At 60.6% G+C, this 46,982-nt stretch carries 48 protein-coding genes; 26 read left to right on the top strand and 22 right to left on the bottom strand.

Annotation, left to right across the window (positions count from 1 at the left end):
* Positions 1-8: 8 nt before the first annotated feature.
* The 3 genes from AB5Z05_RS18430 to AB5Z05_RS18420 all read right to left on the bottom strand — a co-directional run bounded on the left by AB5Z05_RS18430 (position 9) and on the right by AB5Z05_RS18420 (position 4,300).
* Positions 9-1,171 (bottom strand): IS3 family transposase gene (locus AB5Z05_RS18430; protein ID WP_368150226.1). Its coding sequence is split into 2 segments (ribosomal slippage): positions 9-916 and positions 916-1,171, totalling 1,164 coding nucleotides; the frame shifts between segments, so codons are not numbered across the junction.
* A gap of 281 nt (positions 1,172-1,452) precedes the next feature.
* Entirely contained in the window at positions 1,453-4,035 is a 2,583-nt protein-coding gene (locus AB5Z05_RS18425; RefSeq protein WP_368152628.1) for a GNAT family N-acetyltransferase, read from the bottom strand.
* A gap of 73 nt (positions 4,036-4,108) precedes the next feature.
* On the bottom strand, positions 4,109-4,300 hold the full coding sequence (locus tag AB5Z05_RS18420; RefSeq protein WP_005339486.1) for a hypothetical protein: 192 nt from the start codon (positions 4,298-4,300) through the stop codon (positions 4,109-4,111).
* 192 nt (positions 4,301-4,492) lie between these two features.
* On the opposite strand from AB5Z05_RS18420, the gene AB5Z05_RS18415 reads away from it, so the two are divergent.
* Positions 4,493-5,353, top strand: coding sequence for a hypothetical protein (locus AB5Z05_RS18415; RefSeq protein WP_252413452.1), 861 nt, complete (start codon positions 4,493-4,495; stop codon positions 5,351-5,353).
* On the opposite strand, the gene ilvY is transcribed toward AB5Z05_RS18415, so the two are convergent.
* Positions 5,342-6,235: an HTH-type transcriptional activator IlvY gene (gene ilvY, locus AB5Z05_RS18410; protein ID WP_368152625.1), complete on the bottom strand. Its 894-nt coding sequence runs from the start codon at positions 6,233-6,235 to the stop codon at positions 5,342-5,344. The genes AB5Z05_RS18415 and ilvY overlap by 12 nt on opposite strands.
* Positions 6,236-6,456: 221 nt before the next feature.
* Between ilvY and ilvC the strand changes: the two genes are divergently transcribed.
* A complete protein-coding gene (gene ilvC / locus AB5Z05_RS18405; RefSeq protein WP_368152622.1) occupies positions 6,457-7,938 on the top strand; it encodes a ketol-acid reductoisomerase in 1,482 nt (493 codons plus the stop codon).
* A 156-nt stretch (positions 7,939-8,094) separates the two neighbouring features.
* Here the strand turns inward: ilvC and pgi are convergent, their stop codons facing one another.
* From pgi to coaBC, 5 genes are all read right to left on the bottom strand, one after another.
* Positions 8,095-9,744 carry a glucose-6-phosphate isomerase gene (gene pgi, locus AB5Z05_RS18400; protein ID WP_236563704.1) on the bottom strand — a complete coding sequence of 550 codons (1,650 nt, stop codon included), beginning with the start codon at positions 9,742-9,744 and terminating at the stop codon, positions 8,095-8,097.
* 347 nt (positions 9,745-10,091) lie between these two features.
* Entirely contained in the window at positions 10,092-10,928 is an 837-nt protein-coding gene (locus tag AB5Z05_RS18395; RefSeq protein WP_088868140.1) for a mechanosensitive ion channel domain-containing protein, read from the bottom strand.
* A gap of 165 nt (positions 10,929-11,093) precedes the next feature.
* Complete coding sequence (gene slmA / locus AB5Z05_RS18390; RefSeq protein WP_005339495.1) at positions 11,094-11,690, bottom strand: nucleoid occlusion factor SlmA; 597 nt, start codon at positions 11,688-11,690, stop codon at positions 11,094-11,096.
* 68 nt (positions 11,691-11,758) lie between these two features.
* A complete protein-coding gene (dut, locus tag AB5Z05_RS18385; protein WP_005339498.1) occupies positions 11,759-12,217 on the bottom strand; it encodes a dUTP diphosphatase in 459 nt (152 codons plus the stop codon).
* An 82-nt stretch (positions 12,218-12,299) separates the two neighbouring features.
* Positions 12,300-13,502, bottom strand: coding sequence for a bifunctional phosphopantothenoylcysteine decarboxylase/phosphopantothenate--cysteine ligase CoaBC (coaBC, locus tag AB5Z05_RS18380; RefSeq protein WP_368152619.1), 1,203 nt, complete (start codon positions 13,500-13,502; stop codon positions 12,300-12,302).
* Between the two features lie 147 nt (positions 13,503-13,649).
* Between coaBC and radC the strand changes: the two genes are divergently transcribed.
* The 6 genes from radC to AB5Z05_RS18350 all read left to right on the top strand — a co-directional run bounded on the left by radC (position 13,650) and on the right by AB5Z05_RS18350 (position 17,312).
* A complete protein-coding gene (gene radC / locus AB5Z05_RS18375; RefSeq protein ID WP_368152617.1) occupies positions 13,650-14,324 on the top strand; it encodes a DNA repair protein RadC in 675 nt (224 codons plus the stop codon).
* A 136-nt stretch (positions 14,325-14,460) separates the two neighbouring features.
* A complete protein-coding gene (rpmB, locus tag AB5Z05_RS18370) occupies positions 14,461-14,697 on the top strand; it encodes a 50S ribosomal protein L28 (RefSeq protein WP_005307492.1) in 237 nt (78 codons plus the stop codon).
* An 11-nt stretch (positions 14,698-14,708) separates the two neighbouring features.
* Positions 14,709-14,876 carry a 50S ribosomal protein L33 gene (rpmG, locus tag AB5Z05_RS18365; protein ID WP_005307500.1) on the top strand — a complete coding sequence of 56 codons (168 nt, stop codon included), beginning with the start codon at positions 14,709-14,711 and terminating at the stop codon, positions 14,874-14,876.
* 93 nt (positions 14,877-14,969) lie between these two features.
* Positions 14,970-15,425, top strand: a complete 456-nt coding sequence (locus AB5Z05_RS18360) for a hypothetical protein (protein ID WP_144716163.1) — start codon at positions 14,970-14,972, stop codon at positions 15,423-15,425.
* A 24-nt stretch (positions 15,426-15,449) separates the two neighbouring features.
* The gene (mutM, locus tag AB5Z05_RS18355) at positions 15,450-16,262 is read left to right on the top strand and encodes a bifunctional DNA-formamidopyrimidine glycosylase/DNA-(apurinic or apyrimidinic site) lyase (protein WP_368152614.1); all 813 of its coding nucleotides are present in this window, start codon (positions 15,450-15,452) and stop codon (positions 16,260-16,262) included.
* A gap of 177 nt (positions 16,263-16,439) precedes the next feature.
* Positions 16,440-17,312, top strand: a complete 873-nt coding sequence (locus AB5Z05_RS18350; protein ID WP_368152631.1) for a VirK/YbjX family protein — start codon at positions 16,440-16,442, stop codon at positions 17,310-17,312.
* Between the two features lie 91 nt (positions 17,313-17,403).
* Here AB5Z05_RS18350 and coaD read toward each other — a convergent pair whose 3' ends face one another.
* A complete protein-coding gene (gene coaD, locus AB5Z05_RS18345) occupies positions 17,404-17,889 on the bottom strand; it encodes a pantetheine-phosphate adenylyltransferase (protein ID WP_107683354.1) in 486 nt (161 codons plus the stop codon).
* A gap of 134 nt (positions 17,890-18,023) precedes the next feature.
* Here coaD and AB5Z05_RS18340 point away from each other — a divergent pair, with 134 nt between their 5' ends.
* Positions 18,024-19,061, top strand: a complete 1,038-nt coding sequence (locus tag AB5Z05_RS18340; protein ID WP_075115948.1) for a glycosyltransferase family 9 protein — start codon at positions 18,024-18,026, stop codon at positions 19,059-19,061.
* 51 nt (positions 19,062-19,112) lie between these two features.
* Here the strand turns inward: AB5Z05_RS18340 and AB5Z05_RS18335 are convergent, their stop codons facing one another.
* Positions 19,113-19,889 carry a glycosyltransferase family 2 protein gene (locus tag AB5Z05_RS18335; RefSeq protein ID WP_368152611.1) on the bottom strand — a complete coding sequence of 259 codons (777 nt, stop codon included), beginning with the start codon at positions 19,887-19,889 and terminating at the stop codon, positions 19,113-19,115.
* A 276-nt stretch (positions 19,890-20,165) separates the two neighbouring features.
* Here AB5Z05_RS18335 and waaF point away from each other — a divergent pair, with 276 nt between their 5' ends.
* Positions 20,166-21,200 carry a lipopolysaccharide heptosyltransferase II gene (waaF, locus tag AB5Z05_RS18330; protein WP_005339516.1) on the top strand — a complete coding sequence of 345 codons (1,035 nt, stop codon included), beginning with the start codon at positions 20,166-20,168 and terminating at the stop codon, positions 21,198-21,200.
* A 1-nt stretch (position 21,201) separates the two neighbouring features.
* Entirely contained in the window at positions 21,202-22,467 is a 1,266-nt protein-coding gene (waaA, locus tag AB5Z05_RS18325) for a lipid IV(A) 3-deoxy-D-manno-octulosonic acid transferase (RefSeq protein ID WP_236368486.1), read from the top strand.
* 98 nt (positions 22,468-22,565) lie between these two features.
* Here the strand turns inward: waaA and AB5Z05_RS18320 are convergent, their stop codons facing one another.
* The 3 genes from AB5Z05_RS18320 to AB5Z05_RS18310 are packed head-to-tail and all read right to left on the bottom strand — an operon-like array spanning position 22,566 to position 24,643.
* Positions 22,566-23,825 carry a PTS ascorbate transporter subunit IIC gene (locus AB5Z05_RS18320; protein WP_005357405.1) on the bottom strand — a complete coding sequence of 420 codons (1,260 nt, stop codon included), beginning with the start codon at positions 23,823-23,825 and terminating at the stop codon, positions 22,566-22,568.
* 51 nt (positions 23,826-23,876) lie between these two features.
* Positions 23,877-24,164: a PTS sugar transporter subunit IIB gene (locus AB5Z05_RS18315; protein WP_005356014.1), complete on the bottom strand. Its 288-nt coding sequence runs from the start codon at positions 24,162-24,164 to the stop codon at positions 23,877-23,879.
* A 35-nt stretch (positions 24,165-24,199) separates the two neighbouring features.
* On the bottom strand, positions 24,200-24,643 hold the full coding sequence (locus AB5Z05_RS18310; protein WP_201931714.1) for a PTS sugar transporter subunit IIA: 444 nt from the start codon (positions 24,641-24,643) through the stop codon (positions 24,200-24,202).
* A 251-nt stretch (positions 24,644-24,894) separates the two neighbouring features.
* Between AB5Z05_RS18310 and AB5Z05_RS18305 the strand changes: the two genes are divergently transcribed.
* The 4 genes from AB5Z05_RS18305 to AB5Z05_RS18290 all read left to right on the top strand — a co-directional run bounded on the left by AB5Z05_RS18305 (position 24,895) and on the right by AB5Z05_RS18290 (position 27,600).
* Positions 24,895-25,917 carry a LacI family DNA-binding transcriptional regulator gene (locus tag AB5Z05_RS18305; RefSeq protein WP_219265408.1) on the top strand — a complete coding sequence of 341 codons (1,023 nt, stop codon included), beginning with the start codon at positions 24,895-24,897 and terminating at the stop codon, positions 25,915-25,917.
* A 32-nt stretch (positions 25,918-25,949) separates the two neighbouring features.
* Positions 25,950-26,930 carry an MDR family oxidoreductase gene (locus AB5Z05_RS18300; RefSeq protein ID WP_323937110.1) on the top strand — a complete coding sequence of 327 codons (981 nt, stop codon included), beginning with the start codon at positions 25,950-25,952 and terminating at the stop codon, positions 26,928-26,930.
* A gap of 74 nt (positions 26,931-27,004) precedes the next feature.
* On the top strand, positions 27,005-27,130 hold the full coding sequence (locus tag AB5Z05_RS18295) for a hypothetical protein (RefSeq protein WP_265324604.1): 126 nt from the start codon (positions 27,005-27,007) through the stop codon (positions 27,128-27,130).
* Between the two features lie 137 nt (positions 27,131-27,267).
* Positions 27,268-27,600 (top strand): DUF2799 domain-containing protein, encoded by a 333-nt coding sequence (locus AB5Z05_RS18290; RefSeq protein WP_040069401.1) that lies wholly within the window; start codon positions 27,268-27,270, stop codon positions 27,598-27,600.
* Between the two features lie 20 nt (positions 27,601-27,620).
* Here the strand turns inward: AB5Z05_RS18290 and AB5Z05_RS18285 are convergent, their stop codons facing one another.
* Together AB5Z05_RS18285 and AB5Z05_RS18280 are read right to left on the bottom strand one after the other, a co-directional pair.
* Positions 27,621-27,785, bottom strand: coding sequence for a hypothetical protein (locus AB5Z05_RS18285; protein ID WP_005339525.1), 165 nt, complete (start codon positions 27,783-27,785; stop codon positions 27,621-27,623).
* A gap of 112 nt (positions 27,786-27,897) precedes the next feature.
* Entirely contained in the window at positions 27,898-28,332 is a 435-nt protein-coding gene (locus tag AB5Z05_RS18280) for a flagellar basal body-associated protein FliL (protein WP_040069400.1), read from the bottom strand.
* 145 nt (positions 28,333-28,477) lie between these two features.
* Between AB5Z05_RS18280 and AB5Z05_RS18275 the strand changes: the two genes are divergently transcribed.
* Together AB5Z05_RS18275 and ubiA are read left to right on the top strand one after the other, a co-directional pair.
* Positions 28,478-29,014 carry a chorismate lyase gene (locus AB5Z05_RS18275; RefSeq protein WP_005339534.1) on the top strand — a complete coding sequence of 179 codons (537 nt, stop codon included), beginning with the start codon at positions 28,478-28,480 and terminating at the stop codon, positions 29,012-29,014.
* The gene (gene ubiA, locus AB5Z05_RS18270; protein ID WP_368152603.1) at positions 29,011-29,880 is read left to right on the top strand and encodes a 4-hydroxybenzoate octaprenyltransferase; all 870 of its coding nucleotides are present in this window, start codon (positions 29,011-29,013) and stop codon (positions 29,878-29,880) included. Before AB5Z05_RS18275 ends, ubiA begins: the two co-directional genes overlap by 4 nt.
* A gap of 69 nt (positions 29,881-29,949) precedes the next feature.
* Here the strand turns inward: ubiA and plsB are convergent, their stop codons facing one another.
* Positions 29,950-32,373 (bottom strand): glycerol-3-phosphate 1-O-acyltransferase PlsB, encoded by a 2,424-nt coding sequence (gene plsB / locus AB5Z05_RS18265; RefSeq protein WP_103251815.1) that lies wholly within the window; start codon positions 32,371-32,373, stop codon positions 29,950-29,952.
* Between the two features lie 204 nt (positions 32,374-32,577).
* Between plsB and lexA the strand changes: the two genes are divergently transcribed.
* From lexA to dinF, 4 genes are all read left to right on the top strand, one after another.
* The gene (lexA, locus tag AB5Z05_RS18260; protein WP_005339540.1) at positions 32,578-33,201 is read left to right on the top strand and encodes a transcriptional repressor LexA; all 624 of its coding nucleotides are present in this window, start codon (positions 32,578-32,580) and stop codon (positions 33,199-33,201) included.
* A gap of 484 nt (positions 33,202-33,685) precedes the next feature.
* A complete protein-coding gene (locus AB5Z05_RS18255) occupies positions 33,686-33,901 on the top strand; it encodes a hypothetical protein (RefSeq protein ID WP_019446524.1) in 216 nt (71 codons plus the stop codon).
* Between the two features lie 209 nt (positions 33,902-34,110).
* Complete coding sequence (locus tag AB5Z05_RS18250) at positions 34,111-34,737, top strand: SCO family protein (RefSeq protein WP_368152600.1); 627 nt, start codon at positions 34,111-34,113, stop codon at positions 34,735-34,737.
* Positions 34,738-34,739: 2 nt separating this feature from the next.
* Positions 34,740-36,101 carry an MATE family efflux transporter DinF gene (gene dinF / locus AB5Z05_RS18245; RefSeq protein WP_368152597.1) on the top strand — a complete coding sequence of 454 codons (1,362 nt, stop codon included), beginning with the start codon at positions 34,740-34,742 and terminating at the stop codon, positions 36,099-36,101.
* Between the two features lie 13 nt (positions 36,102-36,114).
* Here dinF and trmL read toward each other — a convergent pair whose 3' ends face one another.
* The 3 genes from trmL to AB5Z05_RS18230 form a co-directional block, all read right to left on the bottom strand.
* Positions 36,115-36,579, bottom strand: coding sequence for a tRNA (uridine(34)/cytosine(34)/5-carboxymethylaminomethyluridine(34)-2'-O)-methyltransferase TrmL (trmL, locus tag AB5Z05_RS18240; RefSeq protein WP_331379520.1), 465 nt, complete (start codon positions 36,577-36,579; stop codon positions 36,115-36,117).
* A gap of 74 nt (positions 36,580-36,653) precedes the next feature.
* Positions 36,654-38,024, bottom strand: coding sequence for an ATP-binding protein (locus AB5Z05_RS18235; RefSeq protein WP_005339547.1), 1,371 nt, complete (start codon positions 38,022-38,024; stop codon positions 36,654-36,656).
* A complete protein-coding gene (locus AB5Z05_RS18230) occupies positions 38,006-38,701 on the bottom strand; it encodes a response regulator (RefSeq protein WP_005339549.1) in 696 nt (231 codons plus the stop codon). Before AB5Z05_RS18230 ends, AB5Z05_RS18235 begins: the two co-directional genes overlap by 19 nt.
* 85 nt (positions 38,702-38,786) lie before the next feature.
* Between AB5Z05_RS18230 and AB5Z05_RS18225 the strand changes: the two genes are divergently transcribed.
* The 4 genes from AB5Z05_RS18225 (at position 38,787) to AB5Z05_RS18210 (ending at position 42,243) form a co-directional block, all read left to right on the top strand.
* Positions 38,787-39,698, top strand: coding sequence for a cation diffusion facilitator family transporter (locus tag AB5Z05_RS18225; RefSeq protein ID WP_005339551.1), 912 nt, complete (start codon positions 38,787-38,789; stop codon positions 39,696-39,698).
* A gap of 8 nt (positions 39,699-39,706) precedes the next feature.
* Complete coding sequence (gene cysE, locus AB5Z05_RS18220) at positions 39,707-40,486, top strand: serine O-acetyltransferase (RefSeq protein ID WP_005339552.1); 780 nt, start codon at positions 39,707-39,709, stop codon at positions 40,484-40,486.
* 20 nt (positions 40,487-40,506) lie between these two features.
* A complete protein-coding gene (locus tag AB5Z05_RS18215; protein WP_368152593.1) occupies positions 40,507-41,787 on the top strand; it encodes a hypothetical protein in 1,281 nt (426 codons plus the stop codon).
* Positions 41,788-42,033: 246 nt separating this feature from the next.
* A complete protein-coding gene (locus AB5Z05_RS18210; protein ID WP_005339554.1) occupies positions 42,034-42,243 on the top strand; it encodes a cell division protein ZapB in 210 nt (69 codons plus the stop codon).
* A gap of 72 nt (positions 42,244-42,315) precedes the next feature.
* Here AB5Z05_RS18210 and elbB read toward each other — a convergent pair whose 3' ends face one another.
* Positions 42,316-42,966 carry an isoprenoid biosynthesis glyoxalase ElbB gene (gene elbB, locus AB5Z05_RS18205; RefSeq protein ID WP_335838225.1) on the bottom strand — a complete coding sequence of 217 codons (651 nt, stop codon included), beginning with the start codon at positions 42,964-42,966 and terminating at the stop codon, positions 42,316-42,318.
* Positions 42,967-43,366: 400 nt separating this feature from the next.
* Between elbB and polA the strand changes: the two genes are divergently transcribed.
* Complete coding sequence (gene polA, locus AB5Z05_RS18200) at positions 43,367-46,132, top strand: DNA polymerase I (RefSeq protein WP_335838226.1); 2,766 nt, start codon at positions 43,367-43,369, stop codon at positions 46,130-46,132.
* Positions 46,133-46,217: 85 nt separating this feature from the next.
* On the opposite strand, the gene AB5Z05_RS18195 is transcribed toward polA, so the two are convergent.
* Complete coding sequence (locus tag AB5Z05_RS18195) at positions 46,218-46,760, bottom strand: gamma carbonic anhydrase family protein (protein ID WP_043826439.1); 543 nt, start codon at positions 46,758-46,760, stop codon at positions 46,218-46,220.
* Positions 46,761-46,982 lie beyond the last annotated feature (222 nt).

The raw sequence follows: 46,982 nt of genomic DNA, 5'->3' as shown, positions 1-46,982 counted from the left end.
TGTAGTGGTCAACTAAATCCGGACACTTGGTTAGGCCGATCCTCGGCTTTTGCTGGCGGTATCCCGTCATTGTATTGATGTGGACGTCGCCAGTTGTAGTGATCCATCAGGTAATAACTGATATCCCGCTTTGCTTCCCGCAGGCTCATATATCCCCTTGCCGGGAGCCACTCTGACTTCAGGCTTCTGAACAACCGTTCCATCGGGGCGTTATCCCAGCAGTTGCCACGCCGACTCATACTCTGGGTCATGCGATAGCGCCACAGTCGTTGCCGAAATGCCCGGCTGCCATATTGGCTGCCCTGGTCAGAGTGAAACAGCACGCCTGACGGACAACCCCGCTGCTGATACGCCATCTCAAGTGCTTTGATGGCCAGCTCGGCATCTGGTTTATCTGACATCGCCCACCCCACAACCCGCCGGGTATGCAGGTCAAGCACCGCTGCCAGGTAATGCCAACGACCACCTGCCCAGACGTAGGTGATATCGCCACACCACACCTGATTGGGTTGTTGGACATCAAATTCGCGGGCCAGCAGATTGGGAATGTCCGGTCGTTCAGACCGTGCCACCTTATAGCGGTGTGCGCCCGGCTGTTTGGATGCCAGGCCGGCTTCCTTCATCAGGTTACGTACTTTGAATCGACCAATCTGATACCCCAACTCTCGCATCATCGACATCAAGGCGCGGCTGCCAGCCGAATCCCTGCTCTCTTTGAACAAACGGCGCAACTCAGAGCGCTGTTGCATGCGCTCACGGTTAATCGTCCGCCTGCGAGCCAGATAATCGTAAAAACAGGAGGTGGGAACATCGAAGGCGCAGCAGACCAGAGTGATGGGGGCTTGCTCCCTTAATCGGTCTATCAGCGCGTACGTGTGAACTCGTCCGTCATCAAGAGAGCAGTAGCCTTTTTTAGAATGTCCTTCTCACGTTCGAGCCGGTTGATGCGGGCTTCCAGTTCCTGAATTTTTTGCTGCTCCAGAGTCAGTGCTTTGCTGATTGGGGTAGTGCCACTGCGTTCGGATTGCAGTTGCCGAACCCAGCGGCGAAGTATGGTTTCACCGATATCCAGTGAACGACTGGCTTCGGGGACAGAATATCCCTGGTCGAGCACCAGGGATGCGGCTTCGAGTTTGAATTCGGCAGTAAATGAGCGACGTAATCTTGTCATTGAACACCTCAGGTCATGGTGGCGACTGTACCACCTAAAATGGTGTCCGGGATGATTAGACCACTACACAGCGACCCAAGACTTTCACACCAGAACGAGTACAAAAGCCCGGCTTCACGACCGGGCTTTTGTATTTTTAGCGTGTTAGATTAGACAGCCAATATCTTGCTTTTATCTGCCGCAAGAGAACTAAAAAGCCGGTTATTTCCACCATCTCCTAGCTATATCAGAGCCTTGCCAGCTCAATTTACAGCCATTTAATGGTGATATGGTCGACCAAATCAGCCTTCTGCCGCCTGCTGGTTGCAGGGAAGTTCCATATTGACCACCCCCTCTTCCATCTGCACGTCGATCTTGAAGCCAAGCCGTTTGGCGAGGTTGACCATGCCGCGATTGCTGGGCATGGTCATGCCGGATAACTGGCCAATCCCCTGCTCTTTGGCGTAACGGATGATCTTCTCCATCATCAATTTGCCGAGACCCACCCCTTTCAAGTCCGATCGCACCAGAATGGCAAACTCGGCATCGCTCTGGTCCGGGCTCGAAATAGCGCGTACCACGCCGAGGATCTGATCCTGCAGCTCGCCATCTTGCCCCACAGCCACGAAGGCCATCTCCCGGTCGTAATCGATCTGGGTCATGCGAGCCAGCTCTTCATGGCCCAGCTCGCCCACATCGGCGAAGAAGCGTTTGTACCTGTCTTCATCGGAGACCTGCAGCACGAACTGCTTGTGAGCAGGCTCATCTTCCGGCCGGATCGGGCGCAGCAGGATATGGCGCTGATCTTTAAGCCAGGCACCCTCCTCCAGTTCGGTAGGATAGGGGCGGATCGCCAGTCGGTTGCTGGCCGGGAGGGCGGGGTCAGCCAGCGTGAGGCTGGCATCCAGTACCACCATCTCGGTACCGCACGCTTGCAGCGGGTGCAGGTCCAGCTCCTGAATCTCAGGAAAGGCGAGCAGCAGTTCGGAGAGCTGGCAGAGCACTTGACCGAGGGCATCGATATCCAGTCGTTCCGGCGTCGCTTGCTCACGGATCTTGCGGCTCTTGAGGGCTCCTATGATCTGGTAACGAGCCAGTGCCTGATTGAGCGGTGGCAGGGCAGCCACCATCTCCTGCGGTTCCGCACCCGACTCACCCAACAGAATGACGGGGCCAAAGATGGCGTCTTGCTGGATCCGTACCCGCAGCTCGAGGCCGCCGCTGCGGCGAGCCATGCGTTGCACCAGCAAGCCTTCGATGCGGGCGCCCGGATCATGCTGTTTGACCCTGTCCAGAATGGCATCTGCGGCTTGTGCCACTTCGGCCGAGGTGCGCAGATTGAGCACCACCCCGTGCACGGCAGACTTGTGCAGGATATCGGGCGAGCGCAGTTTTACCGCCACTGGATAGCCGATCTGCTCGGCGGTGAGGGTCGCCTCGATGGCGTCGGTGACGATCCAGGTTGGCAGGGTCGAGAGACCGGCGGCTTGTAAAATCGGGTGCACCAGATGGGTATCCAGCCTCAGTTGCTTGCGCTCCTGCGCCTGATGGATCAGTTGCTGGCACAGCTCGACATTGAGCTGGTTGCCATGCAGGGATGCAGGGGTCTCCATCAACTGCTTCTGGTTGCGGCGGTATTCCACCATGTGCATGAAGGCGGCCATGGCGCTTTCCGGCGTGCGGTAGGTCGGGAAGCCCGCCTCGGTAAAGAGTTTGCGCCCCTCCTGCGCCGAGTATTCGCCCGCCCAGTTGGTGAGGATATTGAAACGGCGCGCTCTGGGATGCTGCTTCAGATGGGTGATAAGATGGCTGGCCAACGGCGCGCTCGGTGCCGTGAGCGAGGGGGCGTGGATGATCAGTATGGCGTCGATGCCATCCCCCTGCAACACGTTGTCCAGCGCCTCCTGATAGGTGGTGATGGTGGCATCGCTGCCGATGTCGAGCGGCGGGAGAGCCAGCTTGCCGCCTCGCTCCAGCAGCACATCCACCGCCATATTGGCCAGCCCGCGGCCGTTGGAGATGATGGCGAGTCGCTCTCCCTTGAGGGTCATGGAGTGGCTGAGGGTTTCCACCGCGGCAAACAGTTCGTGGGTATCCCGTACCCGCAGCATGCCGGCGCGACGGATGGCGGCATCATAGACATTGTCGAGGCCGTGGGTCGGTTCGTGGCGCCCGCTTTTCAGTACCAGGATCGGCTTGTTGCGCGAGGCTGCCCGCGCCGCCGAGAGAAAGTGGCGGGCGTCGTGCAACTTGTCCATATAGATCAAAATGGCGCGGGTGACGCTGTCGCGGGAGAGCTGATCCAGCAGCTGGCCGAAGTCGATGTCGCAGTGATCACCTAGGGAGATGAAGGCGGAGAAGCCCAGCTCATGCTGCTTGGCCCAATCCAGAATGGTGGTGCTGACGGCGGCGGATTGCGACAGAAATGCGACTTGCCCCGGCTTGGCGGCAATGGGTGAAAAGCTGGCGTTGATCCCCTGGCCGGGCAGCAGCATCCCCATGCTGTTGGGGCCGAGCAGGCGAATGTCATATTGCTGGCAGACCCGTTTCAGCTCCAGTCGCTCCTCGGGGGAAAAGTCGGCGGCCAGTATGATGGCAGCCCCCGCGCCCTTTTGGCCGAGCGCTTCCAGCAACGGCAAGACCCGCTCCCGCCTGGTGCAGATGATAGCGAGATCCGGGGTCAGCGGCAGGCTGGCGATGTCGGGATAGGCCAGCACGCCGGCGATGGACTTGTTGCGCGGGGTGACGGGGAGGATGGGGCCTTTGAACTGGCCTGCCAGCAGGTGGCGCACGATCACATGACCCGCCTTGAGCGGGTCGGTCGAGGCGCCGATCACGGCGATTGAGTGGGGTTTGAACAGCCGATCCAGACCGCTTGCTTTCATGGGCACTCCCGTCGAAAGGGGGAAGATACCAGTCTAATACGCCTTTGCTGCGGGTTCTGTGACCGGATCCTGATCACCGTTTGTTCAGGGCATTGGCACGCAGATAAAAGCGCAGTTCGCCTTGCACCCGGCGAATGGCACCCAGATGGCGTTCCTGCAGATAGATATCCTGCTCCCGATCGAGCGCCGTGCTGGGCACGCCCATGCTTTGCAGATACTCGTCAAACAGGGTTGAACCCTTGATCTCTACCAGATGCTGTTTCATGGCTCTCCTCCCTGCGCCTTGGCGTGTGTTGATGAACGCCCAGTCTGCGGTGACCTGCCGGGTTTGCCTATTGTCACTTTTGACATGAGATTTGGCACGAGAGCGCTCACACATCTTTCAGAGAGGGCGCCGTTGAGGCGCTGGCTGGAGTTATAGTATGGCGAGGAGCACGAGGCACGGATGGTGCGCAGGATGATCAGAGTCTGGTGGTGGTGCATGGCACTGTGGACGGTTGGCGCAACGGCAACCGAGCAGCCTATCCGCGCCTGGAATCTGTTGCTGGATCACCCCAACCCCGCCGTCGTCCAGTTGTTGCGCCTCTCCCTCGATCTCACCGTGCCCGAATATGGCCCTTACCAGCTGGTCTCCAGCCCGCAGATGGAGCAGGGGCGGGCGGTGAAGGAGCTGCGCAGCGGCGAGCTGGTTCAGGTCGGTGTCTTTGCCCCCGATGGTCAGCGAGAACGGGAGTTGCTGGCAATCCACATTCCGCTGGCCAAGGGGCTGCTGGGGTGGCGGGTGTGTCTGGTTCGGCAGGGGGATGAGGGGCGTTTTGCCGCGATCGGATCGTTGGCGGACTGGCATCGCGCCGGGCTCTCCATCGGTCAGCACAGATCCTGGCCAGACACCCAGTTGCTGCGGGCTAACGGCCTCAAGGTGACGGTGGGCAATCTTTATGAGGCGCTCTTCAACATGCTGCGCAAGAAGCGCTTTGACTGCTTCCTGCGCTCGGTCATCGAGGTCGAGGATGAGCTCAGGCAGCATCCGGATCTCGCCATCGAGCCCCGTCTGGTGTTTCGCTACCCGTTGGCGCTGCTCTTCTTTGTCTCGCCAAAATATCCGGAGCTGGCCCAGCGCATCGAGCTTGGCCTGCTGCGGGCGCGGCAGTCTGGTGCTTTTGACCGGGTCTTTGAAGAGGGATTTGGCAGCACCATTCGGCGGCTGAAACTGGATGAGCGGGTGCGCCTCGAGCTGCACAACCCCGACTTGCCGCTGCCCAGCCGCAGCATGATGGCCGATCCGGCCCTTATCTATAATCCGGTGTCAGCGCAGTGAGCCCTGATTCTGCGCGGTATCCCAGAAGGCGCGGATCAGCGGTTCTTCTAGCCGCTTCTTGAGCACCCCGATCCCCACATCAAATGGCTTGAAGGCGGGTTTGAGGTCGATGATCCGCACCTTGTCGCCGAGCGGGCTGTGGTCGATTACCGCCGCGGGCACCAATCCTACGCCACAGCCGAGCGCCACCATGGCGACGATTCCCTCGTTACCCGCCACTTCGGCATAGATGTTGGGGGCAATTCCCTTGTTGCGAAACCACTGATCGCTGCGTTTTCGGGCCAGCCCCTGTTCGGAGAGGATGACCGGCAGCTGCTCCCAATCTGGCTCGCCCTGGCGGAACCACTGGTTCAGTTGCGGTGCGTTGCGCGGCGCGATAAAGACCAGCGGCACCAGTTGCAGGCTGGCGAACTCCAGCTTGGCAGGCAGGGCATCGGGACGGGCGGCGATGGCGAGATCGGCCTCATCGGCCAGGATCTTGTCCACCGCCAGCGCCGGGTCGCCAGTCTCCAGCTTGATCTCCAGCTGGGGGTAGCGGCGGCGAAAGCGCTCCAGCACCTCGGGAAGCAGAAAGTAGCTGGCGGTGACCGAGCAGAAGACCCGCAGCCGCCCCTGCAGCGGTTCATCGCTGCGTTTGAGCTCCTGCTTGAGCTGACGCCACTCCTGCAACAGGCCGCCGCCGAATTCGCGCAGCGTTTCGCCAGCGGGGGTGAGCCGTACCGAGCGGTTGTCCCGCTCGAACAGGATGCAGCCGGTCTCCTGCTCCAGCCGCTGGATGGCGCGGCTCAGGGTGGAAGGGCTGACCGCCATGGCATCGGCGCTTTTGCCGAAATGAAGGGAGTCGGCGAGGTGGAGAAACAGCTCGAGATTGCGAAGGTCCATCTTTCAGCTCCTGGCGCGGCTTGTGTGCCCGATATCCAGCGGTTGGCTGCTTGTTTCTGCCATCTCGCGGTACATTCAGCAGGCAATTATGAAGGGTGATCGTTTCAGTTATTGCAACGTACTGTTTCGAATATATCAGTTCAGGCAATAAGTGTCCCGCGCTATAGTGGTTCAGACAACGCCGCTATCCGGCATGGAATCAATCGAACGGAGCAATCACCATGGCTAACTATTTCAACACCTTGAACCTGCGTCAGCAGTTGGCCCAACTGGGCAAGTGTCGTTTCATGCAGCGCGAAGAGTTCGCGGACGGCTGCAACGTGCTGAAGGGCAAGAAGGTGGTGATTGTGGGCTGTGGTGCCCAGGGTCTGAACCAGGGTCTGAACATGCGTGACTCCGGGCTGGATATCTCCTACGCCCTGCGCAAGGCCGCCATCACCGAGAAGCGCGCCTCCTGGCAGAACGCCACCGACAACGGCTTCGCGGTCGGTACCTATGAAGAGCTGATCCCGACCGCCGATCTGGTGCTGAACCTGACTCCGGACAAACAGCACTCCGACGTAGTGAAAACCGTGATGCCGCTGATGAAGCAGGGCGCTGCGCTGGGTTACTCCCACGGCTTCAACGTGGTGGAAGAGGGTCAGCAGATCCGCTCCGACATTACCGTCGTGATGGTGGCGCCCAAGTGCCCGGGCACCGAAGTGCGTGAAGAGTACAAGCGTGGCTTTGGTGTACCGACCCTGATCGCCGTTCACCCGGAAAATGACCCGAAAGGTGAAGGTATGGCCATCGCCAAGGCGTGGGCCTCTGCCACCGGCGGCGACCGTGCCGGGGTGCTGGAATCCTCCTTCGTGGCGGAAGTGAAATCCGACCTGATGGGCGAGCAGACCATCCTCTGCGGCATGCTGCAGGCCGGTTCTCTGCTCTGCTACGACAAGCTGGTTGCCGAGGGCACAGACCCGGCCTACGCCGGCAAGCTGATCCAGTTCGGCTGGGAGACCATCACCGAAGCCCTGAAACAAGGTGGCATCAGCCTGATGATGGACCGCCTCTCCAACCCGGCCAAGCTGCGCGCCTTCGAGCTCTCAGAGCAGCTCAAGACCCTGATGCGCCCGCTGTTCGAGAAGCATATGGACGACATCATCGCCGGTGAGTTCTCTCGCGGCATGATGGCCGATTGGGCCGAAGATGACGTCAAACTGTTCACTTGGCGTGAAGAGACTGGCAAATCTGCCTTCGAAAACGCCCCGGCGTTTGCAGGCAAGATTGCCGAGCAGGAGTACTTCGACAATGGCGTGGTGATGGTGGCAATGGTCAAGGCGGGTGTCGAGCTGGCGTTCGAGACCATGGTGGCTTCCGGTATCTACGAGGAGTCCGCCTACTACGAATCCCTGCACGAGCTGCCGCTGATCGCCAACACCGTTGCTCGCAAGCGTCTGTACGAGATGAACGTGGTTATTTCCGACACCGCCGAGTACGGCAATTACCTGTTCGCCAACGCCGCCGTGCCCTTGCTGCGTGAGCACTTCATGCCGACCCTGAAAGCGGGCGATCTGGGTGCCAGCAAGGCGGAAGGGCAGAGCGTCGACAACCAAGCGCTGCTGGCGGCCAACGAAGCGACCCGCAACCACCCGATCGAGAAAATCGGCCAGGTACTGCGTGGCTACATGAAAGACATGAAACGCATCGCCGTTGGCGGTTAAGTCTGCATCGGGCAGGATGATGAAGGGGCGGGGATGACGATCCCCGTCGCAGGTCGGACTGGACACCCGACCGGCCAGCCAGAAAAATCAGCCTGACAGCCATAAAAAAGCCCCGCTCATCGAGCGGGGCTTTTGCATTCAGAAAGGCTGGATAAATCAGGCTTTCCACGCTTTCCAGGTGTTGATCAGACCGTTGGTGGAGCAGTCGTGGCTGGTGACAGCCTCGTTGTTGCCCAGCTCCGGCAGGATCTTGTTGGCCAGCTGTTTGCCCAGCTCCACACCCCACTGGTCGAAGCTGAAGATGTTCCAGATTGCGCCCTGTACGAAGATCTTGTGTTCGTACATGGCGATCAGGGCACCCAGGGTTTTCGGGGTCAGGCTCTTGAACAGGATGGAGTTGGTCGGGCGGTTGCCTTCGAACACCTTGAACGGCACCAGATCCTTGACCTGCTCCAGGGTTTTGCCAGCAGCCAGGAACTCGGCTTCAACCTGTTCCTTGCTCTTGCCGAAGGCCAGCGCCTCGGTCTGGGCGAAGAAGTTGGCCAGCAGTTTCGGATGGTGGTCACCGATCGGGTTGTGGCTGATGGCCGGCGCCAGGAAGTCGCAGGGGATCAGCTTGGTGCCCTGATGGATCAGCTGGTAGAAGGCGTGCTGGCCGTTGGTGCCCGGCTCACCCCAGATGATGGGGCCAGTCTGGTAGTCAACCGGCTTGCCGTTGCGATCCACGTACTTGCCGTTGGATTCCATGTTGCCCTGCTGGAAGTAGGCAGGGAAGCGGTGCATGTACTGGTCGTACGGCAGAATGGCTTCGGACTCGGCACCGTAGAAGTTGTTGTACCACAGGCCGATCAGCGCCAGCAGCACCGGCACGTTCTGCTCATAGGAGGCAGTGGCGAAGTGCATGTCCATCTCGAAGGCGCCTTGCAGCAGGGCTTCGAAGTTCTCGAAACCGACAGACAGGGCGATGGGCATGCCGATGGCAGACCAGGAGGAGTAGCGGCCGCCAACCCAGTCCCAGAACTCGAACATGTTGTTGGTGTCGATGCCAAACTCGGCCACGGCCTTGCCGTTGGTGGAGAGGGCGGCGAAGTGCTTGGCAACGTGGGCCTTGTCACCGGCGATATTGATGAACCAGTCGCGGGCGGTCAGGGCGTTGGTCATGGTCTCCTGGGTGGTGAAGGTCTTGGAGGCCACCAGGAACAGGGTGGTTTCCGGATCGATCTTCTTCAGGGTCTCGGCGATGTGGGTGCCATCGACGTTGGAGACGAAGTGCATCTGCAGGTGGTTTTTGTAGGGACGCAGTGCCTCGGTGATCATTACCGGGCCCAGATCAGAGCCACCGATACCGATGTTGACCACGTGCTGGATCGCTTTGCCGGTGTAGCCTTTCCACTCGCCTCCGATTACCTTCTCGCAGAAGCCTTTCATCTTGGCCAGTACGGCGTTCACTTCCGGCATCACGTCCTTGCCGTCGCACTCGATGGGGCGGTCGGAGCGGTTGCGCAGGGCCACGTGCAGTACGGAGCGGCCTTCGGTCATGTTGATCTTGTCGCCATTGAACATGGCATCGATCGCGCTGCGAAGATCGGTCTCTTTGGCCAGATCAACCAGCAACTTGAGGGTTTCTTCGGTGATCAGGTTCTTCGAGTAATCAACCAGGATGTCGCCGCCGAAGGTAAGGGAAAACTTGTCAAAGCGCTTCGGGTCCTGCGCGAACAGATCCTTGAGTCGAGTCTCTTTGTTTGCTGCAAAGTGGGCTTCCAGTGCCTGCCAGGCCTGGGTTTGGGTTGGATTGATATTTTTCATAGGATTCCTGAAATGCCAAGTTGTGTTTGAACCTTGCAGGCAAGGTCCCGCCAAACCTTATTATCCGAGCATTATAGCGAGCCGAACGGGCGGCCCGTGTAACAGATTTTTACCGATTGTCTTTTACCGCAATGGGTCACTGTCGGGAGCATACAACCAGAACATTGGGATTATGTGTCACGAAAGCAAGGCGGATCTTGCGCTTGCTCATGATTGGGGCCACCCCGATAGCCTGAAATTGTTTTCATCCGGTTGGCGTGGTTATGCACCGACATGGCCATGGGCTGGGGCCAGAAACGACAATGCCAGCCCGAAGGCTGGCATTGTCTGTTGCAGCAGAACCGCGATCACGCCTGCGTTTTTTGCATGTGCATCACCATCTGCGGGAATGGGATCTCGATGCCTTCGGCATCAAAGGTCAGTTTCACCTTCTCGTGGAAGTCGAACCAGACACCCCAGTAGTCAGCGGTTTTCACCCAGGGGCGCACCACGATATTGACCGAGGAGTCGGCCAGCGCGGCAACGGCGATGGTGGCTGCCGGATCCTTGAGGATGCGCGGCTCTTCGCTTACCAGACGCTCGAGGATCTGTTTGGCCTTGCGCAGGTCAGAGCCGTAACCGATACCGAAGGTCATATCGACGCGGCGGGTATCCATGCGCGAGTAGTTGACGATGGTGCCGTTGAGGATGGCGGAGTTCGGTACTACCACCATCTTGTTGTCACCGGAGGTGAGGGTGGTGGTAAAGAGCTGAACGGACTGCACCACACCTGCCGTGCCCGCCACTTCGATAAACTCGCCCGCCTTGATGGGGCGGAAGATGATCAGCAGGAAGCCGGCAGCGAAGTTGGAGAGCGAGCCTTGCAGCGCCAGACCGATGGCCAGACCGGCGGCACCGATAATGGCGACGAAGGAGGCAGTCTGCACGCCGACACGGCCCAGCGCGGCGATCACCACGAACACCAGAATGGCGTACTTGAGGATGCTGCCGACGAAGTGGGTGACTGTGGTGTCCAGCTTGCGGGCCTGCATCACCTTGACCACGCCACCGCTGATGAGGTTGGCGGCGATATAGCCGACCAGCAGGGTCAGCAGGGCGGCGGCGATATTGACGCCGTATTCGATCAGCAGTCCCTGATTATTGACCAGCCAGGTCTGCGCTTCGGTAATGATTTCGGGTTCCATAGGATGTCCTGTCAGGTTCTAAAAGGTTTATGGTGGATGAATCTAACACCGCAGCGCGACAGTACGGGTCGCATCTGGTACTTCTTTTTTGCCATAAAAACCTGACACAAAAAAGAAGGGAGGCCAAAGCCTCCCTTCTTTTTGCTGAATGATGCGAAAAAACCATCAGCTCTGCAGCAGCTGGCTGCGGATAAATTGCCACTGATCTTCGAAACCGGCGGTCGGCTTGAGCTTGAACTCGGAGCGCACGAACTGGCTGATACGGCCTTCGGTGTAGGCCAGCAGCAGATTGGCCAGCATGGTCTCGTCGAGCTGGAAGCCCTGACCCTCGCGCAGCCGCTTCTCGCGCAGCACCTGTTTGATCTGGGTCTCCAGCTTGTCAAACAGGATACTGATGCGATCCCGCAGCCGATCGTGCTCACCCAGCAGGGCATCGCCATTGAGGATGCGGGTGATGCCGGGATTGCGTTCGGCGAACACCAGCAGCAGTTGCAGGATATGGTGGCAGCGCGCCATGGTGTCCTTCTCTTCCGCCATGATCAGATTGACCCGTGACAGCAGGGAATCCTCGATAAAGTCGATCAGCCCCTCGAACATCCGCGCCTTGCTGGGAAAATGTCGATAGAGGGCTGCTTCAGAGACGCCGACCTCGGCCGCCAGACGGGCCGTGGTGATACGCTGCCCCGGACTGGTTTCCAGCATATGGGCGAGCGCCTGCAGGATCTGATCGCGCCGACTCTGTTTCTGATTACTGCTTGCCATGGATTCCCCTAAAAAAACAATGGCTTGATTCTATTATTAGGCACCGCCCATCGGGCTGGTGTGGTCTGTTATTGGCGACCAGAAGAACCAAAACCGCCTTCACCCCGTTCGCTCTGATTGAACTCATCGACCAGTTGGAAGCTGGCCTGAACCACCGGCATGATCACCAGCTGGGCGATGCGCTCGCCGGGTTGCATGGTGAACTCATCTTTGCCGCGGTTCCAGACCGATACCATCAGCTGACCCTGGTAATCGGAATCGATCAGACCGACCAAGTTGCCCAGTACGATGCCGTGCTTATGGCCGAGGCCGGAGCGGGGCAGGATGGTGGCACACAGACCCGGATCCTGGATGTGGATGGCCAGACCGGTCGGCACCAGGGTGGTATCACCCGGAGCCAGAGTCAGCGGCGCATCCAGTAGTGCGCGCAGATCCATGCCGGCAGAGCCCGGTGTGGCGTAGGCGGGCAGCGGGTACTCGGTACCGATACGGGCATCCAGAATCTTCAGTTCAATTTGTGTAGTCATGAATCGCTTTTTCAGTTGGATCTTGTATTGGCGCCTCTCTTGGCAAGGGCGGGGCGCCGTGAGTCTTGTTCTTTCGGGACGCTCAGTGCCGGTAGTGGCGTGCAATCAGGGCGATCAGGTGACGGGCCAGCGTCAGCTTGTCGGCCAGCGGCAGCGGGGCCTGGCCCCCTTGCCAGAACACGGTCAGGGCGTTGTCATCGGCGTTGAAGCCTTGCCCCTCGCGGGACACATCGTTGGCGGCGATCATGTCCAGCCGCTTACGCTGCAACTTGTCGAGGGCGTATTGTTCCACATCCACGGTTTCGGCGGCAAATCCGACGGTGAAGGGTTTGTCTGAAAGGGCACCGACGGCCGCGATGATGTCGGGGTTTTTCACCAGCTTCACCACCATCTGGTCGTTGTCGCCGGTCTTCTTGATCTTCTGGCTGGCCACCTGCTCAGGACGATAGTCGGCTACCGCCGCGCAGCCGATGAAGAGGTCGCACTCGGCGACCCGGCTCATCACCGCCTGATGCATCTGCTCCGCGCTCTCCACATCGACACGGGTGACGCCAGCAGGTGTAGCCAGCGTCACCGGCCCGCTCACCAGCGTCACTTCGGCACCCGCTTCACGGGCAGCTCGGGCGATGGCGTAGCCCATCTTGCCGGAGCTGTGGTTGCTGATGTAGCGCACCGGATCCAGTGCCTCGCGGGTTGGCCCTGCGGTGAGCAGCAGCTTGACGCCTGCCAGCAAGGGTTCGGCGGCCAGCTGCTGGCAACAGCGATCCACCAGTTCGAGGGGATCCAGCATCCGGCCCGGGCCCACATCGCCACAGGCCTGGCTGCCGGCATCCGGCCCCCACAGCAGAATGCCGCGGCTGGCCAGGGTCTTGAGGTTGGCCTGGGTGGCGGCGTTGAGATACATCTGCTGGTTCATGGCGGGCGCCAGTGCGATGGGCGCCGGAGTGGCCAGACAGAGGGTGGTCAGCAGTTCGTCGGCCATGCCTGCTGCCATCCGCGCCATCAGGTTGGCGCTGGCGGGGGCGATCAGTACCAGATCGGCCCACTTGGCCAGTTCGATATGGCCCATGCCCGCTTCGGCAGAGGGATCCAGCAGGCTGTAGGCCACCGGATGACCGGAGACCGCCTGCAGGGTCAGCGGCGTGATGAACTCCTTGGCGGAGCGGGTCATCACCACCCGCACTTCGGCGCCCTGATCTTTCAGGCGGCGTACCAGCTCGGCACTCTTGTAGGCGGCGATCCCGCCGCTGACACCCAACAGGATGCGTTTATCGGCCAATCTCATCTGCTGTTTCTCTATCCGGCTCATTCTGACTGGTCGGCTAAGATACCACAGGCAATGGATGACGACAGGGGTTGGCATCAAGGGGTGTGGCCGGGCGCGCGCAATTTTTTGCTATGTTTTTCCTCAACAGGGATGAGGGAGAGACAAATGAGCATCAAAGAGTGGCCGGAAGATGAACGCCCCAGAGAGAAGTTGCTGCGTCAGGGGCCTGCGGCGCTCTCCGATGCCGAGCTGCTCGCCATCTTTTTGCGCATCGGCGTGAATGGCCTGAGTGCAGTGGATCTTTCACGTAATCTATTGAATCAATTCGGCTCTTTGCGCAGCTTGCTGGGCGCGGATCAACGGGCATTCTGCGAGGCGCACGGCCTTGGCCCGGCCAAATATGCCCAGCTGCAGGCGGTGCTGGAGATGGCCAGACGCCATCTGGCCGAGCAGCTGCAACGGGGTGATGCCCTCACCTCGCCCCAGCTGACCCGCGACTATCTGCAGGCCCAGTTGCGGGATCGGCCGCGCGAGGTGTTTGCCCTGCTGTTGCTCGACAATCAGCACAGAGTCATTCAATTTGTTGAGCTTTTTTTCGGCACAATCGATTCGGCGAGCGTCTGGCCAAGAGAAATCGTGCAGATCGCGCTCAAACATAATGCAGCCGCGGTGATTCTGGCGCATAATCACCCGTCCGGCGTCGCCGAGCCCAGTAGGGCCGACCGCCAGATCACGGATCGGATCACGGCCGCTTTGGCCCTGATCGATATCAGAGTGCTGGATCACTTGGTGATCGGTGATGGCATCACGGTTTCTTTTGCCGAGCGCGGTTGGCTATAACTGTGCTCTGGCACCGTATTAGTTGATCTTTGATCACGGATGCTGTATAAAATGCCGCCTTCTGTTTGCCCCGCAATCGAAGGCCAGCGGGGCAGATATTTGCTCGAGCAATGAAGTAAGATTTGGAGAGACTGACATGTCTAGAGTATGCCAAGTAACCGGCAAGCGCCCGGCAGTTGGTAACAACCGTTCGCACGCTAACAACGCCACCAAGCGTCGTTTCCTGCCGAACCTGCACACTCACCGTTTCTGGGTTGAGAGTGAAAAACGCTTCGTAAGCCTGCGCGTATCCGCAAAAGGCATGCGTATCATCGACAAGCGTGGCGTTGAAGTGGTTCTGGCTGAACTGCGCGCCAGCGGTGTTAAGGTATAAGGAATTAGATCATGGCTAAAGGTATTCGCGAGAAAATTCGCCTGAACTCCAGCGCCGGTACTGGTCACTTCTATACCACTACCAAAAACAAGCGCACCATGCCCGAAAAAATGGAGATCAAAAAGTTTGATCCCGTTGTTCGTCAGCATGTGATCTACAAGGAAGGCAAAATCAAGTAATTACTTGATGCTGCATTCCCAAAAACCCGGCTTCGTGCCGGGTTTTTTTATGCGCCGAATTCAGTACACTGCCGGTTCAAAGGGAGGCTTGCCATGTTCAAATTGAGCCGCAAAGGCTGGAATAACGTGATCATTGTGGTGGTGCTGATCGTGATCACCCTGTTGCATCGTATGGAGACTGCCCAGCAGGAGAACAGCGCCAAGCGGGCTCGCCCCTTGCTGCCGGATGCGTCCGTAGTGCTCACTTGGCAGGGGCCGAGCTGGCAGATTGAGCGGATTGGTCAGGGCTGGCGCAGTGTGCCGGATCTGGGGCTCGACACGGCTCAGCTGGATGCCCGTCTGGCGCGCTGGCAGAGCTGGTTGCTGCCCCCCGGCGAGGTGGTGCGCGGTACCCCGGTGACCATCAAGGTGTGGATTGCCGGCCAGAGCGATCCGGTCGAGATCGGCCTCTATCAGAACAGCGGCCAATATGGCGCTCAGCTGTCATCCGGTCTCTGGCTCGCCCTCACTGCCGAACAGTATCGCGATCTGCTGCGTCCTGCCCCCTGAGTTCCTTTTCCTTGCGAGGTGCCCATGCCCGAATTGCCAGAAGTTGAAGTCAGTCGTCAGGGGATATCCCCCTGGCTTACCGGTATCAAGGTGACGCGTGTAGTGGTGCGGGATGGCCGCCTGCGCTGGCCGATCCCCGGTGAGATTCAGGAGCTGGTGGATCTCACCATCCATCGGGTGCGTCGCCGCGCCAAATACCTGCTGCTGGAGACCGATTTCGGCACCGCCATCCTTCATCTGGGGATGTCCGGCAGCCTGCGGGTGCTGGATATTGGCACGCCAGCCGAGAAGCACGACCACGTGGATATCGAGCTGGAGAATGGCAAGCTGCTGCGGCTCAACGATCCGCGCCGCTTCGGTGCCCTGCTCTGGACCCGGGAACCGGCCGAAGCCCACGCGCTGCTCGCCAAGCTGGGGCCCGAGCCGCTCACCGATGCCTTCAGTGCTGATTACCTGCGTGAGCGCGCCAAGGGACGCAGCACCGCCATCAAACAGTTCCTGATGGACAATCAGGTGGTGGTCGGGGTGGGCAACATCTACGCGAACGAGGCGCTCTATGCTGCCGGCATTCACCCCAAACGGGCGGCGGGCAATATCAGTGGCGAGCGGTTGGCGACTCTGGTGGCCGAGATCAAGCGGGTGTTGGCCGAGGCGATTCGCCAGGGCGGCACTACTCTGAAGGATTTCACCAGCGCCGATGGCAAGCCGGGCTATTTCGTGCAGCAGTTGCAGGTTTATGGTCGTGGCGGTCAGCCCTGTTTCCACTGTCACACCCTGCTGACCGAGACAAGAATGGGCCAGCGCACCACGGTTTTTTGCAGTCATTGCCAGCGCTGAGCGCACTTTTTGCCCCGATCCGGGGGAAGTTGTAACAGCGTATTTCCACTCTGTTGAAGATTTGCACAGCTGTCACTAGTATCCCGACCGTTCAGGCGGTTTGAGAATATAAAAATGACAGTTAAATCAATAGACTGGGAATATTTATCCCGGCAGGAGCGCTATTGCGCAAAATCCATGGCCCGCTTCCTCTACCCCGAGGGATGTGACCGGAAAACCTTCAATCGCGGCAAGTTCGTGCTGCGCAGCCTGCTCTATCGCAAGTCGCTGAGCCGGGTCTTCAGCCTGTTTCAGTGTGACTCGCTCAAGGCGCTGCCAGCTGTCTATCCCGAGCTGCTCGACAAGCCGATGCGCCCCTATCGCTTCGCCTGTGCCAGTGCCCGTGAGCGGGCCGAGATGCTGGAAAATCACTATCGGTTGCTGCTGGAGTGCTACCCGCAGCTGATCGACCCCCTCTATCTGGGCGAGGGGATCGCGCTGGGGCGCTATCCCCAGAGCGGCTGCCGCATTCTGCTGCGCCACGATGGCACCTTCCGCCGCGAGGCCGAGCTGGCGCTCTCCATCGTCAACGGCGAGGGGCAGCGCCTCTACAGCTGCGCCTTTTCGCTGGCGGGTAGCGTGGATCGTTTGATTCTGATGATCGGCTCCATGCAGGGGCCGGAGCCTGCGGTCGACAATGCCCAGGATCGGGTGCGCGAGCTGACCAAAGAGGGGCACGGCCTGCGGCCCAAATCCCTGCTGGTGCAGCTGGTGCTGCAACTGGCGCAGGCCATGGGGGCGGCAGAGGTGCTGGCGGTGCGCAAGCGGGCCCACGTGTTTCAGGCCAAGCGCTACAGCAGCAAGCAGAAAGCCAACCTGCAGGCCGATTACGACGAGCTGTGGCAGGAGTTCGGCGCGCAGGATGTGGATGCCAACTTCGTCGCTCTGCAAGCCCAGCCGCGCAAGCCGCTGGAGGAGATCGCCTCCAAGAAGCGGGCCATGTATCGGCGCCGCTACGAGTGGCTCGATCTGCTGGTGCAGGAGATGAGCGAACGGTTTGCCCGTCAGTAACCGGCAAGCAGGCTGACCTCTCCATAGCGAGAGAGAAACAACAAGGGCTACCCGCGGGTAGCCCTTGTTGTTTCTGCCATCAGGGGAGGAATTAGCGCTGTTGCTGTTTGGCTGCGATGGCCTGGGCCACCACGGGATCGACAAACTGACGAATGTCGCCACCGTGCAGCGCCACCTCTTTCACCAGGGTGGAGGAGATAAAGGAGTTCTCCTCGGCTGGGGTGAGGAAGACGCTCTCAAGCGTGGGCATCAGGCGGCGGTTCATGTTGGCCAGCTGGAACTCGTACTCGAAGTCGGAGACGGCGCGCAGGCCGCGGATAAGCACGTTGGCCTGATGTTCTTTGGCGAAATCGACCAGCAGACCGGAGAAGCCCACCACCTTGACGTTGGGAAGCGTGCTGGTCACTTGCTGGACAAGCTGGACACGTTCTGCCAGATCGAACAGCGGGCGCTTGCTCGGGCTGTTGGCGACCCCGACCACCACCTCGTCAAACAGCTTGGCGGCGCGGCCGATGAGATCGGCGTGGCCATTGGTAACGGGATCAAAAGTCCCGGGATAAATTACCCTGGTAGTCATCTTTGCGGTCCTGCAACCTGGAAATTTGGTCGCATTATAAGGTCGTCGCTTGAGAATAGCAGTGCATCAGGCAAGAATACGCCATCGCGCATCAAGCCTCCTTGCATTGGTGACAGGGAGCAAAGGGATTTTTTATGAAACGTATTCTGGTCGTTCGCAATGACAAGATTGGTGACTTCATGCTGGCGTGGCCTAGCTTCGCCATGCTCAAAGGCTCCATGGAGTGTCATGTGACTGCCCTGGTTCCGGCCTACACGGCGCCGCTGGCCCGGCTCTGCCCCTGGATTGACGAGGTGATCATCGATCCGGGCGTGCGGGCCGACAAGGAGCAACAGCGAGCGCTGCTGGCGCGGATCAAGGCGGCGGCGTTCGACGCGTCCATCTGCCTCTTCTCCAACTCCCGCAACGCCATGCTGGTGTGGAAGGCGCACATCCCTTACCGGCTGGCGCCGGCGACCAAGCTGGCGCAGGTGCTCTACAACCAGCGATTGGTGCAGCGCCGCTCCCGCTCCCAGAAGCCGGAGTCCGAGTACAACCTGGAGCTGATCCGCCGCTTCCTGGCCGATCAGCAGGTGGCCGTGGTGGAGCCCAAAACTCCCTTCCTGCAGTTCGACGAGGAGACCTTGCGGCAGGTGCGTGAGCAGCTGGCACTCAAGCTCAAGCTCGATGCCAGCCGCCCCTGGCTGATGGTGCATGCCGGTAGCGGTGGGTCTGCCAACAACCTCTCCATCGAGCAGTATGCCCGCATCATCATCAAGCTCAATCAGGCCTGCCCCGAGCTGCAGTGCGTGCTGACCGCAGGCCCGGGCGAGGAGAAGATGGCCGAACAGCTGGCGGCCGAGTTGCTGGCCCACGGTGGCAACGGCTGGATCTACCGCTCCAGCGATGGTCTGCCGATGTTCTGTCAGGTGCTGGCCAACGCAGCCCTGTTCGTTGCAGGCAGTACTGGCCCGCTCCATATCGCCGGCGCGCTCGATGTGCCGACCATCGGCTTCTTCCCGATGCGCCGCTCCGCTACTCCGCTGCGCTGGAAGCCCCTCAACAGCGAAGGGCGTCACCTCGCCTTCAGCCCGCCGGAGGATAGCGACCATCCTGAGGATATGAGTCAACTCGATCCCAAGACCATGGTGCCGGTGATGGCCCGCTGGGCGGCGCCTTTCTGGCGCAAATAACGTATGCAGCAATACAAACAGGGCCCCGCGGGGCCCTGTTTCGTATGACGGTTATTCCGGCTGCTGCGGTTGCTGGCGCACCCAGAGGTCGGCGTATTTGATGAAGGTGGAGTGGGCGGAGAGGATCGCCAGCAGTAGCCCCTGCTTGCCATCGAGGAAGCCTGCCTTGAGCAGGTACATCTTGAGGAAGCAGCCGACGGCGTGGATCAGCCCCTGACTGAGGGAGCCCTTCTTGCCGCGGGCGGTGCGCTGATCGGCCCAGGCACGGGCATAACCGGCGGATTTCACCAGATAGTGCTCCAGATCCCGATAGGTGAAGTGGAGCAGGTCGCCATGAATATTGACGATCTTCATGTTGGCCCGCACTTCCACCTTTTCGTGCACCAGCGCCTCGTTGTAGCTGGTGAGCGCCTTGGGATAGAGGCGCAGCACCCGATCCGGATACCAGCCGCTGTGGCGGATAAAGCGGCCAAACACCCAGGAGAGGCGCGGGATCGAGTAGATGGTATCGCTGGCCGGATTGGCCATCACGTTGGCGATGGCGGTTTTCAGCTCGGGGGTGAGCCGCTCGTCGGCATCCAGCCACAGCACCCAGTCGGACTGCACGTGGGACTGGGCCAGCCGGCGCTGTTTGCCAAAGCCAGGCCACTTGGCGTTGACGAAGAAGCGGGCGCCAAATTCGGCGGCGATGGCCGGGGTTTCGTCCTGACTGCCTGAGTCCAGAATGACGATCTCGTCCACCAGTCCGTCGAGGGAGGCGAGGCACTTGCGCAGGTTGTCGGCTTCATTCTTGACGATCAGAACGGCAGCCAGAGTCGGTTTTTTCACGAATGTGGGCTCACGGTTATTGCCCGGCTGGCGGGTCGAATGCGTATTGATGGGCCATTCTAACGGAAAAACGGGCCAAAGAGAGAGCCGCCATTGCCCGTTTCTATCAGCTGTTTGCCTGTCTCGTCACATCCGGTTGGAAGAGGGCCACTGCTGGAAAAATGGGGTGACAGCAGCGTCTGCCAAGGATCTTCTGTTATTTATCCAGTCATTCTTGGGGCATAATCTCGCCCAGTGATGATTAACAGCCGGGCCAGTCCCGAGAGAAGACGCGTGATGAAAATATTGGTGATCGGCCCCTCCTGGGTCGGCGATATGGTGATGTCCCAGAGCCTCTACAAGGCGATCAAGGCCAACCATCCGGAGTGCGAACTGCACGTGATGGCCCCCGCCTGGTGCTGTGCCCTGCTGGAGCGGATGCCGGAGGTGGACAAGGCGATCACCATGCCCCTTGGCCACGGTGACTTCAAACTGGTGGCGCGCCGCCGCCTCGGCAAGCAGCTGGCAGCCGAGAAGTACGATCAGGCCATCGTCCAGCCCAACTCCATGAAGTCGGCGCTGATCCCCTGGTTTGCTCGCATTCCGGTGCGTACCGGCTGGAAGGGTGAGAGCCGCTATGGCCTGCTCAACGACCTGCGCAGCAACAAGTCCGCCTTCCCGCTGATGGTGGAGGGCTATCTGGCGCTCGCTTATCCCAAAGCGCAGATGAAGAGTCGGGCCGATATCCCGACCATTCCGCATCCGGCGCTCCATGTCGATCTGATAAACCAGAGCAAGGCGCTGGAGCGACTGGGGCTGGATCGCGCCCGCCCGGTGCTGGTGCTCTGCCCCGGTGCCGAGTTTGGCCCGGCCAAGCGCTGGCCGGAAGGGCACTACGCCGTGGTGGCCCAACAGCATCTGGACGAGGGGTGGCAGGTGTGGATCTTCGGTTCCAACAAGGATGTGCCGGTGGCCAATACCATCCGGGATCGGGTCAATCTGCTGACTCGCCCCAACTGCCACGTGCTGGCGGGCAAAACCAGCCTGCACGAGGCGATCGACCTGATGGCGCTGGCCAGCCGGGTCATCTCCAACGACTCCGGCCTGATGCACATCGCCGCCGCCCTCAACCGGCCGCTGGTGGGCGTCTATGGCTCCACCTCGCCGCTCTACACCCCGCCGCTGGCGGATCGGGTCGAGATCGTTCACACCGACATCGAGTGTCGCCCCTGCTTCAAGCGCACCTGCAAGTTCGGCCATCTCAAGTGCCTGATCGACCTGGCGCCGGAGCAGGTGGTCGATGCCTGCAAGAAGCTGGAGCAGAGTCAGTAAGATGCCCTACCGTCTGCTCTACAACCTGCTGATCCATCTGGGATTGCCGCTGGCGCTGCTGGCCCTCTACAAGCCGAAGAAAGGCAAGCCCGGCTTTGGCAAGCGCTGGGCCGAGCATCTCGGGCGGCTGCCCGCCACCGGACAGGAGGCGCCGCTCTGGATCCATGCGGTGAGCGTGGGGGAGACGCTGGCCATCACGCCGCTCATTCGCGCCCTCAAGGCGGAGCGGCCCGATCTGCCGATCCTGCTCACCACCACCACCCGCACCGGCGCCGATCAGGCTGCCAGGCTGGGGGATCTGGTGATCCATCGCTACGCGCCGCTCGACTACCCCTGGGCCATTGCCGCCTTTCTCGACACCTTCAAGCCGCGCGCGCTCTGGGTGATGGAGACCGAGCTGTGGCCGAACTGGCTGGCCGCCTGTGAGGCGCACCACCTGCCGGTGACCATCATCAACGCCCGTCTTTCCGAGCGTTCCTGCCAGCGTTATGCCCGCTTCCACGGCGCCTTCGACGCCCTGAGCCGGCCACTGACCCATCTGCTCTGTCAGCATCAGGATGATGCCGACCGCTTCGCCCGCCTCGGCATCGATCGTTCGCGGCTGGCGGTGACCGGCTCCATCAAGTTCGACATCCAGTTTGGTGACGAGGTGCAGGCCAAAGGGCGCGCCCTGCGCCAGCAGCTGGGCGCCGAGCGGCCGGTCTGGATCGCCGCCAGTACCCATCTGGGTGAGGACGAGCAGGTGCTGGCCGCCTTCGATCTGCTGCTCAAACGCCATCCCGCAGCGCTGCTCATTCTGGTGCCGCGCCACCCCGAGCGGTTCGACCGGGTGGCCGAGCTGTGCGCCCCTTATGGCTGCGTGCGGCGCACTGATGGTGCTGCGGTTGGAGCACAGGATAAGGTCTATCTCGGCGATACCATGGGCGAGCTGCCGCTGATGCTGGCGGCGGCCGATGTGGCCTTCGTTGGTGGCAGTCTGGTGCAGATCGGCGGTCACAACCTGCTGGAGCCGGCAGCCCTAGGCAAGCCCTGCCTGACCGGTCCCGCCTACTTCAACTTCAGCGATATCACTCGCCAGCTGGTGGCTCAGGGGGGCGCCGCCATCGTGGCCGATGCCGCCGAGCTGGGCGAGCGGGTGAGCCAGCTGTTTGCCGACGAGAGCACCCGCCACGAGATGGGCGAGCAGGCCCGCGCCGTGGTGCTGCGCAATCAGGGAGCCCTGGCGCGCACCCTCTCTCATTGTCTCACCGCGCTGGAGAACGACTGAGTGTCAGCCTTTCATACAGCCCGCCATCCATCATCGATGGCCGGCCATAAAAAAACGGAGCGCGATGCGCTCCGTTTTGTTTTTGGCGGTGACCGGAATTAGCGGACTATCAGCCCCAGCAGGATGCCGACCACACCGAAGTCGGAGTCGCTGAAGGTGGTGTTGGCGAAGCCGAGGTCGCCCAGCACCGGCAGCAGGAACACCGGCAGAATGGTGAGCAGCAGCAGGCCGTTGGCGAAGGAGCCCAAAATCGCGCCGCGACGACCACCGGTGGCGTTGCCGAAGACTCCGGCAGCGGCGCCGACGAAGAAGTGCGGTACCACGCCCGGGATGATGACGGTCAGGCCCATGGCGTAGAGCAGCGCCATCCCCACCAGACCGGCGGCAAAGCTCGACAGGAAGCCGATCAGTACGGCGTTGGGGGCGTAGGGGAAGACGATGGGGCAGTCGAGCGCCGGTTTGGCGTTCGGCACCAGCTTGTCGGAGATCCCCTTGAAGGCCGGTACGATCTCGGCGATGACCATCCGCACACCCTGCAGGATGACGTAGACACCGGCGGCGAAGGTGATGGACTGCATCAGGGAGAACATGAACCAGTGCTTGCCCTTGGCGACGCTGGAGACAAACTCGGGGCCAGCGAAGGCGGAGGTCACCAGGAAGATGATGCCCATGGTGAAGGAGATGGCCACCGGGGTATCGCGCAGGAACAGCAAGCTCTTCGGTACCTGCACATCTTCGCAGCTGTGGGCCTTGTTGCCGAACTTGGCGCCGATCAGGGCGGAGAGCACGTAGGAGCAGGTGGAGAAGTGGCCCAGCGCCACGTCATCGGAGCCGGTGATCTGCTTCATGAAGGGGTGGGCGATGGCCGGGAAGAAGACCATGGCGACGCCGACCACCAGACTGCCCACCGCGATCAGCGGCACGCCACTCATGCCGCCGGCAGAGAGGATCACCGCCACCATCATCGACATGAACAGGGTGTGGTGACCGGTCAGGAAGATGAATTTCCACGGGGTCAGACGGGCGATCAGGATGTTCACCAGCATGGCGAAGAACATGATCATCGCCATCTCCTTGCCAAACGAGGTCTGGGCGATGGAGACGATGGCCTCGTTGTTGGGGACGACCCCCTTGATGCCGAAGGCGTGTTGGAAGATGACGGCAAAGTCACCCAGCGAGTTGATCACCAGGGTGGCACCGGCCCCCAGAATGACGAAACCCATGATGGTCTTGACCGTGCCCTTGATGCACTCGGTCACCGGTTTCTTCTGGGCAATCAGGCCGATAAGCGCGATCAGGCCGACCAGCACGGCGGGCTCGGACAGCACGTCAAACATCAGAAAGTTGAAAAATTCCATGGTCAGCTCCTGGCAATGAAAGATGCGGCCCGCAGGCCGCATGGAGGATCCTTAGAGGGCGCCCAGTTCGCGCAGGGCGGTGGCGAGCTTCTCTTTCATCGCGGCCTTGTCGACCATGTTGTCGAGGGCCACCAGACGGCCGTTGACGCCCATGCTCTGTAACTGCTCGGCGATGTCGCGGGTGGCGACAAAGATCTCGGCGGTTTCACTACCGGCGGAGGCCAGATCGCGGTGATCCACTTCGGCGGTGACTGCCAGCTCTTTCAGGATGCTCTTGATGCTCATCTCCATCATCAGGCTGGTGCCCAGACCGTGACCGCATACAACCAGAATTTTCATTGTCTCTTCCTCTGTCAGGTGCGCCGTGGCGCAGATCAGTAGCGCGCCAGAATGCGCAGGATGTCGTCTTTGGTGTCGGCCGCGATGATGGCCGCCACGTCCTCTTCATTCATAAACAGCTCGGCCAGCTGGGCGATGGTCTCCACGTGGGAGTTGCTGTCGCTGGCGGCCAGGGTGATCAGCAGCCGGATCGGGTCGTTGCCCTCGGAATCGAAGTTGACCCCCTGCCTGATGACGGTCAGCCCCAGACCCAGCCGGTTGACGCCGTCTTCGGGGCGGGCATGGGGCATCGCCAGACCGGGGCCCAGTACGTAGTAGGGGCCGAGCTCTTCATGAGAGCGAAACAGCGCCGCCACGTAGGAGGGTTCGATGGTGCCATTGGCCAGCAGGGGCGCCGTCGCCAGCTCGATGGCGTGACGCCAGTCGCGGGCTGCGGGTTCGATGCGGATGACATCCTCGGTCAGCAGTTGAGTCAGCATGGTGGTGATCCGGCTAGTTATGATGGCGCCAATCTATCGATCTTGCGGTGGTGAAACTGTGAGGGTGATCGCGAAAGTTAGCGCTATCAGATAGCGCTAACATCAAACTGTGATAGCGCTATCACTTCACCCATTAACGGGAGTCATCCTGCCCTCATTGTGGGGGAAAGAGAGTAGAATCGGCCTTGAGCAAATGGTCAGTGGCGCTCTTTTGCCTTAAAGTGAGCAGCCGCAAGTCGAGGATGGGATGGATGTCAGAAGCAAAGAAGCGCCGTAGCACGGGTCGGGTGACCCTCAACGATGTGGCCCAGCTGGCTGGTGTGGGGGCCATGACGGTTTCCCGTGCCCTGCGCACGCCGGAGATGGTCTCCGACAGGATGCGCGAGCGCATCGAAGCTGCGGTGGAAGAGCTCGGCTATATCCCCAATCGGGCCGCCGGGGCGTTGGCCTCTGCGACTTCCCAGACCATCGCAGTGATCGTCCCGAGTCTGGCGGAAGCGGGCTGTGGCGAGATGATCGCTGGCCTGCAACAGACCCTGCTCGAGGAGGGTTACCAGATCATGCTGGGGGATGCCCAGCATCTGAAACAGCAGGAAGAGAGCCTGCTGACCAGCTTTTTGCAGCACAATCCGGCGGCGGTGGTGCTGTTTGGTGGCGATCCCGGCGAGACGATCCGTACCCGCCTGAAAGCCTCCCGCCTGCCGGTGGTGGAAGTGGGTGCCATGGCCCGCAGCCCCATCGACATGAATGTGGGGGTCTCCAACTTCGATGCCGGTTATCAGCTCACCCGCCACCTGATCGAGCGGGGCTACCGCAATATCGGTTTTCTCTGTGCCCGTCAGGAGCAGTGGATGCTGCAACAGCGGATGCAGGGCTGGCAGAAGGCGTTGCTCGACAACTACCTCTCCCCCGATGCCATCATCAACACCTCTGAGCGGCCCAGTTTCAGCACCGGCGCCACCATGCTGGGTGAATTTCTGCTGCGCTGGCCCGAGCTGGACGCGCTGATCTGCGTCAACGATGAACTGGCGGCCGGGGTGCTGTTCGAGTGCCAGCGCCGCCATTTGAATGTGCCGGGCAAACTCGCCATCGCCGGATTTGACGATCTGGATGTGGCGCGCGCCTGTTATCCGACCCTTACTTCGGTCAAGATCCCCTATCGCAAAATGGGACAGGAGGCTGCCGAGCTGATCCTGCGCCAACTGGCCGGGGAGCCCGTGATGGGCACTGCGCTGGCTCTCGATTTTCAACTGCAAAAGCGTCAAAGCAGCTGATCCCCGTTTCACATGTCATCAAAGAGGCAACCATGTTCAAGGCTCTGTTACTGGAAAACCAAGACGGCAAGACTGTTCCGACTCTGACCCGGCTGGCCGAGAGCCAGTTGCCGGAAGGTGAGGTGCGGGTGGCGGTCGCTTACAGCTCGATCAACTACAAGGACGGTCTGGCCATTACCGGCAAGGGCAAGATAGTGCGCCAGTGGCCGCTGGTGCCCGGTATCGACTTCGCCGGTACCGTGCTCGAATCTGCCGACAGCCGCTATCAGCCCGGCGACAAGGTGGTGTTGACCGGTTGGGGCGTGGGCGAAGGCCACTGGGGCGGTATGGCCGAACAGGCGCGGGTCAAGGGGGACTGGCTGGTGCCATTGCCCGCCGGGCTGGATGAACGGCAGGCCATGTGCATCGGTACCGCCGGTCTCACCGCCATGCTCTGCGTGCTGGCACTGGAAGAGGCGGGGATTACTCCCGAAAGTGGCGAAGTGCTGGTCACCGGTGCGGCAGGCGGTGTGGGGGCCACCTCGGTCGCCCTGCTGGCGGCCCTTGGCTATCAGGTGGCGGCGCTGACCGGTCGTCCCGAAGAGCAGGGCGCCATGCTCACTGCGTTGGGTGCCAGCCGCATCGTGCCGCGCAGCGAACTGCTGGTGCCCGCCAAACCGCTGGAGAAGCAGCTGTGGGCCGGTGCCATCGATACCGTCGGCAGTCAGGTGCTGGCCAAGCTGCTGGCCCAGATCAACTATGGCGGCGCCGTGGCGGCCTGCGGGTTGGCGGGTGGTTTCGATCTGCCGACCAGCGTGATGCCCTTTATCCTGCGCAATGTGCGGTTGCAGGGGGTCGATTCGGTGATGTGCCCGTTTGAACGTCGTCAACTGGCGTGGCAGCGACTGGCACGGGATCTTCCTGCCAGCTTCTTTGAACAGGCGGTCACCGAGATTGGGCTGGAGCAGGTAGTGGAGGCCGCCGAGGCCATCACGCAAGGCCAGATCGCCGGTCGCACCCTGGTCAAACTTTGAACTCTCTCTGACTGGCGAGCCCGACAATTCCGGATAAAATTGGAGTGCGGGTGAACTATCCAAGGAGAGTGAAGATGGGTGGACACAAGCCGGATTACGACTCCTCTGATGAGGATTGGGAGCCGGATTCCTGGGAAGAAGAGCTGGATCAGTGGGAAGATGAAAGCTGGCAGGATGATGACACTTTCGATGACCAGTGAACCACGGCATTGAACGAACAGGCGGGCTTTGGGCCCGCCTGATTTTTTTGCCGCGCTCACACGGCTGAGCGTTCGTCCTTGGTCAGGAGCGGGGCGCTGGGTAGAATGAACTGCCCAAATGACGCTCAAGGATGACTATGCGACTCACCATCATATTGTTGGCTGCCCTGCTGGGTGGCTGTGTCTCCAACGATGATCCCTGCGAGAAGGTGTGGAGTGAGGTGGGGGAGGCGGATGGCAAGCTGGGCTTCACCACCGAGCGGATCGAGTTCCATCAGGGGCAATGTGGCAAGAAGGTGGATCCCGAACTGTGGAAGCAGGGACATCAGAAGGGATTGGCATGGTATTGCCGCCCCGAGCACCTCTATCTGGCTGGCCGCTCAGGCGAGGAGTATCGCGGCGTTTGCCCGAATGATACCCAGGCACGCAGATTGTTCGAACAGGGGCGTCAGGGGTGGACCGATCAATAACGCCCTGACAGGGAGGGGCGTTACTCCTCTTTCAAACGCAGCGGCTGGCAGAGGTAACCCTTGTCATTGGCACTGCGGGCGCACTTGCTGCAGACAAACTTGGGTTTGCGGACTATCTTGCGCAACGCCTTGAGATCGGTGGGGATCTCGTGACGGCGCCATTCACACAGGGTTTTGCTGCCCATAACGACTACCTCTACGACTTGACGGCCGTATTGTAATCGATTTTCATTTCGAATAAACCGGCAAAGCTCGCTTATTGGCAGATATGCCAATAAGCGATTGTTTCGGGAGGGATTACTGGTAGAGGAACTTGGTGAAGATAAGCTCGCGCACCGCTTTCTTGCCGGTCTCTTTCACCAGCAGTTCGTTGACGGTTGTCTCGCACTCCTTGCGCAGCTCTTCTCGGTTGGTCAGGGACTTCACTTGATCGGCATTTTTGCTGCCAATCAGACGGATGATGGCATCGCGGATCAGCGGGTCATGCTGCTCCAGCAGCTTGAGGTCGGCTTCGTTTTCCGCCATCAGCTCTACCGTGACCCGGATATAACCGAGGGTTTTGCTATCACTCAGGTAGTTGGTGATGATGTCGGGATCGAGCGCGTGGTAGGAGAAACCAGGCTTGGCAGCCCCCTCTGTGCCCTCGGCGGGCGGCTCATCTTCAGCCAGAGCTTGCTGCTGCAGGGCGCCACAGCTCAGTAACAACACCAGCAGAATTTTGAAGATCTTCATATAGATGGCTCATCAGCAAGAGATAACCCATTTTTGATGTTGCCATCGGGGCCGTCAAGCACGGATGTTCTTACATTTCGCTATTGATTTACGGATAATAAACCGGATTTTAACCTGAACACGGAAATCTCTGGATGGTGAAGCTGTGAAGTCCGAGTTGACTGTTCCCCTCACGCCGTTAAGCGGGTGGCTGGCCCCCGAATGTTGTGAATTGCCCGCCAGCTTGCGCCCCTGGCTGCTGGAGCCCGGCTCCATGACTCGGCGTCTGCGTCAGCACAATCGCCACTTTTCGGTGGAGTGGCTGGGCAATCACCCGGTCGCCCTTACTGCCGATGAGCAGTGGCTGGTGGATTCGGCCTCGCCGGCCGGTACCTGCCGCGAGGTGATCCTGCACGGGGATCGTGGGCCCGCCGTGCTGGGCTGGACCCTGTTTGCCGATGACGCGCTGCAAGGGAGCGGCATTGCCGAGCTTGGCGAGCAGCCGCTGGGTGAGCGGGTATTTGGCCATGAGCCTGCCCGCCGCGATCATCTGCAACTGGCCCGTTTCGATATTGCCGCCAATCCCCGTTGCCCGGCCGCCACTGTCTGGGGGCGTCGTTCCCGTCTGTTTCTGGGGCAGTGGCCACTGCTGGTGCACGAGCTGTTTCTGCCCTCTCTCGTCTGTGACAAGGAGCTGGAGTGAATCTGTTAACCAAGGAGCGGGGACTTGCCTATATGCAGTTGGCCCGCGTCGACAAACCCATAGGCACTCTGCTGCTGCTGTGGCCAACCCTGTGGGCGCTCTGGCTGGCCGCTGGTGGCCTGCCCAATCTCTGGGTGCTGACCGTGTTTGTGGTCGGCGTCTTTCTGATGCGCTCGGCAGGGTGCGTGATCAACGACTATGCGGATCGCAACTTCGACGGTCATGTCAAACGCACCGCTGGTCGCCCTTTGCCCACGGGCAGAGTCAAGCCGTGGGAGGTGCTGGCGCTCTTCTTCGTGCTGGCGCTTATTTCGTTTGGTCTGGTGCTGACCATGAATCCGCTCACCATCGGTCTGTCGTTTGTCGCCCTGCTGCTGGCAGTGAGCTACCCCTTCATGAAGCGCTTTATCTCCAACCCCCAGCTGGTGCTCGGGATGGCCTTCTCCTGGTCGATCCCGATGGCCTATGCGGCGCAGGCGGATGCCCTGCCGCTGGTGGCCTGGTTGCTCTTCTTCGCCAATCTGCTCTGGACGGTGGCTTACGACACCCAGTACGCCATGGTGGATCGGGATGACGACCTCAAGATCGGCCTCAAATCCAGCGCCATCCTGTTTGGTCGTTACGACAAACGGATCATCGGCGTACTGCAACTCTCGACGCTGCTGCTGTTGCTGGCGGTCGGGCAGCTGATGACGCTGGGGGGCTGGTATTACTGGGGATTGCTGGGGGCGGCGGTGCTGTTTGTCTATCAGCAGCGGCTCATTCGCGAGCGGCTACGGGAAGCCTGCTTCCAGGCGTTTCTCAACAACAACTATGTGGGGGCGCTGGTGTTTGCCGGTCTGGTGCTCGATTACCTGCTGGCGTGACCTGTTCCCGCGCAGACTCCGATAAAAATGAAGGCCGCATCATGCGGCCTTCTTTGTTTGCGTTGCAGATCAGAGCTGATTGCCAGCCTGAATGGTGCGGCGGATCTTGTTGCTCAGCAGCGGCACTATGTTGTCGGCCAGCGCCTGGAAGCGGCCGAGATCCGGCTTGCACTCTGGAGAGAGGTAACCCTCTTTGCGCAGCGTGTGGATCAGGGTGCTGAACAGCTTCTGGTCGAAGAACTCGGGGGCGTTGATGCCGTGCAGGGTGCCGAGGCGCTCTGCCATCATCAGGCCGTCCGCCTCCAGCTGCTCCGCCTCGATATGAGGCTGGGCCAGCACCCGGGTCAGCACGATGGCGTAGCGCTGCAGGGTCTCCTGAATGCTCTCCGCCAGCAGCAGCAGGCGCATCTGGTTGGCCGGATTGACCCAGTAGCCGTCATCGCGGGTCTCGATCAGTTGCTGGGTTTGCAGCGCGTCGAGCAGGCTGTCGACCAGCGCCGGCAGCTCCTCCTCTTCATAACGCAGGAACAGCTCGGTCTTGAGCAGCGGATAGATGTCGATGCAACGGGCCATGATCTCGCTGCGGGAGATCCCTTCGCACCGTTCGATCAATGCCGCCACCAGAGAGGGCATGGCGAACAGGTGGAGGATGTTGTTGCGGTAGTAGGTCAGCAGGATCGCCTGATAGCGGTCGAGACTGATGATCTGCCCCAGCTTGTCCTCGCTCACCTCGAACTTGTTGAGCTCCATCGCCTGGTCCAGCAGGGTCTTGGCATCCTCATCCGGAATGGTGCTCTGCGGGCTGTAGGGCACCGCCTTGAGCAGATCCAGATAGGTGTTGAGCTGGGCCTGCAATTCGTCGCGGGTCAGGGCGTGGCGCTCGGCGGCCAGCAGCGCCAGCGCGCTCAGGGTCAGGCCGTTGACCGCGGCCGCACCGTTGATGCGGGTCATCAGCAGTTCGGCCAGATTGTTGACGGTGCCCGCCATCCACTCCGGACGCTCCTCTTCCCCGATGTGCTTTTTCCAGTCGGGGATATGTTCGCTCAGGTAGCTGTTGAGGGTCAGCGGTTCGCCGAAGTTGACGAAGCCACGGCCGTAGTTGCGCAGCTTGCGCAGGATGCCGAGCACCTGCAGGAAGCTCTCTTTCTCCTTGCGACTGCCCTTGAGCTCGTTGTGGTAGGTGTTCACCTCCATCACGTGCTCGTAACCCAGATAGACAGGCACCAGAGTGACCGGCCTGTCCAGCCCGCGCATCATCGCCTGCAGGGTCATCGCCAGCATACCGGTCTTGGGCGGCAGCAGACGGCCGGTACGGGAGCGACCACCCTCGGTGAAGAACTCTACCGAGTAACCCTTGGCAAACAGCAGGTTGAGGTATTCCCGGAATACCGTGCTGTAGAGCGGGTTGCCCTTGAAGGTGCGGCGAATGAAGAAGGCGCCGCCGTGGCGGAAAATCGGGCCCGCCGGCCAGAAGTTGAGGTTGATGCCTGCCGCGATATGGGGCGGCACCATCCCCTGGTGGTAGATGACGTAGGAGAGCAGCAGGTAGTCCATGTGGCTGCGGTGACAGGGAACGTAGACTATCTCGTGCCCTTCCTGCGCCAACTGGCGTACCTTCTCGGCGCCATTGACCGACAAACCTCGGTAGAGCTTGTTCCACAGCCAGCCGAGGAAGCTCTCGCCCAGGCGGATCAGCCGGTAGGAGAAGTTGGAGGCGATCTCGTCCATGTAGCCATGGGCACGCTTTTGCGCCTTCTCGAGGCTGATCCCCTCGCGCTGGGCCTCCTCTTCAATCGCCTGCTGGATCACCGCGGAGTCGAGCAGCTGCTTGAACAGCAGGTTGCGGTTCGGCAGTTTCGGGCCGGTGGCGGCCAGCTGCTGGCGGCTGAAGTGGGTACGGGCCACTCGCGCCAGCTTGTGGGCTATCGCCTCGTCGGTGCCGTGCTTGTCGGCCATATAGCGCAGGGAGAGCGGCGGCGAGAAGCGCACCAGATTCTCGCGACCCTTGAGGATCACGATAAGCGCCTTCTTCAGCCGGTTCGGTGCCAGGCTGCTGATGATGTTGAGGCCGGAGGCTTCTTCCCCTTCCCGACCCGGAGCGCGGCCCCAGAACAGGGTGACGGGCACCACCTGGATATCCAGTGCGGGATCCTGCTTGTGCAGATCCAGCAGCTGGTGGAACTCCTGCAGGAAGGGGAGCGGTTTGCTGCGTTTGCCAAACAGGGGAGGCGGACGATCCAGACAGACATAGCGCGGCAGCAGCTGGCCGTTGAGCTCCAGCGGCGTGAAGGGGCCGGGCAGACCGAGATCCTCGCAGCACTGCTGCAGGGTCATCAGGTCGGTGATCGAACTGGTTTTCAGGGCATAGACGATGGGTCTGGCCGGATCCAGATTGAGTTCTGTGATGGGATTTTCCGGCAGGCTCTTGTGATTGACCAAGCCGCTGACCGGCCATTGCAAGATGGCTCTGGAAATCTTCTGTCCTAGGGACATGTGCGTCTGCTCTCCAAAAAAATGCGGCGTGAGCATAGCAAATCGACAGCCCCTTGTCGCCGAGAGGTACGATGAGTCAGCTGCACAGGATCAAAACAGCAGTAAATGAGGGGTTGGTTGCGACAAATGTCAGCTGCGCCTTGCCTTGGCCACTGCACTGTATATACTGCCAGTGTGCTGTATAAAAAGACAGGTGCCAATTCTATGAAACCCCTTACCCCCCGCCAGGCCGAAGTGCTGGAGCTGATCAAGGTGAACATGAGCGAGACCGGTATGCCGCCGACTCGTGCCGAGATTGCCCAGAAGCTTGGTTTCAAGTCGGCCAATGCGGCCGAAGAACATCTGAAGGCCCTGGCCAAAAAAGGGGTCATCGAGATCATGCCGGGCACGTCCCGCGGCATTCGCCTGTTGCTCGAAGAGGAAGAGGTGCTGGAAGAGAGCGGCCTGCCGCTCATCGGCAAGGTGGCTGCCGGTGAACCTATCCTGGCTCAGGAGCATATCGAGAGCCACTATCAGGTGGATCCCGCCCTGTTCCACCCGCGCGCAGATTTTCTGCTGCGGGTGCAGGGGATGAGCATGAAGAACATCGGCATTCTGGATGGCGATCTGCTGGCGGTGCACAAGACCCAGGAGGTGCGCAACGGTCAGGTGGTGGTCGCCCGTCTCGATGAGGATGTCACCGTCAAGCGCTTCCAGCGCAAGGGCAGTCAGGTATGGCTGCTGCCGGAGAATGAAGAGCTCTCCCCCATCGAGGTGGACCTCTCCTGCCAGCAGCTCACCATCGAAGGACTGGCTGTCGGGGTAATCCGCAACGCTGACTGGATGTAATCATCCCCGCCAACTGCGTTTGCCACACGGCCTCCTTCGGGAGGCCGTGCTGTTTCTGGCGCACTTTCCCTGTCATATCAAACAGATCATCGGCGGCGGCATTTTTGTCCTGCGCGACCGGCTACCAATCATCCATTTCAGATATATGCTCAGATCAGTGCCCTGTCGCCGAGACAGGGCTTGGCACCTCCCTCTGACCATCACAATGCGTCGGTACGGGAGGGCCGGTAACAACGAGAATCGGGCTGTACACCTTCACGGGATATGAAGGGGGAGTGGGGAGATCCCGAGCCTTGTCAGGCAAAGGGGACCACTTGTAATGGTTGCAGATAGTCGTGACGGGCCTGTTCCCAGTTCAGGCCGACGAAGCAACATGACCTGTCGGTCAAGGAGGACTGGTATGGCATCAAGATCGCCATGGGATTCAGAGGCTGGGGCTGCGCCAGCGGAATCGTCAATCACCCGTTTCGTCAAAGGTAGCCGGATGACCTGGTTTTACGGTCTCTGGCTGCACCATCGTGGTTCGCACTGGACGCTCTGGCTGGGATGCCCGAAAGAGAAGGTGGTGCGTCTGGTGCTGCTGTTCAAACGGGGTCACGGTGATCGCCAGGGGGAAGAGGGGTGGCTGGCCCCCGTGATTCCCATCGGCGTGCGGGCCATCGGCAAGATGTTGCAGCAGGGGCGTAACGCTCGCCCCTGAGCAGAAGAGACCAACAAATCCATCCATAACCGGCACCCGAGGGGGCCGGTTTTTTTATGGCCGCAACTGGCGATTAATTATGCCAAATGGTCGACTCCTGACAGGGCGTTGCACAAGGTTGAACCACCTTGGCGGCTCGCTGGGGTACAATGCCCCCTCTTGTCCGGTCACTGCTGGCTATCTGCCTCGAACTGAAAGGGTCTCTTGTTATGATGAAGCTCCGCTATCCCCTGCTCTTTCTGCTGCTGACAGCCTGCCTGATCCTGGTGTTCTACGCCACGCAGCCAGAGCAGCCGGAACAGGCCGATTATTATCCGGCGGGGCGGGACATCAATGATTTCGCCTTTACCGATGCGGACAACCAGCCGTTCACTCCTGCCAACCTGAAGGGGCACTGGACCTTCCTGTTCGTCGGCTACACCTTCTGCCCCGATATCTGCCCCACCACGCTGGCAGATATGCGTTCCGCCTATGACCAGCTGAAGAAGATGGCGCCCGACAGTCAGGTGGTGTTTATCTCGGCGGATCCCCAGCGTGACGATATTCCACGCCTCAAGACCTATACCGCCTTCTTCAATCCCGAATTCAAGGCGGCCACTGCCCCCCACGACAAGCTGTTCCCGTTCGTGCGCAATCTGGGGCTCATCTACTCCATCGCTAATCAGGGGGAGAAGGATTACCTGATCGATCACTCCGCCTCCATCGTGCTCATCAATCCCAAGGGCAAGCTGCAGGCGGTATTCCGTCCGCAAGTGGCGCCGGGTCAGGTGCCCCGGGTGCAGATGGCCACCATGCTCTCTGACTTCGTCCGCATTCTGAAGCTGGCAGGCCACTGAGCGTGACCCCAGCTGTTGCCCCCTGGTGGCGAGACCCCTCTCGCCACCGCGCTGTCTTTGCGCTCGCCCTGCCCATGGTTTTTTCCAATATCACCACCCCCTTGCTGGGGCTGGTGGACACCTGGGTGATCGGTCATCTCGGTCAGGCCTGGTTTCTGGGGGGCGTGTCGGTCGGTGCGACCCTGATCAACCTCATCTTCTGGCTGCTCGGCTTCTTGCGGATGTCGACCACCGGCCTGACGGCGCAGGCGCACGGCGCCGCCGACGGTCGTGCCCAGCTCGATACCCTGCTGCGGGCGCTGGGGCTGGCCATTGCTCTCGGCCTGACGCTGCTGCTGTTGCTCTTCCCGCTGTTGCCACGGCTGATCGCCCTGAGTGGCGGCTCGCCCGAGGTGCAGCTTTATGCGGGCCAATATGTGGCGGTGCGGATCTGGAGCGCCCCGGCGGCGCTCTGCAATCTGGTGATCATGGGCTGGCTGTTGGGGATGCAGGATGCCCGCAGCCCCATGGTGATGCTGATCCTCACCAATCTGGTCAACATGGCGCTCGATGCCCTGTTTGTGCTGGGACTCGGCTGGCAGGTGCGGGGTGTGGCGGCAGCCTCGGTCATGGCGGACTACTGCGCGCTGGCAGTCGGTATCTGGCTGGTACGCCGTCAGCTGGGGCAACTGGCGCCGACGGTGTGGCAGGATGGTTGGCAGCGCTGGCGGCAGCTCGCGCCCATGGTGCGGTTGCTCGGCCTCAACCGCGATATCTTCCTGCGCTCCCTCTGTTTGCAGCTCTGTTTCGCCTTCATGACTCTGCAAGGGGCACGACTGGGGGATGTGGCGGTGGCCGCCAATGCGGTGCTGCTCAACTTCCTGATGCTTATCTCCTACGGACTCGATGGTTTTGCCTATGCGGTGGAGGCCATGGTAGGGCGAGCCATCGGTCAGCGGGATCGGCAGAAACTGCGGGAGGCCATCGTGCTCAATCTGGGCTGGGCCGCCCTCATCGCCAGTGGTTTTACCCTGGTGTTTGCCCTCTTTGGTGCCCACCTTATCGGCTATATCACCGATATTCCGGCCGTGGTGGCGGAGGCAAATCGTCAGCTTCCCTGGCTGATCGCCATGCCGTTGCTGGCGGTCTGGTGCTTCCTGCTGGATGGCGTATTCATCGGGGCGACCCGGGCGCGGGAGATGCGCAACAGCATGTTGCTGGCCGCGTTTGGCGGCTTCTTCCCGATCTGGTGGCTCTGTCAGTCGTGGGGCGTGGCCGCGTTATGGGCGGCGATGGCAGCGCTGATGGTGGGGCGCGGTCTGTCGCTGGGGATCACTTGCTGGCGGCTGGAGCGCAGCGGGCATCTGCTCGACGCCCGCCACTGATCATCGGTGGCGCTTACATGGCACCGCCGTAGCCGAGCTGGCGCCAGCTCTCGTAGACAAAGACAGACACCGCGTTGGATAGGTTCATGCTGCGGCTCTGGGGCACCATAGGGATGCGTAGCCGCTGCTCGAATGGCAGACTCTCGATGATCTCGATGGGCAGGCCGCGACTCTCCGGGCCAAACAGCAGGGCGTCGCCAAGGGCATACTGGGCCGCCGAGTGTGCGGTGCGGCCCTTGGTGGTGCAGGCGAACACCCGCTTGGGCGCTACGGCTGCCAGAAATGCCTCATAGCTCGGCCAGCGCTTCACCTCGGCAAATTCGTGATAGTCGAGTCCCGCCCGCTTTACCCGCTTGTCATCCCACTCAAATCCCAGCGGCTCGATCAGATGGAGCCGGTAACCGGTATTGGCGCAAAGCCGGATGATATTGCCGGTGTTGGGCGGAATTTCCGGCTGGTAGAGGACGATATCGAGCATGACGAGCTCCTGCAAAGAGATGTAAAGCCAAGAAGGGGCGCCAGCATACCCAGCGCCCGTCCGGATGAAAAGGATCAGGCGATGGGCAAGCGGATGGTGATGGTCAGCCCGGTCGGATGATTGTTGCTGGCCGCAATGGTGCCGCCGTGGCGCTGTATTGCCTCCGAGGCGATGGCCAGCCCCAGCCCGGTGCCGCCGGTCTTGGCGTTGCGGGCATCATCGACCCGGAAGAAGGGCTGGAACAGCAGCGCCTGCTGCTCGTCAGGCACCCCGGGGCCGTCATCCCGAATGGTCATCACCCACTCCTGCCCCTCCCGATACCAGTCCACCTTGATGAACTCGCGGGCATATTTGAGGGCGTTGCGCAGGGGGTTCTCCACGGCCCGGGCCAGCAGCTCGGGCCACATCTGGATCGACTCGGCAGGTAGCGGCGGCAGTCTGAGCTGTTTGCCGCTCTGATTCGCTTCGAACATGGCATCTTCGAGGATGGGCTCCAGCAGGTCGGCCAGCGGATGTACCACCGGCGCCTCCACATGCTGCTGCACTCGCGACAGATCCAGCAGATCGCCGATCAGCTTGTCCAGCCGTCCGATCTCCGACTCGATCCGCGCCAGCTCGGCGCTGTCACCCTGTTTGCGGCGGATCAGCGCCTGCGCCAGTTGCATCCGGGTGAGGGGGCTGCGCAGTTCGTGGGAGATATCGGAAAGCAGCTGTTTCTGCTTCTGGATCATGCTCTTGAGCGTCTCCACCATGCGGCTGACGTTATCCGCCAGCTGGCCAATCTCGTCGCCCCGTCCCAGGTTGGGGATCTGCACCTCCAGATTGCCGGCCGCCAGTTGGGAAACCGATTTCTGCAACTGCAGGATGGGGCGGGTCAGCCGCCAGGCGAGCAGCAGGCAGAGCGGGGTGCTGACCAGCATCGAGATGCCCAGAATGCGGATCGGGTGATCCAGCACCTGAATAAACAGGAACAGGTAGGGATTCTCGGCATTGAGGCCGAAATAGACGTGATAGCGATGGCCGTGGTGCTCCATCAGGAAGGGGCCGGCGATCGCCTTGCGATCCTCGTTGCCCAGCATGGGGTTGGCCGGGTCATCGGCATCCACCATAAAGCGCACCACGAACTTGCGCGGATGGGTGGTGGACTGGATCTGCCCCTTCTCGTCGCGCAGGTAGACGTTGTCCACCGGCAGCATGGCGATCTTGTCCATCGCCTTGGCCAGATCGAAATCCTGATCCGGCTCGGCGGCGTTGAGCAGGGCCTGCACGTTGTTCTGCATCCGCGCCACTTCATGGGTCGGCAGCGGGATCTGGTTGCGGGGATCCAAGGTCGGCAGGCTGATCACGGCGGCCAGCATCACCAGCAGCATGAACCAGAACCAGAGGAAGATGTGGGTCGAGATCCCGTTGAGGGAGTTGATGCGCTCTATTCTTGCTCTAGCCACAGGTACCCGCGCCCCCGTACGGTTTTGAAGCGGGGCTGGCCATCGGTGCGGTCCGGCAGCTTCTTGCGCAGGTTGCTCAGGTGCATGTCGATGGCCCGATCGAAGGGTTCCAGCTTCTTGCCCAGCACCTGCTCGGAGAGGTGGCTCTTGCTGACGATCTGGCCGGGATTACGCAGCAGGCACTCCAGCAGCCCGAATTCGGTGGCGGTCAGCTCCAGCAGCTGTTCGCCGCAGCGGGCCTGCTGCAGGCCGGGTTGCAGCACGATATCCATGAAGTGCACTTCGTCGGAGGAGTTGCCGCGCTGGGGCGGGGCGCTCTGGGTACGGCGCAGGATGGCGCGTACCCGGGCCAGCAGCTCCCTGTCATCGAATGGCTTGGCCAGATAGTCGTCGGCACCCGCTTCCAGACCGTTGACCCGATCCTGGCTGTCGCCGCGGGCGGTCAGCATCAGCACCGGGGTGTCGTGGGTCTTGCGCAGCTTGGTCAGCATGGCAAAGCCGTTGAGCTTGGGCATCATCACATCCAGCAGCACCAGATCGAAGCTCTGCTCCGCCAGCCGTTGCAGCCCCTCTTCACCATCCTCGGCGACCGTGACCTGAAATCCCTCCAGGGTCAGAATTTCGGTGAGCAGTTGGGTCAATTCAAGATCGTCGTCGACCAGGAGTATTCTGTTCATCTGGTGTTATTCCGCAGATTTTCGCGCCAAACTGACGCCGGGGTCAGGGTATAATAAGTTTTTCATCGCCAGAGGAAAGCCGGTTTTGAGCCATCAACAATATTCCCGTTGGGTGACCTTTGCCAGCATAGCGGCGGTCACCACCGCTACCCTGCTGATCATCGGCAAACTGATCGCCTGGCTGATGACCGACTCGTCGACCCTGCTGGCATCGCTCACCGACTCCTTCATGGATGTGAGTGCCTCCATCATCAACCTGCTGGCCATTCGCTATGCGCTTGCCCCGGCCGATGACGAACACCGTTTCGGTCACGGCAAGGCGGAGTCGCTGGCTGGCCTCATCCAGTCGGCCTTTATCTCCGGCTCCGCCCTGCTGCTGGTGATGCACGGAATTTCATCCCTGCTCAATCAGGCGCCTATTCTGCGGCTGGAGGCGGGTCTCTGGGTCAGCGGCGGATCCATCGTGCTGACCCTGCTGCTGGTCAGCTTCCAGAGCTTTGTCATTCGCAAGACCAACAGTGTGGCGATCAAGGCTGACATGCTGCACTACCGTTCCGATCTGCTGCTCAATGCCGGTGTCTTGTTGGCGCTGGTGCTGGCGGGGCAGGGGTGGTACTGGGCCGACGGCCTGTTTGCCATCCTGATCGGGCTATTCCTGTTGTGGGGGGCGGGACACATCGGCTACGAGTCGGTGCAGGCCCTGCTCGATCGTCAGTTGCCAGCGGAAGAACAAGCGAGAATAATGGCGCTCTGCTGTGCCGTAGAAGGTGTACACGGCGTACATGACCTGCGCACCCGTCAATCCGGGCCGACCCGATTCGTACAGTTGCATCTTGAACTGGATGATCAGATCCCCCTGGTCAAGGCCCATCAGATCGCCGATGAAGCCGAGCTGGCGGTACGCCAGGCATTCGAGCGGATGGATGTCATCATCCACATGGACCCCATCTCGGTGCTGACAAAAGAACAACAGAGCCCTCACCCAGAACAACAGTAGGCTGCAACATGGATGAACTGGTTGCCAAAACCTGGCACAAAATTCAGCAAGAAGCGGAGTGCATGGCGGCCCAGGAGCCGATGCTGGCCAGCTTCTTCCACTCCACCATTCTCAATCACAAGAATCTGCGTTCGGCCCTCAGCTTCCAGCTGGCCAACAAGCTCGACAGCGCCACCATGCCCGCCATCGCCCTGCGCGAGGTGATCGAGCTGGCCCTGCGCAGCGAGCCCGAGCTGCTGACGGTAGTGGCGGCCGACATCTGCGCCGTGCAGGAGCGGGATCCGGCGGTCGACCTCTTCTCCACCCCGCTGCTCTATCTCAAGGGGTTCCATGCCCTGCAGGGGTATCGGGTCGCCAACTGGCTGTGGCGTCAGGGGCGCCGCTCGCTGGCCCTTTATCTGCAAAACCAGATCTCGGTGGTGTTCGGGGTGGATGTGCATCCGGCCGCCCGCATCGGCAAGGGGATCATGTTTGACCATGCCACCGGCATAGTGGTGGGCGAGACGGCAGTGATTGAAGATGATGTCTCCATCCTGCAGAGCGTGACCCTCGGTGGTACCGGCAAGGAGAGCGGCGATCGTCATCCCAAGATCCGCGAAGGGGTGATGATAGGGGCGGGCGCCAAGGTGCTCGGCAATATCGAAGTGGGCGTGGGCGCCAAAATCGGCGCGGGCAGCGTGGTGATCAATCCGGTGCCGCCTCATACCACAGTCGCTGGCGTACCTGCCAAGATCGTCGGCCGTCCGGAGTGCGACAAGCCTTCACTGGATATGGATCAGTGTCTCTGATCTCCCGGCCGGAGTAGTCGATGGCCAAACGCTGGTCGGGTTATCTGATTTTGGGGATGTGGCTGCTCAACCTGCTCCATCTCTATCTGGGACTCTCCCCCTGGCCCGCGGCCATTGCGGCCTGGGGGGCGTCACTGCTCACCTGGCCCTGGCTGGTGGGGGCCGCCAAGCGGCAGGTGCTGGCCCTGTATGGCGCGGCGCTGTTGCTGCTCATCTTCTCCTGGTGGCAGGGTGCGACCCTCAGCGCCGGTGACTGGCTGCTGCCCAACATCAATATGCTCACCATGTTTGCCGCGGTGAGCACCCTCAACCTTGCCACCTCCGGCTTGCTGACCGGCACCACCTCCTGGGCCGGGCGCAAGGGGCTGTGGAGCACCATGGCCAGCCTCAATCTGTTGGGGGCGGTCATCAACCTCTCGGTGCTGTTTATCATCGGCGATCGGCTGGAGCGCAATGGCACCCTGGAGCGGCGTCAGGTGATGGTGCTGAGCCGGGTCTTCTGTGCTGCCGCCTTCTGGTCACCCTTCTTTGTCGCCATGGCGGTGGCGCTTACCTATGCGCCGGGCTTGCAGCTCTCTCATATTCTGCCGTTCGGGATCCTCGCCGCCTTGCTGGCGATGGGGCTGACTGCCTGGCAGGTGGAGCGGATCGGGGTGGCCGACTTTGCCGGTTATCCGCTGCGGCTGCAGACTCTGGGGTTGCCGGTCACGCTGGCGCTGCTGGTGCTGCTCATCAAGCAGATTTGGCCCCAGCTCGGCATTCTGGCGGTGATCGCGCTGGTGGCCCCGCTGCTGGCGCTGCTCTTTATGCCGAGGGTTGGGCGCAAGGCGGCCCTCAAGCGGCAGGTGGTGGAGCGCTTCCCCGCCATCGGTGGCCAGCTGGTGCTGTTTCTGGGGGCCGGTTTGCTGGCGGCAGGCATCAACAGTGCGTTGTCGGTCATCGATCTCGGTGCTGGTCATGGCCTGCCACTGTTCAACCACTTTGGCTGGCTTGAGGCATCCGTCACCCTGCTATTGATTTTGCTGGTGGCCATCGTCGGGGTGCATCCGCTCATCAGTATCTCCGGGCTGGCGCCACTGCTCTGGCCGCTGGCGCCGGATCCCAGCCTGCTCGGCATGTGTTTCCTGCTGGGATGGGGGCTTGCCACCGGCACCAGTCCGCTCTCCGGATCCAATCTGGCGCTGGCCTCCCGCTACAACCTCAGTGCCGGGCTGATCCTGCGCTGGAACCTGCTCTACGGCCTGCTGATGTATGTCGTCGCCTGTCTGTTGCTGGGGGCTTATATCGCCTTGCATGGATAACGGCGGCGCCGTCAGGAGGGTGCAAATGATGCGCGGGCGGCGGGGTCTTTTACGCATGGTTCAGTGTGTTGTCGCGGCTCGGGCGCAGGATGCGAGAAAAATAGACGCATATTTAGACAATACATCTATGGAAGGCGCATTTTACAGCGCACTGGCTTGTTTGTGCCGATGCGCTCGGGGTATGCTGGCTTCACGCGCTTGAATCGCCCTCTGTGGGGCATCGCAATTGAACAAACAGGTATGCATATGTCACTAGAAGTCCTTGAGCAACTCGAATCCAAAGTACAATCCGCCGTCGACAACATCTCCTTGCTGAAGATGGAGCTGGACGAGCTGAAAGAGCAGAACAGCAAGCTGCAAGACGAGAACCATCAGCTGCGCAACGAGCACACTGCATGGCAGGAGCGTCTGCGTGCCCTGCTGGGCAAGATGGATCAGATGGGCGAAACCATCTAATTCATCGCCCTCAGGCAGAATTGAAAACGGGCCGCTCCATGAGCGGCCCGTCTGTTTTTGGCAGGGTGAGGATTACAGCGCCAGCAGTTGCTTGACTGTCTTCTCGATGCCGTCTGCTGCTTCGACTATGTTGTTGGCCAGCATGTAGGCGGGGGTGGAGATTACCTTGCGATCCTGATCCACCACGAATTCGTTGACCGGGCAGTTGAGATGGCTGCCACCCATTGCCTCGATGGCGTTGGCGGTACCCTCGTCATGGCCGATGGTCGCCAGCGTCCCGGCGCCATAGATCAGCGGGATCATGGCGGGCGCGATGCAGATATAGGCGGCCGGTTTGTTGGCTTTGGCAAAGCTCTGGCACGCTTTCAGCACATCGGGCTGGATCTGGCTCTCGGCCCCTTTGATAGCGAAGTCGCACAGGTTCTTGGCCGCGCCAAAGCCGCCGGGTACCAGAAGTGCGTCGTAATCGGCCGCATCCAGCTCGGCCACATCCTTTATCTGGCCACGGCAGATACGGGCCGCTTCGACCAGCACATTGCGGCTCTCTCCCTCGCTCACTTCACCGGTCAGGTGATTGATGACATGGAGCTGTGCCACGTTCGGGGCGAAGCACTGGACGGCGGCTCCCTGACGGGCCAACGCCAGCAGGCTGATGACGGCTTCGTGGATTTCGGCCCCGTCAAAGACACCGCAGCCACTCAAAATCACGGCCACTTGTTTCATGGCAAACTCCTCGTTGTTGAAAATGTGAGCCAGGATGGATTGTTGTACTTTTGTATGGTTATCGCTCGCCCTCCGCTGGTCAAGTCATCTTGCTGTGCTAGGATTGTTTCGTTTTGGATCCTGCCGTACCTACTCCCTTAAATCTTTTTCCACATTGATCGAGATCATTCTAACTGTCTCACGATCGGTTTTTACGATCTCAATACATTGTTTTTAATGGCTTTTTATATTCTTATGCACAGTTTTATCACTGTGTGCCCTGATGCGCCCCATTTTTGAACACAGAGTTATCCACAGATTGAGTCCCTTTATCAGGCGCTGTGTGCTGTTGTTTCGCCCCTTGGTGTGAGGGGGGCCCTGTGGCATCCTAGCGGCTGTTTATCTCTGGCAGGACGATTTCATGGCCCCTAGCAACCCCCTTATTCTGGTCGACGGCTCCTCTTATCTTTACCGCGCCTTCTTCGCCTCCCAGCAGGCCGATCTGCGCACATCGACCGGTTTGCCGAGCGGCGCCGTCCGTGTCATGGCCAACATGATGCGCAGCCTGCGCAAGCAATATCCTGACTGTCATGTGGCCGTGGTGTTTGATGCCAAGGGTAAGACCTTCCGCGACGACATCTATCCCGAGTACAAGGCGACCCGCGCCAGCATGCCGGACGATCTGCGCAGCCAGGTCGCCCCTATCCACCAGATGATCAAGGCGATGGGCTTCCCCTTCCTGATGGTGGAAGGGGTGGAGGCCGACGACGTGATCGGCACCCTGGCCCGCCAGGCGACCGAGAAGCAGCTGCCGGTCCTGATCAGCACCGGTGACAAGGATATGGCACAGCTGGTCTCCGACCATGTCACCCTGATCGACACCATGAAAGATGTGAAGACCGATCGGGAAGGGGTGATCGAGAAGTTCGGCGTACCGCCCGAGCTCATCATCGACTATCTGGCCCTGATGGGTGACAAGGTCGACAACATTCCCGGCATGACCGGTGTCGGCGAGAAGACCGCACTGGCCCTGCTGCAGGGGATTGGCAGCATCGACGAGATTGCCGCCAACCTCGACAAGGTCGCCGCCCTCGGCTTTCGTGGCTCCAAGGCCTTTGCCGACAAGTTCCGCGAGCAGGAGGAGCAGGTTCGTCTCTCCTATCGACTGGCGACCATCAAGACTGATGTCGAGCTGGAACAGAGTCTGGAAGAGCTGTTGCTCAAGCCGGTCGACAAGGAGTCCCTGCTGGCGGTCTATCGCGAATACGAGCTGCGCAACCTGATCAAGGAGCTGGAATCCGGTGGTGAAGAGGGCAGCGAGAGCGCCGGACAGGGCGACGCTGGCGATGACAACACCACTCCGGTTGCCCCCATCGAAACCGACTACCGCTGCATTCTGGACGAAGCCGAGTTTGACGGCTGGCTGGAACAGCTGAAAGCGGCACCGTTGTTTGCCTTCGATACCGAAACCACCAGTCTCGACTATATGGAGGCGCGGATCGTCGGCGTCTCCTTCGCGGTTGAAGCGGGCAAGGCTGCTTATGTGCCGTTTGGCCATGACTATCTGGGGGCGCCGGTACAGCTGAGCGAGGCCGTGGTGTTGGGCAAGCTCAAACCGCTGCTGGAAGATCCGACCCGTCTCAAGGTGGGACAGAACCTCAAGTACGATCGCAACGTGCTGCTTAACCATGACATCGACCTGCAGGGCATCGCCTACGACACCATGCTCGAGTCCTACGTGCTCAACTCCACCGCCAGCCGCCACGACATGGATTCGTTGGCCAAGCGTTACCTCGGGGTCGAGACCACCTCGTTTGAAGATATCGCGGGCAAAGGGGTGAAACAGCTCACCTTCAACCAGATCGAGCTGGAGCAGGCGGCCCCTTATGCGGCGGAAGATGCCGACATCACCCTGCGTCTTCATCAGGCGCTGTGGGGTCAGCTGGAGGCTGTGCCGGGTCTCGCCAAGGTATTCAGCGAGATCGAGCTGCCGCTGTTACCGGTACTAGCGCGGATGGAGTTGCTCGGTACCACCATCGATCCCAAGCTGCTGCACCAGCAGAGCCAGGAGATCGAGCTGCGGTTGGCGGAGCTGGAGAAGCAGGCTCACGAGCTGGCCGGGCAGGAGTTCAACCTCTCCTCGCCCAAGCAACTGGGGGAGATCCTCTTCACCAAGCTGGGGCTGCCGATCATCAAAAAGACTCCGAAGGGGGCGCCGTCCACCGCAGAAGAGGTGCTGGCCGAGCTGGCGGAGACCTATGAGCTGCCGCAACTGCTGATGGAACATCGCGGTCTGGCCAAGCTCAAGTCCACTTACACCGACAAGTTGCCGCTGATGATCAAGCCGCAGACCGGGCGGGTACACACCTCCTATCATCAGGCGGTAGCGGCTACGGGCCGTTTGTCATCATCTGATCCCAACCTGCAGAACATCCCGGTGCGCAACGAGCAGGGGCGCCGGATCCGTCAGGCCTTTATTCCGAGCGCCGGTTATAAGCTGGTAGCGGCGGACTACTCCCAGATCGAGCTGCGCATCATGGCGCACCTTTCCGGTGACAAGGGGCTGCTGACCGCCTTTGCCGAGGGCAAGGACATCCACAAGGCGACTGCCGCCGAGGTGTTCGGCGTGGCGCTCGATGCGGTCACCACCGACATGCGCCGCAGCGCCAAGGCGATCAACTTCGGCCTTATCTACGGCATGAGTGCCTTCGGTTTGGCCAAGCAGCTGGGGATCGGTCGTGCCGAAGCGCAGAAGTACATGGATCTCTACTTCGAACGCTACCCGGGCGTGCTGGAGTATATGGAGCGTACCCGCCAGCAGGCGGAAGCCCAGGGTTATGTCGAGACCCTGTTTGGCCGTCGCCTCTATCTGCCGGATATCAAGTCCCGCAACGCCGGTCTGCGCAAGGCAGCCGAGCGGGCCGCCATCAACGCGCCTATGCAGGGCACGGCCGCCGATATCATCAAGCGCGCCATGATCACCGTGGATAGCTGGATCCGCGGTATCGAGGATGAGTCGATCCGCATGCTGATGCAGGTACACGATGAACTGGTGTTCGAGATCCGTGAAGAGAAGCTGGAGGAGTACATCGCCATCATCAAGGAGAAGATGTCGGCCGCTGCCGAACTGCATGTGCCGCTGCTGGTGGAAGCGGGTACCGGTGACAACTGGGATCAGGCCCACTGATTTCCGGTCAGCCGTTCTGCACGGCTATATAGCTATATAAGAAGCGAAGCCCGGCATCATGCCGGGCTTCCTGTTTCTGCCTGCCCTATGAGGTCTCTTGCAGATACTCATCCTTGAGCAGGACATAGTTGTCAGCCGAGGTTTTGAGAAAGGCGATCTCGGCAGGTTTGAGCGGGCGAGCCTGTTTGACGGGATTACCTATATATAGAAAGCCCGATTCGAGTCGCTTGCCCGGTGGCACCAGCGAACCTGCGCCGATCATCACATCATCTTCAACCACGACGCCATCAAGCAGAATGGCACCCATGCCGACCAGCACCCGGTTGCCGATGGTGCAGCCGTGAAGCATCGCCTTGTGACCCACAGTGACATCTTCACCGATCAGCAGCGGATAGCCGGTCGGGTTGCTGGCGCTCTTGCGAGTCAGGTGCAGCACAGTGCCGTCCTGAATATTGCTGCGGGCGCCGATGCGGATATGGTTCACATCTCCCCGTGCCGCCACCATGGGCCAGATGCTGGCGTCGTCGGCAAGTTCGATATCGCCCACCAGTGTCGCGCAGGGATCTACATACACCCGTTTGCCCAGTTGCGGGCATTTTCCCTTATAGGGTCTCAGTCGCAAGTCCATCTTGGCCTCCTTGTTTTCGGCCATTCTAGCAATCCGGAATCGGTTTCTGTGGATAAGTTTGTATAAAAGCTGTGTTTGGATATGAATAACTAAAAAAGTGCGGTTTTTTGCAATTTTATTGCCGATGAGGGGTTGCCAGAAAGAATCTGTTCCCTATAATGCGCCTCCATCGACAGGGCAAGCGGCAACGCAAACAACCTCGTCGATAACCTCGAAAAGCCT

It is taken from the genome of Aeromonas sp. R2-4 (assembly GCF_040908365.1).
GTDB lineage: Bacteria > Pseudomonadota > Gammaproteobacteria > Enterobacterales > Aeromonadaceae > Aeromonas > Aeromonas veronii.
The sequence above is the reverse complement of the archived record's forward strand: the minus strand, read 5'-3'. Positions and strand labels throughout refer to the sequence as shown.

What these genes read in the sequence shown, in the direction of transcription:
- AB5Z05_RS18425 (WP_368152628.1), bottom strand. Translation starts at nt 4,035, where the DNA reads ATGAAAGCAAGCGGTCTGGATCGGCTGTTCAAACCCCACTCAATCGCC.
- AB5Z05_RS18420 (WP_005339486.1), bottom strand. Translation starts at nt 4,300, where the DNA reads ATGAAACAGCATCTGGTAGAGATCAAGGGTTCAACCCTGTTTGACGAG.
- AB5Z05_RS18415 (WP_252413452.1), top strand. Translation starts at nt 4,493, where the DNA reads ATGATCAGAGTCTGGTGGTGGTGCATGGCACTGTGGACGGTTGGCGCA.
- ilvY (WP_368152625.1), bottom strand. Translation starts at nt 6,235, where the DNA reads ATGGACCTTCGCAATCTCGAGCTGTTTCTCCACCTCGCCGACTCCCTT.
- ilvC (WP_368152622.1), top strand. Translation starts at nt 6,457, where the DNA reads ATGGCTAACTATTTCAACACCTTGAACCTGCGTCAGCAGTTGGCCCAA.
- pgi (WP_236563704.1), bottom strand. Translation starts at nt 9,744, where the DNA reads ATGAAAAATATCAATCCAACCCAAACCCAGGCCTGGCAGGCACTGGAA.
- AB5Z05_RS18395 (WP_088868140.1), bottom strand. Translation starts at nt 10,928, where the DNA reads ATGGAACCCGAAATCATTACCGAAGCGCAGACCTGGCTGGTCAATAAT.
- slmA (WP_005339495.1), bottom strand. Translation starts at nt 11,690, where the DNA reads ATGGCAAGCAGTAATCAGAAACAGAGTCGGCGCGATCAGATCCTGCAG.
- dut (WP_005339498.1), bottom strand. Translation starts at nt 12,217, where the DNA reads ATGACTACACAAATTGAACTGAAGATTCTGGATGCCCGTATCGGTACC.
- coaBC (WP_368152619.1), bottom strand. Translation starts at nt 13,502, where the DNA reads ATGAGATTGGCCGATAAACGCATCCTGTTGGGTGTCAGCGGCGGGATC.
- radC (WP_368152617.1), top strand. Translation starts at nt 13,650, where the DNA reads ATGAGCATCAAAGAGTGGCCGGAAGATGAACGCCCCAGAGAGAAGTTG.
- rpmB (WP_005307492.1), top strand. Translation starts at nt 14,461, where the DNA reads ATGTCTAGAGTATGCCAAGTAACCGGCAAGCGCCCGGCAGTTGGTAAC.
- rpmG (WP_005307500.1), top strand. Translation starts at nt 14,709, where the DNA reads ATGGCTAAAGGTATTCGCGAGAAAATTCGCCTGAACTCCAGCGCCGGT.
- AB5Z05_RS18360 (WP_144716163.1), top strand. Translation starts at nt 14,970, where the DNA reads ATGTTCAAATTGAGCCGCAAAGGCTGGAATAACGTGATCATTGTGGTG.
- mutM (WP_368152614.1), top strand. Translation starts at nt 15,450, where the DNA reads ATGCCCGAATTGCCAGAAGTTGAAGTCAGTCGTCAGGGGATATCCCCC.
- AB5Z05_RS18350 (WP_368152631.1), top strand. Translation starts at nt 16,440, where the DNA reads ATGGCCCGCTTCCTCTACCCCGAGGGATGTGACCGGAAAACCTTCAAT.
- coaD (WP_107683354.1), bottom strand. Translation starts at nt 17,889, where the DNA reads ATGACTACCAGGGTAATTTATCCCGGGACTTTTGATCCCGTTACCAAT.
- AB5Z05_RS18340 (WP_075115948.1), top strand. Translation starts at nt 18,024, where the DNA reads ATGAAACGTATTCTGGTCGTTCGCAATGACAAGATTGGTGACTTCATG.
- waaF (WP_005339516.1), top strand. Translation starts at nt 20,166, where the DNA reads ATGAAAATATTGGTGATCGGCCCCTCCTGGGTCGGCGATATGGTGATG.
- waaA (WP_236368486.1), top strand. Translation starts at nt 21,202, where the DNA reads ATGCCCTACCGTCTGCTCTACAACCTGCTGATCCATCTGGGATTGCCG.
- AB5Z05_RS18320 (WP_005357405.1), bottom strand. Translation starts at nt 23,825, where the DNA reads ATGGAATTTTTCAACTTTCTGATGTTTGACGTGCTGTCCGAGCCCGCC.
- AB5Z05_RS18315 (WP_005356014.1), bottom strand. Translation starts at nt 24,164, where the DNA reads ATGAAAATTCTGGTTGTATGCGGTCACGGTCTGGGCACCAGCCTGATG.
- AB5Z05_RS18310 (WP_201931714.1), bottom strand. Translation starts at nt 24,643, where the DNA reads ATGCTGACTCAACTGCTGACCGAGGATGTCATCCGCATCGAACCCGCA.
- AB5Z05_RS18305 (WP_219265408.1), top strand. Translation starts at nt 24,895, where the DNA reads ATGTCAGAAGCAAAGAAGCGCCGTAGCACGGGTCGGGTGACCCTCAAC.
- AB5Z05_RS18300 (WP_323937110.1), top strand. Translation starts at nt 25,950, where the DNA reads ATGTTCAAGGCTCTGTTACTGGAAAACCAAGACGGCAAGACTGTTCCG.
- AB5Z05_RS18295 (WP_265324604.1), top strand. Translation starts at nt 27,005, where the DNA reads ATGGGTGGACACAAGCCGGATTACGACTCCTCTGATGAGGATTGGGAG.
- AB5Z05_RS18290 (WP_040069401.1), top strand. Translation starts at nt 27,268, where the DNA reads ATGCGACTCACCATCATATTGTTGGCTGCCCTGCTGGGTGGCTGTGTC.
- AB5Z05_RS18285 (WP_005339525.1), bottom strand. Translation starts at nt 27,785, where the DNA reads ATGGGCAGCAAAACCCTGTGTGAATGGCGCCGTCACGAGATCCCCACC.
- AB5Z05_RS18280 (WP_040069400.1), bottom strand. Translation starts at nt 28,332, where the DNA reads ATGAAGATCTTCAAAATTCTGCTGGTGTTGTTACTGAGCTGTGGCGCC.
- plsB (WP_103251815.1), bottom strand. Translation starts at nt 32,373, where the DNA reads ATGTCCCTAGGACAGAAGATTTCCAGAGCCATCTTGCAATGGCCGGTC.
- lexA (WP_005339540.1), top strand. Translation starts at nt 32,578, where the DNA reads ATGAAACCCCTTACCCCCCGCCAGGCCGAAGTGCTGGAGCTGATCAAG.
- AB5Z05_RS18255 (WP_019446524.1), top strand. Translation starts at nt 33,686, where the DNA reads ATGACCTGGTTTTACGGTCTCTGGCTGCACCATCGTGGTTCGCACTGG.
- AB5Z05_RS18250 (WP_368152600.1), top strand. Translation starts at nt 34,111, where the DNA reads ATGATGAAGCTCCGCTATCCCCTGCTCTTTCTGCTGCTGACAGCCTGC.
- trmL (WP_331379520.1), bottom strand. Translation starts at nt 36,579, where the DNA reads ATGCTCGATATCGTCCTCTACCAGCCGGAAATTCCGCCCAACACCGGC.
- AB5Z05_RS18230 (WP_005339549.1), bottom strand. Translation starts at nt 38,701, where the DNA reads ATGAACAGAATACTCCTGGTCGACGACGATCTTGAATTGACCCAACTG.
- cysE (WP_005339552.1), top strand. Translation starts at nt 39,707, where the DNA reads ATGGATGAACTGGTTGCCAAAACCTGGCACAAAATTCAGCAAGAAGCG.
- AB5Z05_RS18215 (WP_368152593.1), top strand. Translation starts at nt 40,507, where the DNA reads ATGGCCAAACGCTGGTCGGGTTATCTGATTTTGGGGATGTGGCTGCTC.
- AB5Z05_RS18210 (WP_005339554.1), top strand. Translation starts at nt 42,034, where the DNA reads ATGTCACTAGAAGTCCTTGAGCAACTCGAATCCAAAGTACAATCCGCC.
- elbB (WP_335838225.1), bottom strand. Translation starts at nt 42,966, where the DNA reads ATGAAACAAGTGGCCGTGATTTTGAGTGGCTGCGGTGTCTTTGACGGG.
- polA (WP_335838226.1), top strand. Translation starts at nt 43,367, where the DNA reads ATGGCCCCTAGCAACCCCCTTATTCTGGTCGACGGCTCCTCTTATCTT.
- AB5Z05_RS18195 (WP_043826439.1), bottom strand. Translation starts at nt 46,760, where the DNA reads ATGGACTTGCGACTGAGACCCTATAAGGGAAAATGCCCGCAACTGGGC.